49 protein-coding genes (2 of these 49 running past the window's edge) are annotated in these 56,522 nt (G+C 70.6%); 26 read left to right on the top strand and 23 right to left on the bottom strand.

What is annotated here, in order from left to right; translation table 11 throughout:
* The 7 genes in view from ACW5EG_RS11865 to ACW5EG_RS11835 are tightly spaced (at most 32 nt apart) and all read right to left on the bottom strand, a layout consistent with a single transcriptional unit that may run on beyond the window.
* Window positions 1–1,024, bottom strand: the 5' portion of a protein-coding gene (locus ACW5EG_RS11865) for a zinc-dependent alcohol dehydrogenase family protein (protein ID WP_457018867.1). It extends 104 nt beyond the left edge of the window; 1,024 of the gene's 1,128 nt are visible here — the first part of the coding sequence; its start codon is at window positions 1,022–1,024; its stop codon lies beyond the left edge, outside the window.
* Between the two features lie 5 nt (window positions 1,025–1,029).
* Window positions 1,030–1,458 carry an acyl-CoA thioesterase gene (locus ACW5EG_RS11860; RefSeq protein WP_457018775.1) on the bottom strand — a complete coding sequence of 143 codons (429 nt, stop codon included), beginning with the start codon at window positions 1,456–1,458 and terminating at the stop codon, window positions 1,030–1,032.
* Window positions 1,455–2,855, bottom strand: a complete 1,401-nt coding sequence (locus ACW5EG_RS11855) for a hypothetical protein (RefSeq protein WP_457018776.1) — start codon at window positions 2,853–2,855, stop codon at window positions 1,455–1,457. Before ACW5EG_RS11855 ends, ACW5EG_RS11860 begins: the two co-directional genes overlap by 4 nt.
* A complete protein-coding gene (locus tag ACW5EG_RS11850; RefSeq protein ID WP_457018777.1) occupies window positions 2,852–4,495 on the bottom strand; it encodes a long-chain-fatty-acid--CoA ligase in 1,644 nt (547 codons plus the stop codon). Before ACW5EG_RS11850 ends, ACW5EG_RS11855 begins: the two co-directional genes overlap by 4 nt.
* A gap of 32 nt (window positions 4,496–4,527) precedes the next feature.
* The gene (locus ACW5EG_RS11845; RefSeq protein WP_457018778.1) at window positions 4,528–5,523 is read right to left on the bottom strand and encodes an NADPH:quinone oxidoreductase family protein; all 996 of its coding nucleotides are present in this window, start codon (window positions 5,521–5,523) and stop codon (window positions 4,528–4,530) included.
* A gap of 20 nt (window positions 5,524–5,543) precedes the next feature.
* Entirely contained in the window at window positions 5,544–6,377 is an 834-nt protein-coding gene (locus ACW5EG_RS11840; protein WP_457021579.1) for an IclR family transcriptional regulator, read from the bottom strand.
* A gap of 1 nt (window position 6,378) precedes the next feature.
* Window positions 6,379–7,614 (bottom strand): acyl-CoA dehydrogenase family protein, encoded by a 1,236-nt coding sequence (locus tag ACW5EG_RS11835; RefSeq protein ID WP_457021577.1) that lies wholly within the window; start codon window positions 7,612–7,614, stop codon window positions 6,379–6,381.
* 187 nt (window positions 7,615–7,801) lie between these two features.
* Between ACW5EG_RS11835 and ACW5EG_RS11830 the strand changes: the two genes are divergently transcribed.
* From ACW5EG_RS11830 to ACW5EG_RS11785, 10 genes are read left to right on the top strand one after another with little or no spacing between them, the layout of a single operon-like run.
* A complete protein-coding gene (locus ACW5EG_RS11830) occupies window positions 7,802–8,542 on the top strand; it encodes a 2-phosphosulfolactate phosphatase (RefSeq protein WP_457018781.1) in 741 nt (246 codons plus the stop codon).
* A complete protein-coding gene (locus ACW5EG_RS11825) occupies window positions 8,539–9,597 on the top strand; it encodes a phosphotransferase family protein (protein ID WP_457018782.1) in 1,059 nt (352 codons plus the stop codon). The genes ACW5EG_RS11830 and ACW5EG_RS11825 overlap by 4 nt, the downstream gene beginning before the upstream one ends.
* 58 nt (window positions 9,598–9,655) lie before the next feature.
* Window positions 9,656–11,767: a 3-hydroxyacyl-CoA dehydrogenase NAD-binding domain-containing protein gene (locus tag ACW5EG_RS11820; RefSeq protein WP_457021575.1), complete on the top strand. Its 2,112-nt coding sequence runs from the start codon at window positions 9,656–9,658 to the stop codon at window positions 11,765–11,767.
* Between the two features lie 8 nt (window positions 11,768–11,775).
* Window positions 11,776–12,954: an acetyl-CoA C-acyltransferase gene (locus tag ACW5EG_RS11815; RefSeq protein ID WP_457021573.1), complete on the top strand. Its 1,179-nt coding sequence runs from the start codon at window positions 11,776–11,778 to the stop codon at window positions 12,952–12,954.
* 4 nt (window positions 12,955–12,958) lie between these two features.
* Window positions 12,959–14,788, top strand: a complete 1,830-nt coding sequence (locus ACW5EG_RS11810; protein WP_457021571.1) for an acyl-CoA dehydrogenase — start codon at window positions 12,959–12,961, stop codon at window positions 14,786–14,788.
* 11 nt (window positions 14,789–14,799) lie between these two features.
* Entirely contained in the window at window positions 14,800–15,582 is a 783-nt protein-coding gene (locus tag ACW5EG_RS11805) for an SDR family oxidoreductase (protein ID WP_457021569.1), read from the top strand.
* Window positions 15,579–16,496 (top strand): SDR family oxidoreductase, encoded by a 918-nt coding sequence (locus ACW5EG_RS11800; RefSeq protein WP_457021567.1) that lies wholly within the window; start codon window positions 15,579–15,581, stop codon window positions 16,494–16,496. The genes ACW5EG_RS11805 and ACW5EG_RS11800 overlap by 4 nt, the downstream gene beginning before the upstream one ends.
* Before the next feature lie 16 nt (window positions 16,497–16,512).
* Window positions 16,513–17,676 carry an acyl-CoA dehydrogenase family protein gene (locus tag ACW5EG_RS11795; RefSeq protein ID WP_457018788.1) on the top strand — a complete coding sequence of 388 codons (1,164 nt, stop codon included), beginning with the start codon at window positions 16,513–16,515 and terminating at the stop codon, window positions 17,674–17,676.
* A gap of 12 nt (window positions 17,677–17,688) precedes the next feature.
* Entirely contained in the window at window positions 17,689–18,930 is a 1,242-nt protein-coding gene (locus tag ACW5EG_RS11790) for an acyl-CoA dehydrogenase family protein (protein WP_457021565.1), read from the top strand.
* On the top strand, window positions 18,927–21,473 hold the full coding sequence (locus tag ACW5EG_RS11785) for a TonB-dependent receptor (RefSeq protein ID WP_457021563.1): 2,547 nt from the start codon (window positions 18,927–18,929) through the stop codon (window positions 21,471–21,473). The genes ACW5EG_RS11790 and ACW5EG_RS11785 overlap by 4 nt, the downstream gene beginning before the upstream one ends.
* Before the next feature lie 75 nt (window positions 21,474–21,548).
* Here ACW5EG_RS11785 and ACW5EG_RS11780 read toward each other — a convergent pair whose 3' ends face one another.
* From ACW5EG_RS11780 to trxA, 4 genes are all read right to left on the bottom strand, one after another.
* The gene (locus ACW5EG_RS11780) at window positions 21,549–22,226 is read right to left on the bottom strand and encodes a DUF502 domain-containing protein (RefSeq protein WP_457018791.1); all 678 of its coding nucleotides are present in this window, start codon (window positions 22,224–22,226) and stop codon (window positions 21,549–21,551) included.
* A 131-nt stretch (window positions 22,227–22,357) separates the two neighbouring features.
* The gene (locus ACW5EG_RS11775) at window positions 22,358–24,385 is read right to left on the bottom strand and encodes a protein kinase domain-containing protein (RefSeq protein WP_457018792.1); all 2,028 of its coding nucleotides are present in this window, start codon (window positions 24,383–24,385) and stop codon (window positions 22,358–22,360) included.
* Between the two features lie 195 nt (window positions 24,386–24,580).
* A complete protein-coding gene (locus ACW5EG_RS11770; RefSeq protein ID WP_457018793.1) occupies window positions 24,581–25,060 on the bottom strand; it encodes a DUF4442 domain-containing protein in 480 nt (159 codons plus the stop codon).
* Between the two features lie 90 nt (window positions 25,061–25,150).
* Window positions 25,151–26,020: a thioredoxin gene (trxA, locus tag ACW5EG_RS11765; RefSeq protein WP_457018794.1), complete on the bottom strand. Its 870-nt coding sequence runs from the start codon at window positions 26,018–26,020 to the stop codon at window positions 25,151–25,153.
* 132 nt (window positions 26,021–26,152) lie between these two features.
* Here trxA and ACW5EG_RS11760 point away from each other — a divergent pair, with 132 nt between their 5' ends.
* Genes ACW5EG_RS11760 through ACW5EG_RS11750 form a run of 3 tightly spaced genes read left to right on the top strand, consistent with a single transcriptional unit; the run spans window position 26,153 to window position 27,560 of the window.
* Entirely contained in the window at window positions 26,153–26,776 is a 624-nt protein-coding gene (locus ACW5EG_RS11760) for a hypothetical protein (RefSeq protein WP_457018795.1), read from the top strand.
* Window positions 26,773–26,988, top strand: a complete 216-nt coding sequence (locus tag ACW5EG_RS11755; protein ID WP_457018796.1) for a helix-turn-helix transcriptional regulator — start codon at window positions 26,773–26,775, stop codon at window positions 26,986–26,988. The genes ACW5EG_RS11760 and ACW5EG_RS11755 overlap by 4 nt, the downstream gene beginning before the upstream one ends.
* On the top strand, window positions 26,985–27,560 hold the full coding sequence (locus tag ACW5EG_RS11750) for a DUF998 domain-containing protein (protein WP_457018797.1): 576 nt from the start codon (window positions 26,985–26,987) through the stop codon (window positions 27,558–27,560). Before ACW5EG_RS11755 ends, ACW5EG_RS11750 begins: the two co-directional genes overlap by 4 nt.
* 64 nt (window positions 27,561–27,624) lie before the next feature.
* On the opposite strand, the gene ACW5EG_RS11745 is transcribed toward ACW5EG_RS11750, so the two are convergent.
* Together ACW5EG_RS11745 and ACW5EG_RS11740 are read right to left on the bottom strand one after the other, a co-directional pair.
* Window positions 27,625–27,876, bottom strand: a complete 252-nt coding sequence (locus ACW5EG_RS11745) for a SemiSWEET transporter (RefSeq protein WP_457018798.1) — start codon at window positions 27,874–27,876, stop codon at window positions 27,625–27,627.
* A complete protein-coding gene (locus ACW5EG_RS11740) occupies window positions 27,873–29,168 on the bottom strand; it encodes an amidohydrolase family protein (protein WP_457018799.1) in 1,296 nt (431 codons plus the stop codon). The genes ACW5EG_RS11745 and ACW5EG_RS11740 overlap by 4 nt, the downstream gene beginning before the upstream one ends.
* A 222-nt stretch (window positions 29,169–29,390) precedes the next feature.
* On the opposite strand from ACW5EG_RS11740, the gene leuS reads away from it, so the two are divergent.
* The 6 genes from leuS to rlmH all read left to right on the top strand — a co-directional run bounded on the left by leuS (window position 29,391) and on the right by rlmH (window position 35,806).
* A complete protein-coding gene (gene leuS / locus ACW5EG_RS11735; RefSeq protein WP_457018800.1) occupies window positions 29,391–32,165 on the top strand; it encodes a leucine--tRNA ligase in 2,775 nt (924 codons plus the stop codon).
* Between the two features lie 54 nt (window positions 32,166–32,219).
* On the top strand, window positions 32,220–32,735 hold the full coding sequence (locus ACW5EG_RS11730; protein ID WP_457018801.1) for an LPS-assembly lipoprotein LptE: 516 nt from the start codon (window positions 32,220–32,222) through the stop codon (window positions 32,733–32,735).
* A 13-nt stretch (window positions 32,736–32,748) separates the two neighbouring features.
* Complete coding sequence (gene holA / locus ACW5EG_RS11725) at window positions 32,749–33,819, top strand: DNA polymerase III subunit delta (RefSeq protein ID WP_457018802.1); 1,071 nt, start codon at window positions 32,749–32,751, stop codon at window positions 33,817–33,819.
* Between the two features lie 194 nt (window positions 33,820–34,013).
* Window positions 34,014–34,745: a nicotinate-nucleotide adenylyltransferase gene (nadD, locus tag ACW5EG_RS11720; RefSeq protein WP_457018803.1), complete on the top strand. Its 732-nt coding sequence runs from the start codon at window positions 34,014–34,016 to the stop codon at window positions 34,743–34,745.
* A gap of 29 nt (window positions 34,746–34,774) precedes the next feature.
* Window positions 34,775–35,197 (top strand): ribosome silencing factor, encoded by a 423-nt coding sequence (gene rsfS, locus ACW5EG_RS11715; RefSeq protein WP_457018804.1) that lies wholly within the window; start codon window positions 34,775–34,777, stop codon window positions 35,195–35,197.
* A gap of 138 nt (window positions 35,198–35,335) precedes the next feature.
* A complete protein-coding gene (rlmH, locus tag ACW5EG_RS11710; protein WP_457018805.1) occupies window positions 35,336–35,806 on the top strand; it encodes a 23S rRNA (pseudouridine(1915)-N(3))-methyltransferase RlmH in 471 nt (156 codons plus the stop codon).
* Window positions 35,807–35,967: 161 nt separating this feature from the next.
* On the opposite strand, the gene ACW5EG_RS11705 is transcribed toward rlmH, so the two are convergent.
* The 3 genes from ACW5EG_RS11705 to ACW5EG_RS11695 all read right to left on the bottom strand — a co-directional run bounded on the left by ACW5EG_RS11705 (window position 35,968) and on the right by ACW5EG_RS11695 (window position 37,783).
* Window positions 35,968–36,657 (bottom strand): energy transducer TonB, encoded by a 690-nt coding sequence (locus tag ACW5EG_RS11705; protein WP_457018806.1) that lies wholly within the window; start codon window positions 36,655–36,657, stop codon window positions 35,968–35,970.
* A gap of 230 nt (window positions 36,658–36,887) precedes the next feature.
* Complete coding sequence (locus ACW5EG_RS11700) at window positions 36,888–37,052, bottom strand: hypothetical protein (protein WP_457018807.1); 165 nt, start codon at window positions 37,050–37,052, stop codon at window positions 36,888–36,890.
* 2 nt (window positions 37,053–37,054) lie between these two features.
* A complete protein-coding gene (locus ACW5EG_RS11695; RefSeq protein WP_457018808.1) occupies window positions 37,055–37,783 on the bottom strand; it encodes an SIMPL domain-containing protein in 729 nt (242 codons plus the stop codon).
* 119 nt (window positions 37,784–37,902) lie between these two features.
* Here ACW5EG_RS11695 and ACW5EG_RS11690 point away from each other — a divergent pair, with 119 nt between their 5' ends.
* Genes ACW5EG_RS11690 through tldD form a run of 4 tightly spaced genes read left to right on the top strand, consistent with a single transcriptional unit; the run spans window position 37,903 to window position 45,517 of the window.
* A complete protein-coding gene (locus tag ACW5EG_RS11690) occupies window positions 37,903–38,538 on the top strand; it encodes a Maf family protein (protein WP_457018809.1) in 636 nt (211 codons plus the stop codon).
* A gap of 5 nt (window positions 38,539–38,543) precedes the next feature.
* Entirely contained in the window at window positions 38,544–40,028 is a 1,485-nt protein-coding gene (rng, locus tag ACW5EG_RS11685; RefSeq protein ID WP_457018810.1) for a ribonuclease G, read from the top strand.
* A gap of 48 nt (window positions 40,029–40,076) precedes the next feature.
* Complete coding sequence (locus tag ACW5EG_RS11680; RefSeq protein ID WP_457021561.1) at window positions 40,077–44,003, top strand: YhdP family protein; 3,927 nt, start codon at window positions 40,077–40,079, stop codon at window positions 44,001–44,003.
* 56 nt (window positions 44,004–44,059) lie between these two features.
* Window positions 44,060–45,517, top strand: coding sequence for a metalloprotease TldD (tldD, locus tag ACW5EG_RS11675; RefSeq protein WP_457018812.1), 1,458 nt, complete (start codon window positions 44,060–44,062; stop codon window positions 45,515–45,517).
* A 239-nt stretch (window positions 45,518–45,756) separates the two neighbouring features.
* Here the strand turns inward: tldD and yjgA are convergent, their stop codons facing one another.
* Window positions 45,757–46,323: a ribosome biogenesis factor YjgA gene (gene yjgA, locus ACW5EG_RS11670; protein WP_457018813.1), complete on the bottom strand. Its 567-nt coding sequence runs from the start codon at window positions 46,321–46,323 to the stop codon at window positions 45,757–45,759.
* A gap of 17 nt (window positions 46,324–46,340) precedes the next feature.
* On the opposite strand from yjgA, the gene pmbA reads away from it, so the two are divergent.
* The 3 genes from pmbA to ACW5EG_RS11655 all read left to right on the top strand — a co-directional run bounded on the left by pmbA (window position 46,341) and on the right by ACW5EG_RS11655 (window position 48,822).
* Complete coding sequence (gene pmbA, locus ACW5EG_RS11665; RefSeq protein ID WP_457021559.1) at window positions 46,341–47,717, top strand: metalloprotease PmbA; 1,377 nt, start codon at window positions 46,341–46,343, stop codon at window positions 47,715–47,717.
* Window positions 47,718–47,842: 125 nt separating this feature from the next.
* Window positions 47,843–48,199 (top strand): DUF4870 domain-containing protein, encoded by a 357-nt coding sequence (locus tag ACW5EG_RS11660; RefSeq protein WP_457018815.1) that lies wholly within the window; start codon window positions 47,843–47,845, stop codon window positions 48,197–48,199.
* A gap of 194 nt (window positions 48,200–48,393) precedes the next feature.
* Window positions 48,394–48,822 (top strand): DUF4870 domain-containing protein, encoded by a 429-nt coding sequence (locus ACW5EG_RS11655; protein WP_457021557.1) that lies wholly within the window; start codon window positions 48,394–48,396, stop codon window positions 48,820–48,822.
* A gap of 61 nt (window positions 48,823–48,883) precedes the next feature.
* On the opposite strand, the gene ACW5EG_RS11650 is transcribed toward ACW5EG_RS11655, so the two are convergent.
* The 6 genes from ACW5EG_RS11650 to dnaE all read right to left on the bottom strand — a co-directional run.
* A complete protein-coding gene (locus tag ACW5EG_RS11650) occupies window positions 48,884–49,789 on the bottom strand; it encodes a polyprenyl synthetase family protein (RefSeq protein ID WP_457018817.1) in 906 nt (301 codons plus the stop codon).
* Window positions 49,776–50,045, bottom strand: coding sequence for an exodeoxyribonuclease VII small subunit (locus tag ACW5EG_RS11645; RefSeq protein ID WP_457018818.1), 270 nt, complete (start codon window positions 50,043–50,045; stop codon window positions 49,776–49,778). The genes ACW5EG_RS11650 and ACW5EG_RS11645 overlap by 14 nt, the downstream gene beginning before the upstream one ends.
* Before the next feature lie 44 nt (window positions 50,046–50,089).
* Window positions 50,090–51,409 (bottom strand): tRNA lysidine(34) synthetase TilS, encoded by a 1,320-nt coding sequence (tilS, locus tag ACW5EG_RS11640; RefSeq protein ID WP_457021555.1) that lies wholly within the window; start codon window positions 51,407–51,409, stop codon window positions 50,090–50,092.
* Window positions 51,410–51,444: 35 nt separating this feature from the next.
* A complete protein-coding gene (locus ACW5EG_RS11635) occupies window positions 51,445–52,266 on the bottom strand; it encodes a class I SAM-dependent methyltransferase (RefSeq protein WP_457021553.1) in 822 nt (273 codons plus the stop codon).
* A gap of 49 nt (window positions 52,267–52,315) precedes the next feature.
* Complete coding sequence (locus ACW5EG_RS11630) at window positions 52,316–53,275, bottom strand: acetyl-CoA carboxylase carboxyltransferase subunit alpha (protein ID WP_457018821.1); 960 nt, start codon at window positions 53,273–53,275, stop codon at window positions 52,316–52,318.
* 106 nt (window positions 53,276–53,381) lie between these two features.
* On the bottom strand, window positions 53,382–56,522 hold the 3' portion of the coding sequence (gene dnaE, locus ACW5EG_RS11625; protein ID WP_457021551.1) for a DNA polymerase III subunit alpha. It continues 405 nt past the right edge of the window; only the last 3,141 of its 3,546 coding nucleotides appear in the window; its start codon lies beyond the right edge, outside the window; the stop codon is at window positions 53,382–53,384.

Raw genomic sequence — 56,522 nt, 5'->3', positions numbered from 1 at the left:
CCACCGGCAGGCGGCCCGCGCGGTACAGCGCGATGTAGCGGGGAATGTCGCGCCGCGGCACGGCCGATCCCATGTAGGAACCCTTCACCGTGCGCTCCTCGGCCACCAGGCTCACCGCCGGCACGCTGAATGCGCGTCCGGGTGCGGGCAGACCAACGGTGACGGTGGTGCCGCCGCGCCGGGTGGCGGCATAGGCCGCGGCCAGCGCTGCCTCGCTGCCTGCGGTTTCGATGGCGTGCTCGACGCCGCCGTTGCTGATGTCGCGGATCGCGGCGGCGACGTCGCCATCGCGCGCATCAATGCAGTGGCTGGCCCCGAGTTCGCGCGCCAGTGCCAGCTTGTCCGGCACCACGTCGACCGCGACCAGCGGCCACGCCGAGCAGGCGACCGCGCCCAGCAGTGCCGACAGGCCGACGCCACCCAGCCCGAACACCGCCACCGATTCTCCCGGGCGCACCGCGGCGGTGTTGACCACCGCGCCGACGCCGGTCATCACCGCGCAGCCGAACAGTGCGGCGATGTCGGGCGGCAGCGCGGGATCCACGCGCACGGCCGAGTGCTCCGACACCACCGCGTACTCGGCAAAGCCTGACACGCCCAGATGGTGGTGCAACGGCGCGTCGCTCGCGTCGCGCAGCCGCATGCCGCCTGCCAGCAGGCGACCTGCTGCGTTGGCCGCCGCGCCGGGCTCGCACAGCACCGGGCGGCCGCAGGCGCAGGGGCCGCAGTGACCGCACATCGGCACGAACGAGAACACCACCTGGCCGCCGGTGCGCAGGGTGGTCACGCCGTCGCCTGCTTCAACCACCTCGCCGGCCGCCTCGTGGCCGAGCAGCATCGGCAACGGCCGCGGGCGCGAGCCGTCGATGACGGAAAGATCCGAATGGCACAGCCCCGCCGCGCGCACGCGCACCAGCACCTCGCCGCGACCGGGCGGCAGCAGGCGCACCGTCTCGATGGACAGCGGCTGTGATTGCGCGTACGGCGCGGGCGCAGCGCTCGAGCGCAGCACCGCCGCGCGCATGGTGATCACGCCGGCGGCGCCAGCAGCGGCTGCAGCGCGGCGCGGATGCGCGCGGGGATCGGCGTGCTGCGGCGGCCGTCGCGGTCGACGAATACATGGACGAACCAGCCTTCGGCCGCTGGTTCGTCCTCGCCGGCGCGGAACAGGGCGATGCCATAGCGCACGCTGCTGTTGCCCAGCTTCTCCACGCGCAGCCCGGCGTCGACGCTGCCGGGAAAGGCGATCTCGCGCAGGAATCGGCAGTGCGATTCGGCGCACAGGCCGATCGCGGCGCCACGGTGGATGTCGAGCCCACCTTCGGTGATCAGGTACGTGTTGATCACCGTGTCGAAGTAGCTGTAGTACTCGACGTTGTTGACGTGGCCGTAGACGTCGTTGTCCTTCCAGCGGGTGGGGATGGCGAGGAAGTGGCGGTAGCCGTCGCGTGCGTTCATGCCTGCTGCTCGTGGATGTCGGATGCCGGGATGGGCGCTGGCGACGGCGAACCCTTCTGCTCGCGCCCCACCAGCAGGAACCAGCAGGCCACTGCCACCGCCAGCGCGATCCACGGATCGAACAGCGCCAGTGCCACGCCGCCCAGCAGCGCGCTGCCGCGCTCGGCGTTGTTGCGCGGGATGGCCATGCCGATGTAGGCGCAGGCGAAGCCCGAGGTCACCAGGGTGATCGCGAGCGCCACGCCCAGCAGCGGTTGCACCCCGGTCAGCAGGGGCATCAGGAAGTAGATGACCGGCAGGCCCATCAGGTAGTAGGAGATCAGGCCGCTGTGCAGGTCGCGCATCGAGCGCGGGCCCTCGCGCCAGCGCGTGGCGACCACGACATGCACGCCCGTCCACAGCGAGCCCTGCGCCGGGAAGAACGGCGCCACCAGCGCCGAGCCGGCGTTGCGCAGTGCCAGCACCAGGTGCGAGCGGCGCGGATCGATGCGGATCGGATCGTCGGGGCGCGACGGCTGTGCTTCGCGCACCACCGCATCGCCTGTCACCCAGTCGCCGAACTGGATCACGTAGGTCAGCAGCACCAGCGGCACCACGTCGAAGTACATCGACGCCGACGGCCAGCCGATCGAGAACGGCGACATTTTCGCGACCGCCTCGCCGACCGGCGGCAGCAGCCAGCCCCACTCGATCTGGTAGTGCACCTCGCCCACCAGCGGGCCGATGAGGGCGGCTGCGAGGAAGCCGGGCAGCAGGCCCAGCGAGGTGAGCGTGCGCAGCCAGCCGAAGCGCGCCTGCCAGCGGTGCAGCGGCGCGGAGAACACGCACATCAGGCAGATCGCGCAGGCCAGCAGGATCGAGATCGGTTGCTTGTGCAGGAAGCGCGGCGCATCGGTGATGAAGACCTGGTGGAACGCGGCCAGCGCCGAGCCGATGAGGATGCTGGCGCGCAGCGTTGGCGGCAACCACGCGATCAGGCGCGGCCCGGTGCCGGTGATGCCGAGTGCGAACACCAGCACGGCGAACTGCAGCGACAACGCGGTCATCGCCTGGAAGCGCAGGTCGGGGGTGTCGTAGCGCGCGAGCACGAAGGCCAGCACCAGCGGCAGCGCCGGCGTGTTCCAGCCCGGCGCGTAGGGATCGCCAAAGCCCCACAGCGACATGACCAGGAAGACGCTGAACAGCAGGGTGGCGGCGATGGCCTGCTCGAAGTCCATGCCGAAGTAGCCGGTGAGAATCGGCACCAGCGCCAGTCCGGTCGCGGTCGCGACCAGCGTGCCCTGCAGCAGCTCCTGCCAGCACGGGCGCGTATGCAGGAACGGCAGGCGGAAGGTGAACGGACCCCAGCGCCAGCCGGTCTTTTCGGGCGTGGGCCGCACGTCGCGCGCGCCGCTCATGGCGCACGTCCGTCTTCGGCTTCCTGCAGCGCGCGCCACTGCACCTTGCCGGTGGCGCTGCGCGGAAGCGCGGGCCTGAATTCGACCGCGTGCGGCACCTTGTAGGCGGCCATGTTCGCGCGCGCCCATTCGATGATCCCGGCTTCGCTGGCGTCGTGGCCTTCGCGCAACACGATGATCGCCTTTGCGCTTTCGCCGCGGTGCGCGTCGCGAATGCCGATCACGCAGGCTTCCTGCACCGCCGGGTGTCCGTACAGCAGTGCCTCGACCTCGGCCGGCCAGATCTTGAAGCCGGAGGCGTTGATCATGCGCTTGAGCCGGTCGACCATGAAGAAGTAGCCCTCGTCGTCGACGTAGGCCAGGTCGCCGGTGCGCAGGAAGCGCTTGCCGTCGATCTCCACGAAGGTGTCGCGGTCGTCCTGCGGCCGGCCGTGGTAACCAAGCATCACCTGCGGCCCGTGACTGACGATCTCGCCGACCTCGCCCACCGGCAGTTCCTCGAAGGTCTGCGGATCGACCACGCGCGCGTCGACGTCGAAGATCGGCAGGCCCAGGCACTGCGCCTTCGGGCGATGCACCGGATTGAGGTGTGTCGGCGCCATGGTTTCGGACAGGCCGTAGCCCTCGACATAGTCGATGCCCCACAGCTGGCGGATGCGTTCGGCAACCGCCTTGGGCATCGCCGCGCCGCCGCCGGTGAGGATGTGCATCGAGGACAGGTCGTGGGCCGACAGGTCCTGGTTGAGGAAGTCCATCAGCATGGTCGGGATCGCGGTCCAGGAGCCGGCGCGATGGCGTTCGATCAGCAGCGCCGCGCAGCGCTTGTCCCAGCGCGTCATCACCACGATGGTGTTGCCGCGCCAGACCGGCGTGGTGACGCCGTTCTGCATGCCGGTGACATGGAACATCGGCAGGTTGGCAAGCACCACGGTGTCCTTCGGCGCGAAGCACCATTCGGGCCCGGCGACGGTGGTGTGCATCACGCTGCGGTGGCTGTGCAGGCAGCCCCTGGGGTTGCCGGTGGTGCCGGAGGTGTAGGGCATCACCGCCAGATGGTCCGGTCCGGAGAGGCATTCGGCCGGCACCAGCTGTTGCGCCAGCGCATCGGCCCAGGCGACGGTGCCTTCGACGTGCGCACGCGGCATCGCCACCACATCCGGCAATGGCAGGTCGGTGGCGGGGTCGATGTAGTCGGCGTAGGTGGCGACGATGGCGTGGTCGAGCAGTTCGCCCTTGAGCGGCAGCAGTTCCGGCAGCAGTTCCTGCGCCACCAGCGCCACCCGCGCCCCGCTGTCGCGGACGATGTGCCGCACTTCCTCCAGCCGGTTCATGCTGTTGACCGGCACCACCACCGCGTCCGCGCGCAGGATCGCGTGGAAGGCGACGACGAACTGCGGGCAGTTCTGCATGAACAGCGCCACGCGGTCGCCGCGCGCCACGCCGCAGCGCTGCTGCAGGAAGCCGGCCAGCGCGACCGCCTGTGCATCGAGTTCGGCATAGGACAGCTCGCCGCCGTAGAAGATCGTGGCCGGGCGCCGCGGGTAACGGCGCGCGCTGGTGGCGAGATTCTCGTACAGCGAGGTCTGCGGCAGCTCGAGGTGGTGCGGCAGTCCGGGGGGCCAGTGCGGGGAACGCGGCATCGGTGGCTCCTGTTGTCGTGGCCGGGCGAGGCTCAGTCGTGTAGCTGCGGCAAGACCACCAGCTTGCCCACGGCCTCGCGGCCGAGCAGGGCGTTGAGCGCGGCGGGTGCCTGCGACAGCGGGTAGCGCGTGGACACCAGCGGCCGCAGCGCGCCCTCGCGCAGCCATGCGAGCAACTGGCGGGTGTTGGCGGCGTTGGCCTCGGGTTCGCGGCGTACGAAGTCGCCCCAGAACACGCCGACCAGTGCGCTGCCCTTGAGCAGCAGCAGGTTGGCCGGCAGCTTCTGGATCTCGCCGGCGGCGAAGCCGACGACCAGGTGGCGGCCGCGCCAGCCGATGCTGCGCAATGCCGTCTCGCTGATGTCGCCGCCGACCGGGTCGTAGACGATGTCGACGCCGCGCCCGCCGGTGAGTGCCTTGATCCGGTCGCGGAAGCCGTCGGCGGTGTAGTCGACGACCTCGTCCGCGCCGCGCGAGCGCGCCGCCTCGCGCTTGGCTTCGCTGGACGCCGCCGCGATCACGCGCAGGTCCATGCGCTTGCCCAGCTCGACCGCCGCCAGGCCGACGCCGCCACCGGCGCCGAGCACCAGCAGGATTTCGCCAGGCTTCGCCCCGGCGCGGTCCTTGAGCGCGTGGTAGGAGGTGCCGTAGGTCAGCAGGAAGCTGCCGGCCAGTTCCAGTTCCTCGTCGCCGGTGTCGTCCGGCAGGACGATGAGGTGGCCGGCTTCGGCAACGACTTCTTCGGCGTATGCGCCGAACGACGCGCTCCCGACGACCTTGTCGCCGACCTCCGGCGACGCCACGCCTTCCCCGACCGCGCTGACCGTGCCGGAGAATTCGGAGCCGGGCGCGAACGGGAAATCGGGGCGGAGCTGGTACTTGCCCGCGACCATCAGTGCGTCGGGGAAATTCACCGCGGCCACGCGCACCCGCACGCGCACCTGTCCGGGGCCCGGTGCGGGCAGCGGCATGTCCTTGACCTGCAGCGAGTCGGGCGTGCCCCAGGCCTCGCAGACGACGGCTTTCATGTGGTGATCCTCCCCGGGATTCAGAAGCGGCCTTCGGTGGCCTCGTAGACGCGGTTGCGCAGCGCCACCAGGCGCGGCCCGTAGTCCTGCACCAGCTTGTCGCGCGTCATCACCGAGACGCGGCCGCTGATGTTGAAGGCGAAGTGGCGGGTGCGGTCGGCCGACACCATCGGCACGCCGACCGCGAACACGTCGGGGTTCCAGTCGCCCAGCGAGAACACGAAGCCGTAGGTTTCGTAATCCTGGCGCGCGCGCTCGATCCCGGCGCGGATCTGCGGCCAGGCTTCGGGGCTGCTGGTGTGCGCCAGTTCGGCCAGGCGCTGTTCAAAGACTTCGCGTGGGCGCGCGGCGAGGTCGGCGCGACCGAGCGCGGTGGTGCCGTGCGGCACGCGCGCGCCCTTTTCCAGGCGCAGGTTGAACATCTCGTCGCCCTGGCACACCTCCAGCAGCAGCATGCGCAGGCCTTCGGGCACGGCCAGCATCACCGCCGACTGGGTGTAGTCGGCCAGCTCCTGCATCAGCGGCTGGGCGATGCCGACGATGTCGTGGCCGGCCATGTAGGCGTGGCCGAGGCCGAGCACGGCCGGGCCGAGCGCGTACTTCTCCAGCGTCGGCGAGTATTCGAGGTAGCCCAGCGTGGCCAGCGTCTGCGTCAACCGCGACACGGTGGCCTTGGGCAGGCGGGTGCGCCTGGCGATGTCCTGGTTGCCGAGATAGCGTTCGTCCGGGTTGCCGCGCGTGCGCTCGAAGCAGCGCAGGATCGAGAACGCGCGCACCACCGAATTCACCAGCTGCGGGTTGTGGCCGTCGAGGCCGACGGTCAGGGTCTGGATGTCGCGTTTGGGGCTGCCCATGTCAGTGGCCTCCCCTGGGCGGTGCGTACTTCCTGAGCTCGAGGCGGGCGATCGTCTCGCGGTGCACTTCGTCCGGGCCGTCGGCCATGCGCAGGGTGCGCGTGTGCGCCCAGGCCTTGGCCAGGAAGGTGTCCTGGCTGACGCCGGCCGCGCCGTGCGCCTGCACCGCCCAGTCGATGACCTTCTCGGCCGCCTGCGGCGCGATCACCTTGATCATCGCGATCTCCTTGCGCGCGGCCTTGTTGCCCACCGTGTCCATCATCCGCGCCGCCTTGAGCACCATCAGCCGCGCCTGGTCGAGCAGGCAGCGCGACTGCGCGATGCGCTCGCGCCAGATCGAGTACTCCGAGACGGCGCGGCCAAAGGCCTGGCGCGAGGCGAGGCGCCGGCACATCGCCTCGAGCGCGCGCTCGCCCAGGCCAATCGCGCGCATGCAGTGGTGGATGCGGCCGGGGCCGAGCCGGCCCTGCGCGATCTCGAAGCCGCGGCCGTCGCCCAGCAGCATGTTGGAGGCGGGCACGCGCACGTTCTCCAGCGCGACCTGCATGTGGCCGTGCGGCGCATCGTCGTAGCCGTACACGTCCATCGCCCGCTCGACGCGGATGCCGGGCGTGTCGGCGGGGACGAGGATCATCGAGTGGCGCCCGTGCGGATCGGCATCCGGGTCGGTGATGCCCATGACGATGTAGACCTTGCAGCGTGGGTCGCCGGCGCCGGAGGCGTACCACTTGCGGCCCTCGACCACGTACTCGTCGCCGTCGCGGCGGATCGCGCATTCGAGGTTGGTGGCGTCGGACGAGGCCACCGCCGGCTCGGTCATCAGGAAGGCGGAGCGGATGCTGCCCTCGAGCAGGGGGTCCAGCCAGCGCGCCTGCTGTGCCTCGGTGCCGTAGCGCGCCAGGACCTCCATGTTGCCCGTATCCGGCGCGCTGCAGTTGAACACCTCGGGCGACCAGTGCACCCGCCCCATCAGCTCGCACAACGGTGCGTAGTCGAGGTTGGACAGGCCCTCGGGCGCGCGCGGGGAGTTGGGCAGGAACAGGTTCCACAGGCCCTGCGCGCGGGCCTCGGCCTTGAGCCGCTCGATCACGTCGCTGGCCCGCCAGGGATCGCCGGCGGCACGTGCCCCGGCCTCTTCCTCGAGGTGGGCGGCCTCGCTTGGCCAAACGCGCTCCTGCAGGAAGGACAGCAGGCGCTGCTGAAGGGCTAGTGCGTGGGGTGAGGGTGTCAGGTCCATAAAGTTCCGTATGTCGAAACATAGTTCCATCAATTAACGCGATGCTATGCCGAGCGATCGGCAAGCGCAACCCGCTGATAAGGCCCGGCAAGTTGTGCAACGCAGCACGCGTGCCGCTTGCGATGCGTGGAGATGGGGGCTAGATTATTCCAATGTACAGAATTAAGTTCCACTATACGGAATTCAAGTGACCGACCCGGATCCCGGTTCGCTGCCCAGCCTGCACGTGCTCGTCCGCCGCGAGGACGTGGATCCCGGGCGGCTGCGCGGACGCGTGGTGGTGGTGGTCGACGTGCTGTTCGCGACCTCGACCATCGTGCGCGCGCTCGACGCCGGCGTGGCCTCGGTCTACCCGGCGCGTGACGACGAAGATGCACGTGTCGCCGCCCGGCAGCGCCCGGGCGCGGTGGTTGCCGGCGAATACCTTGCGCGCACCTTGCCCGACCATGCCCCCGCCACGCCGCTGGCGCTGGCTGCGCGCCTGCGCGACGGCGGCGAACTGGTCTACTTCACCACCAACGGCACCCGTGCGATCTCGGCCTGCAGCGACGCGGGCGCGGTCTATGCCGGTGCATTGACCAACGCCGCAGCGCTGGCGCGCCACATCGCCCGCGTCCACCCGGGCTGGCCGGTGCTGCTGGTGTGCGCGGGCTCGCTGGGGCGTTTCAGCCTGGAGGATTTCATTGGCGCGGGCCACCTGGTGCGCGCGCTGCGGGGGTGCGCCGACTACGCGGCGAGTGACGCGGCGCTTGCGGCCGAATACGCCTGCGCCGGCACGGAGCCGGCCGCGGCGCTCGCCCGTTCGCGGGTCGGTCGGATGCTGGCGCGGGCGGGGTTGGACGAAGAGATCGCGCACGCGGCGTCCTGCGATTCGTGCGACGTGGTGCCGGTGCTGCGCGACGGCGTGCTGGTGAGGGCGGCGGCGTGAGCGGTGCGTCGCCGCTCCCGACGGTCGAGGCCGGCGCCGGTCGCCTGCGGGCGTGGCTGCGCGCGCACCTGGAGGGCTTCGACGGCGAACTGCAGTTCGACCGCCTCGGCGGCGGGCGCTCCAACCCGGGCTGGCGCCTGCGCAGCGCACGTCGCGACTGCGTGCTGCGCGCGCGCCCCGGTCCGCGCACGCAGTTGCTGCCGTCCGCGCACGCGATCGAACGCGAATTCCGGGTGCAGCGGGCGCTGGCCGGCAGCGGCGTGCCGGTTCCGGCGGTGCACGCGCTGTGCGAGGACGAGACGATCATCGGCGCCGGCTTCTACGTGATGGACTTCGTCGACGGCGACATCTTCCGCGAACAGTCCCTGCCGGGCCTGTCGCGCGATGCGCGCGGCGCGCGCTATGACGCGATGAACGCTTCGATCGCCACCCTGCACACGCTCGACGTGGATGCGCTGGGACTGGGCGACTACGGTCGCGGCGGCAGCTACTTCGAGCGCCAGATCGCCCGCTGGACGCGCCAGTACGCGGCCAGCCGCGACGGCGAAGTCGCGGCGATGGAGCGGCTGATCGCGTGGCTGCCGGCGCATGTGCCGCGCGAGCACGATGAGCCGGTGGTGCTGGTGCATGGCGACTTCCGCATCGACAACCTCGTGTTCGCCCGCGACGAGCCGCGGCTGCTGGCGGTGCTGGACTGGGAGCTGTCCACGCTCGGTCATCCGCTGGCCGATTTCGGCTACCACGTGATGAGCTGGCACATCGCGCCTGGCTTCCTCGCCGGCCTCGGCGGCCTCGACCTCGACGCACTCGGCATCCCCGGCGAGGACGACTACGTGCGCGCCTACGAGCGCCGCACCGGATCGAGCGTCGGCGGGCACTGGGACTTCTGCCTGGCCTACAACCTGTTCCGGCTCGCCGCGATCCTGCAGGGCGTGGCCGCACGCGCGCGCGCCGGCATGGCGACCGACCCGGACGCGCTGCGCTTCGGCGCGCAGGTGCCGATGCTGGCCGAACTCGGCTGGCGCTTCGCGCAGCGCGCCGGGACGGGCGCGTGATCCTGGCGCAGGCATCGATCTTCCCTTCCTTCCCACACCGCAAGGTGCAGGCACCGACATGGCCGTAACTCGTACATCGCGCGACGACATCGCCGTCATCACCTTCGACAGCCCGCCGGTCAACGGACTGGGCCTGGACATCCGCCGCGGCCTGGCCGAAGCGCTGGCTGTGGCCAATGCCGACGACACGGTCGCAGGCATCGTCATCACCGGCGGCGGCCGCGTGTTCTCGGGTGGCGCCGACATCAAGGAGTTCAACACCCCGCGCGCCATGCAGGCGCCCAACCTGCACGATCTGATCGCGGCGGTGGAAGCCAGCGCCAGGCCGGTGGCGGTCGCCATCAACGGCACCGCGCTGGGCGGCGGGCTGGAGCTCGCGCTCGGCACCCACTACCGCGTGGCGCACGCAAAGGCCGAGGTCGGCCTGCCGGAAGTGAAGATCGGCATCCTGCCCGGCGCCGGCGGGACACAGCGGCTGCCGCGCGTGGTCGGGCTGGAAACCGCGCTGAACATGATCGTGTCCGGCGCGATGGTGCCCGCCGCCCGGCTCGAAGGCACCGCACTGTTCGACCGCGTGGTCGAGGGCGACGTGGTCGAGGCCGCGATCGAACTGCTCAAGGACAGGATTGCCGCAGGCCGGCCGCACCCGCGCGTACGCGATCGCAAGGTCGAGCACGACGATGCGCAGGGCTTCCTCGCCTGGGCGCGCATGGGCGTGGCCGCGGCTTCGAAGAATTTTCCCGCGCCGCTGCGCTGCGTGGATGCCGTGGCCGCCTCGCTCAAGCCGTTCGACGAGGGCATCGCGGTCGAACGCGAGGGCTTCACCGTGCTGGTGGATTCCCCCGAATCGCGCGCGTTGCGCCACGCCTTCTTCGGCGAGCGCGCCGCCAGCAAGATCGAAGACGTCGGCCCGGACGTGCAGCCGCGCCCGATCGAGCGGGTCGGCGTGGTCGGTGCCGGCACCATGGGCAGCGGCATCAGCATGAACTTCCTCAACGCCGGCATCCCGGTGGCGCTGGTGGAGACCACGCAGGAGGCGCTGGATCGCGGCCTGGACACGATCCGCCGCAACTACGAGAACAGCGCGAAGAAGGGCAAGCTCACCGCCGAACAGGTCGAGCAGCGCATGGGACTGATCACGCCCTCGCTGTCCTGCGACGCGCTTGCCGACGCCGACCTCGTCATCGAGGCGGTGTACGAGGAGTACGAGGTCAAGCAGGCGGTGTTCGCCAAGATCGACGCCGTGGCCAGGCCCGGCGCGATCCTCGCCACCAACACCTCCACGCTCGACGTGGACAGGATCGCGGCCTTCACCAGCCGCCCGCAGGAGGTGCTGGGCCTGCACTTCTTCAGCCCGGCCAACGTGATGCCGCTGCTGGAGGTGGTGCGCGGCGGCAAGACCGCGAAGGACGTGATGGCCACCGCGATGGCGATGGCCAAGCGGATCCGCAAGACCGCGGTGGTGTCGGGGGTGTGCGACGGCTTCATCGGCAACCGCATGATCGAGCAGTACGCGCGCCAGGCCGGCTTCCTGCTCGACGAGGGCGCGCTGCCGCAGCAGGTCGACCGCGCGATCGAGGCGTTCGGCTTTGCGATGGGGCCGTTCCGGATGGGTGACCTCGCCGGCAACGACATCGGCTGGGCGATCCGCAAGCACCGCTACCTCGAGCGCCCCGGCATGGTCTACGCGAAGAACGCCGACCTGCTGTGCGAGATGGGCCGCTACGGCCAGAAGACCGGCAAGGGCTGGTACGACTACGTGCCGGGCGACCGCACGCCGCGGCCCTCGGCCGAGGTCGAGGCGATGATCGTCGGGCAGTCGAAGGCGCAGGGCATCGCGCGCCGCGCGATCGGCGACGAGGAGATCGTCGAGCGGCTGCTGTACGCGCTGGCCAACGAAGGCGCGCGCATCCTCGAGGAGGGCATCGCCGCGCGTGCCTCCGACATCGACATCGTCTACCTGTCCGGCTACGGCTTCCCGGTATGGCGCGGCGGGCCGATGTTCCATGCCGACCAGGTCGGCCTCTACAACGTGCTCGCGACGATGCGCCGCTACGCGCGCGGCCACCGCGGCGAAGCCTGGGAGCCGGCGCCGCTGCTGGTCGAACTGGCCGAATCCGGCCGCTCCTTCAACGATCCGGTTGCGCGCCCGCGCGCCGCCGCCGCGTGAGGTCTCCCGTGAAAGAAGCCGTCATCGTCTCCACCGCGCGCACCGGCCTGGCCAAGAGCTGGAAGGGCGCGCTCAACCTGACCCACGGCGCCACGGTCGGCGGCCACGTGGTGCGCCATGCGGTCGAGCGCGCGGGCATCGATCCGGCGGAGGTCGAGGACGTGGTCATGGGCTGCGCCTGGCCCGAGGGCGCGACCGGCAGCAACATCGCGCGCCAGGCCGCGATCCGCGCCGGGCTTCCGGCGAGCGTGGCGGGCGCCACGGTCAACCGCTTCTGCGCCTCCGGCCTGCAGGCGATCGCGCAGACCGCCCAGCGCATCGTCGCCGGTGAGGGCGATGTGTTCGTGGCCGGCGGCGTGGAGTGCATCTCCACGGTGCAGAACACGATCAACCAGCACATGCTGGAAGACACCTGGATGCAGCGGCACTACCCGGCGATCTACATGCCGATGCTGCACACCGCCGAGAACGTGGCCAAGCGCTACGGCATCGACCGCGAGCGCCAGGACCGCTACGGCGCCGAAAGCCAGCTGCGCGCCGCCGCGGCGCAGGCGGCCGGACGCTTCGACGAGGAGATCGTGCCGATCACCGTGCGCATGGCCGTGGCCGATCCGGCGACGAAGGCGATGGGCACGCGCGAGGTCACGCTGTCGGCCGACGAAGGCGTGCGCGCCGATACCACCTACGAAGGCGTGTCGGGGATCCGCACCGCAATCCCAGGCGGCGTGATTTCCGCCGGCAACGCCAGCCAGTTCTCCGACGGCGCGTCCGCGTCGGTGCTGATGTCGGCCGATGCCGCGCAGCGCAGGGGACTGCAGCCGCTGGGCGTGTTCCGCGGCTTCGCGGTGGCGGGCTGCGACGCCGACGAGATGGGCGTCGGGCCGGTGTTCGCGGTGCCGAAGCTGCTGAAGAGCGCGGGACTGACCGTCGACGACATCGGCCTGTGGGAGCTCAACGAGGCGTTCGCGGTGCAGGTCCTGTACTGCATGGACAGGCTCGGCATCCCGCACGAACGGCTCAACGTCAATGGCGGCGCGATCGCGGTCGGGCATCCCTACGGCGTCAGCGGTGCGCGCCTGGTCGGGCACGCGCTGATCGAGGGCCGGCGCCGTGGCGTGAGGCACGTGGTGGTGACCATGTGCGTCGGCGGCGGCCAGGGCGCGGCGGGACTGTTCGAGGTCATGTGACGCCATGGCCGGACTGCTCGTTTCGCGCGAAGACCTGCGCTTCCAGCTGCACGACTGGCTGGACGTGGACGCACTGACGCAGGCGCCGCGCTTCGCGGCGCATTCGCGCGAGACCTTCGATGCGGTGCTGGACGGCTGCGAGCGGCTGGCGGAAGACGTGTTCGCGCCGTGCTACCAGGCGGCCGACCGGGAGGAGCCGCAGTACGACGGCGACCAGGTCACGGTGCATCCGCAGGTTGCCGAGGCGGTGCGCGCCTTCGCGGCAAGCGGCCTGGTCGCAGCGACGCACGATGAATCGGTGGGCGGCATGCAGTTGCCGGTCGTGGTGCACGCCGCGGCGCTGGCCTACCTGTACGCGGCCAACATCGGCGCCTGCGCCTATCCGGCGCTGACCATGGGCAACGCCTCGCTGCTGCTGGCGCACGGCACGCCGGCGCAGGTCGACACCTTCGCCCTGCCGCAGCTGCGCGGGGAATGGACCGGCACCATGTGCCTGTCGGAGCCGCAGGCGGGCTCGTCGCTGTCGGACATCGCCACGCGCGCCGAATACGAGTGCGAATCGCCGCTGGGGCCGCAGTACCGCGTCAGCGGCCGCAAGATGTGGATCTCGGGCGGCGAGCACACCATCCTCGGCAACATCGTCCATCTGGTGCTGGCCAAGGTGCCGGACGCGGACGGCAGGCTGCCGCACGGGACGCAGGGGATTTCGCTGCTCGTCGTGCCGCGCGTGCTGCCCGGTGTCGATGGCGGCGCGGGCGAACGCAACGACGTCAGTCTCGCCGGCATCAACCACAAGCTCGGCTACCGCGCCACGGTGAACTGCGCGCTCAACTTCGGCGAAGGACGGTTCCGGCCCGGTGACCGCGCCGGCGCGGTCGGCTACCTCGTCGGCAGGCCCGGCGAGGGCCTGGCCTGCATGTTCCACATGATGAACGAGGCGCGCATCGGCGTTGGCCTCGGCGCGGCGGCGCTGGGCTATACCGCCTACCTGCACGCACTGGACTATGCGCGCAACCGCCCGCAGGGGCGTCTGCCGGGGCCTGCCGGAAAGGACGCATTGCAGCCGCAGGTGGCGCTGGTCGCGCATGCCGACGTGCGCCGCATGCTGCTGGCGCAGAAGGCGTATGCCGAAGGCGGGCTGGGCCTGGTATTGCTGTGCGCGAAGCTGGTCGACGAGGCCAGCATCGCGCGCGAGGCGGGCGACGCGAAAGCCGTCGCATCGTGCAGCCGGCTGCTCGGCATCCTCACGCCCATCGCCAAGAGCTGGCCTTCGCAGTGGTGCCTGGCCGGCAACGACCTGGCGATCCAGGTGCACGGCGGCTACGGCTACACGCGCGACTACAAGGTCGAGCAGTTCTGGCGCGACAACCGGCTCAACGCGATCCACGAGGGCGCGCACGGCATCCAGGGCATCGACCTGCTCGGGCGCAAGGTGGCAATGGACGATGGCGCGGCGTTCGCGGCGTACTGCGGGCTGGTCCAAGCCACCATCGATCGTGCCCGCACGGGCGCACACATCGCGGACGCGGAGCGGCTGGCCGCACGCCTCGATCGCCTGCGCGAAGTCACTGCGCGCTTGCTCGCCGTCGCCGAGCCGGTGGCGCGGCTGGCCAACGCCAGCGCCTATCTGGAGGCCTTCGGCCACGTCACCGTTGCCTGGATCTGGCTGGACCAGGTGCTGGCGCTGGGCGACCGCGACGACGACTTCGCGCGCGGCAAGCGCCAGGCCGCGCGCCATTTCATCGCCTGGGAACTGCCGCGCGTGGACGCATGGCTGGACCGCCTGGCCGACAACGACGACACCGCGCTCGCCATGCGCGACGAATGGTTCTGAAGGAGATACGCATGCCATCCCACCGGACATTGTTCGACCTCGATGGCCGCGTCGTCCTGATCACCGGCGGATCGCGCGGGCTTGGCCTGCAGATCGCGGAGGCGCTGGGCGACTACGGCGCCAGCGTGATGATCTCCGCGCGCAAGCAGGCCGAACTCGACGCCGCGCTGGCGCAACTGCGGCAGCGTGGCATCCGCGCCGAGGCCTTCGCGGCCGACATCGGCAAGCCCGAATCGGTTGCCGGCCTGGTCGATGCCACGCTCGCCGCCTTCGGCCACATCGACATCCTGGTCAACAACGCCGGCACGAGCTGGGGCGCGGACGCGGCCGACTATCCGCTCGAGGCCTGGGACAAGGTCTTCGACCTCAACGTGCGTGGCCTGTTCCTGCTGACGCAGCAGGTGGCGAAGCGCTCGATGCTGCCCCGCGGCCGTGGGCGCATCATCAACCTCGCCTCCGTCGCCGGCCTGCGCGGCAACGCCGGCGGCGCGCTGAAGACCGTCGCCTACAACGCGTCCAAGGGCGCAGTGGTCAACCTGACCCGTGCACTCGCGGCGGAGTGGGGCGGCCAGGGCATCACCGTCAACGCCATCGCGCCGGGATTCTTCCCATCGAAGATGAGCCGGGGCGTGATCGATGCGCTCGGTGAGGAGGCGTTGATGGGCAATGCGCCGCTGCGCCGGCTCGGTGGCGACGGGGACCTCAAGGGCGCCGCGCTGCTGTTCGCGTCCGACGCCGGCGCACACATCACCGGCCAGGTGTTGGCCGTCGATGGCGGGTACACGGCGGTATGAGTGCCTGCACGCTGGCCATGGGCGCGCTGCGCGGCAAGGTCGCCGTTATCACCGGGGCCGGCTCGGGCTTCGGCCGCGAGTTTGCGCGCAACGCCGCGCGCGCGGGCATGGCACTGGTGCTGGCGGACGTGCAGGCCGACGCGCTGTCAGGGACGGTCGCCGAACTCGAAGGCGAGGGCGCCGAGCTGATGCACCGGCGCCTGGACGTGGCCCGGGGCGAGGACATGCACACGCTTGCGCACGATGCCTGGGCGCGTTTCGGTGCGGTGCACCTGCTGTTCAACAACGCCGGCGTTGGCACCACCGGACTGCTGTGGGAATCCACGGAGCAGGACTGGGAATGGGTGCTCGGCGTGAACCTGTGGGGCAGCATCCACGGCGTTCGCGCCTTCGTGCCGCGCATGCTGGCCGCCGCGCGCGAGAATGCCGGATACCGGGCGCACGTGGTCAACACCGCATCGATGGCGGGGCTGGTCGATCCGCCGCTGACCGGCCCCTACAACGTCGCCAAGCACGCGGTGGTGTCGCTGTCGGAAACCCTGCACCAGGACCTGTCGCTGGTCACGCGCCAGGTCGGCTGCTCGGTGCTGTGTCCGTCGTGGGTGGCCACCGGCATCGCCCATTCCGACCGCAATCGGCCGGCGCAGACGCCTTCGACCACGCGCGCTGCCGCGCTGGGCCGCGCACTGGTCGAGCAGGCAGTGGCGTCGGCCAGGCTCACCGCAGCCGACGTCGCGCGCCTCACCTTCGATGCCGTCGCCGCGCGCCGCTTCTGGATTCTGCCGCACCCGCAGGCGCTCGACGGCGTGCGCGCCCGCATCGATGCGCTGCAGGCCGGCGACGCGCCTCCCGATCCCTATGCCGCGATGCCGCAGCTGCGGCAGCAGCTGGTCGACGCGCTGCGCGCGCCCTGAACTCCACGGAGACCGAATGGACCTCAACTTCAGCCCCGACGAACTCGCCTTCCGCGACGAGGTACGCGCCTTCATCGCTGTGCACCTGCCCGACGATATCCGCGACCGTGTGCGCCGCGGCGACGAGGGCGACACCGAACGCGATCTTCGCCGCTGGCAGCAGATCCTGCACGCGCAGGGCTGGGGCGCGGCGATGTGGCCGGCCGAGCACGGCGGCACCGGCTGGGACAAGACCCGCCAGTACCTGTTCGAGCTCGAATGCGCCGCCGCCGACGCGCCAATCCAGTTGCCGTTCGGCCTGAAGATGGTGGCGCCGGTAATCATGCGCTACGGCTCGCAGGCGCAGAAGGAGCGCTTCCTGCCGCGCATCCTCGACGGCAGCGACTGGTGGTGCCAGGGCTATTCCGAACCCGGTTCGGGCTCGGACCTCGCCTCGCTCAAGACCCGCGCCGAGCGCGATGGCGACCACTACATGGTCAACGGCCAGAAGGCCTGGAACACACTCGGCCAGTACGCCGACTGGATCTTCTGCCTGGTGCGCACCGACCCGGCGGCCAAGCCGCAGCGCGGCATCAGCTTCCTGCTGGTCGACATGAAGACGCCCGGCATCCGCCTGCAGCCCACGCGACTGCTCGACGGCCGCTTCGAAGTCAACGAAGTGTTCTTCGACAACGTGCGCGTACCGGTCGGGAACCTCGTCGGCGAGGAGAACGCCGGTTGGACCTACGCCAAGTTCCTGCTCGGCCACGAGCGCACCAACATCGCCGGCATCGGCGCCAGCCGCCGCGAGCTGGCGCGGCTTGGGCGCATGGCCGGCGAACTCCGCCGCGACGGCGCGCCGCTGGCCGACGATCCACTGTTCGCCACGCGCATTGCGCAGGTGGCGCTGGAGCTCAAGGCGCTTGAGGTCACCAACCTGCGCGTGATCTTCGCCGAGGCACGCCAGCAGGCGCCGGGGCCGGAGGCGTCAATGCTCAAGGTCCGCGGCACCGAGATCCTCCAGCGCATCAGCGAACTGCAGGTCGAGGCGCTCGGCGCGAAGGCACTGGCGTTCGACGGCGACGGCGAGGACGTGCCGCGCGCGGTCGGCAACTACATGAACCTGCGCAAGCTCAGCATCTACGGCGGATCCAACGAGATCCAGCGAAACATCATCGCGCAGATGGTCCTCAATCTCTGACGGGAACGACGCATGGATTTCTCCTTCACCGAAGAGCAGCAGATGCTGCAGGACTCGATCCGGCGCTACATGGAATCGGGATATTCGCTCGAGCACCGCGCGAAGATCCTCGCCAGCGGGGAAGGCTGGTCGCAGCGCAGCTGGCGCGACCTGGCCGAGCTGGGCCTGCTGGCGCTCGACATCGACGAAGCCGACGGCGGCATCGGCGCCGGGCCGGTCGGCACGATGCTGGTCTCGCAGGCGACCGGCGCAGGCCTGCTGGTCGAGCCGTTCCACTCCAGTGCGATCCTCGCCACGCGCGTGGTCGCGCTGCTCGCACGGGGCCAACGCCGCGCCCGACTGCTCGACGCGCTGGCCGCGGGCGAGGCCATCGCGGTGCTCGCGCACGACGAAGCCGGCGGCTGGGCACAACCGCTCGCGACGGAAGCCATCGTCGAGGGCGACGGCTGGCGCCTGCGCGGCGACAAGGCCGGGATCTATCACGCGCCGATGGCGCGCTGGCTGCTGGTCACCGCGCGCACGGACGATGGCTGCGGCGTGTTCCTGGTCGAGCGCGAGGCCGATGGCGTGCGCCTGCAGCCGGTGCGCACGGTCGACGGCCAGCGCGCCGCAGACATGGTCTTCGATGTGCGGCTCGGCCCTGATGCGCGGCTGGGCGATGGCGACGCCAGCGCCACGCTCGACGAAGCGCTCGACCGCGGCATCGCCGCGCTGTGCGCCGACGCGGTGGGCGTGCTCGACCGCATCCTCGCCGCGACCGTGCAGTACAGCCGCGATCGGGCCCAGTTCGGCACGCCGATCGGCCGCTTCCAGGCGCTGCAGCACCGCATGGCCGACATGTACATGCAGGTCGAGCAGGCGCGATCGATGACCTACTTCGCCACCTCCGCCTGCCTGCAGGACGACGCGCACGCCAGGCGCGAGGCGGTCTCCGGCGCCAAGGTGATCGTCGGCCAGGCCGCACGCAGCGTCGGGCAGGAGGCGGTGCAGCTGCACGGTGGCATGGGCATGACCGACGAGCTCGACGTCAGCCACTGCTTCAGGCGCCTGCTCGCCTTCGAGCTGCGCATGGGCACCACCGACGACCACATGCGGCTGTACCGGCGTCTCGCGCCGGCGCAGGCCGCCCAGGGGAGGGAACACACGCCAATCGCGGGACGCGGCACAGCAAGGGAATCCGGGCGCCACGCCATGGGCGCGGGCCGTGAGGGCGGGTTCTCCACATCCAGTCTGCTTGGGAGGGTAGATCCATGAATCGCAACAAGAAGAATCGCAACATGCTGGCCTGGTCGGTCGCGGCCGTGCTGGCGGGTTTCGCCACCGCTGCCGCGGCGCAGGACGATGCGCGTGCGCAGTCGCAGCCAACGCGGGCGCGCGACAGCGCGCCGACCACGCTCGACGCGCTGATCGTCACCGCGCAGAAGCGCGAGGAGGCGCTGCAGGACGTGCCCATCACCATGAGCGTGCTGCCCGAACAGCTGCTGCAGGACGCGGGCGTTCGCGACATCAAGGAGATGCAGCACCTGGTCTCGGGCATGAGCGTCACCAGCACGGCCTCGGAAAGCCAGACCACGGTGCGCCTGCGGGGCGTTGGCACGGTGGGCGACAACCCTGGCCTGGAATCGTCGGTGGGCGTGGTGATCGACGGCGTGTACCGTCCACGCAATGGCGTGGGCTTCGGCGACCTCGGCCCTGTCGAGCGGGTGGAGGTGCTCAAGGGCCCGCAGGGCACGGTGTTCGGCAAGAACACCTCGGCCGGCCTGGTGAACGTCGTGACCCGGGCGCCGTCCTACAGCCAGAGCGCGGAAGCCGAGATCACCGCCGGCAACTACGGCCTGTTCGGCGTCTCGGCCAGCTACAACGACGCGATCAGCGACAAGGCCGCTTTCAGCCTCTACGGGGTCAAGCGCTGGCGCGACGGCTTCCTCGATGTCGAGACCGGGCCGGGCCCGCGCACCAGCCGCGAGGACAGCGACCTTGATTTCCACGGCCTGCGTGGCCAGCTGCTGCTCGAGCCGACCGACAGCCTGCGCATCCGCATGATCGCCGACTTCGCCAGCCGCACCGAGGAATGCTGCGCCGCGGTCACCACCACGCGCGGCCCCACCGCCGACATCGTCGATGCGCTGGCCGGTGGCGCCGGGGTCATTGCCGTTCCCGACCCCTCGCGCCGCCTGGCCTACAGCAACGACATCACCCGCCAGTCGGTGGAGGACAAGGGCTGGTCGGTACAGGTCGACTGGGACACGCCGTGGATGGGCGATGCCACCCTGACCTCGATCACCGCGATGCGCGACTGGACCAACCTCAACTCCGGCGACCTCGACTTCACCACGGCACCGATCTGGGTCCGTCCCTACGGCGCCGGCGAGAACGATGTCGGCTTCGAGACCTTCAGCCAGGAATTCCGGCTGACGGGGTCGAGGGAGCGGGTGGACTGGATGCTCGGCGTATTCCATGCCGACGAGGACCTGGTGCGCAACGACAGCATCAGCATGGGGAGCGCCTACGAGCCGTATCTGTCGATCGCGTTGATCAACAACATCGCCAACTCGTTCCCGGCCGGGCTGGTGAACACCGGCAATCCGTTCCTGTTCCTGTCGCAGGCCGCGGGCCGTCCCTTCGGCACCACGTTCACCGGCGGCGGCAGCCACGACCACTTCGAGCAGAATGCGCGCAGCACCGCGCTGTTCACCAACAACGTCTGGCACGCCACCGACGCGCTCGACATCACCCTGGGCGCGCGCTACACCGACGAGCGCAAGACGCTGCGCTCGACGCTGTCCAATCCCAACGGCGGCATCGGCTGCTTCAACGGGCTGACCAATCCGGCGCAGGTGGGCGCGGCGCTGGCCGGGCGTGGGGTGCCGGGGGCGTACATCGCCGGCCTGGTGCCGACCGTGATCGGCTACATGTGCCTGCCGTGGAGCAACGTGCAGCACCATGGCCGCGACACCTGGCAGGAGCGCGAGGAGAAGGAGTGGTCGGGCACGCTGCGCGCGTCCTACCGCTGGAGCGAACGGCTGATGACCTATGCCTCGGCGGCGCGGGGCTACAAGGCAGGCGGCTTCAACCTCGATCGCGTGCAGTCGGCCGATGGCCTGTCCTCGGGCGCGGCCGGCATCACCCCGGTCGACGACACCTCGTTCCCGGGCGAGTTCGTGGACAGCTACGAGATCGGCGCGAAGTCGACCCTGGCCGGCGGCAACCTGCTGTTCAACGCGGCGCTGTTCCACCAGACCTTCACCGACTTCCAGCTCAACAGCTTCCTCGGCACCAGCTATGTCGTGCGCTCGATCCCGGAACTCGTGAGCCGTGGCCTGGACCTGGACCTGATGTGGCAGACGCCGGTCGACGGCCTGTCGCTGCAGGGCGGGGCGACGTACCTGGACGCGGAGTTCGGCAGCGACCTGCTGCCAGACGACGACCTGGTGCTGCTGCCCGGGGCGACGCCCGGGTTCATGCCGCGGTGGCAGGCGAATGCGTCATTGACCTACGAGTGGGACGTCGCCGACAGCCTGATGGCCCGCACCTACCTGGGCGCGCGCTACACCGGTGACCACAACACCGGATCGGACCTGGATCCGCAGAAGTTCCAGGAGGCCTACACCGTGGTCGACGCGCGCCTGGTGCTGGGTTCGCGCAACCGGCGCTGGGCGGTCGAGTTGTGGGGTCGCAACCTCACCGACGAGACCTACAGCCAGGTCGGCTTCGATGCGCCGATCCAGACCGGCTCGTGGAACGCCTTCCTCGGTGCGCCGCGCACCTATGGCGTGACCCTGCGCGTCATGTACTGAGCCTGCGGAAGTGCATGCGGCCGCGGCCTGGTGGCGCGGCCGCTGCATGTGCGGCGAAGCTCCAGGGGTGTGGGCCTACGGCTTGTCCCGCACCGGCGGCGCGAACGGAATCGTGTCCGGCGCCACCGCACCGCCGCTGATGATGAAGCTCATCGCCTGGTCGACGGTCCAGTCGGTGGGCGTGATGTACTCGACCGGCACGATTTCCAGATAGCCCGACGTGGGGTTGGGCGTTGTCGGCACGTACACCGCGGCCAGCTCGCGGCCGGTGCCCTGTTCGCGGATCACGCGGGTGACGAAGCCGATCGCTTTCATCTGGTCGTGCGGGAAGTCGATCAGGACCACGCGCTGGGTACCGTCGGGCTTGGTCTGCAGGATGTCGAGCAGCTTGCGTGCGCTGGAATAGATGATGTTGGCCAGCGGGATGCGCTCGACCAGCGCTTCGATCCAGCGCAGCAGGCGCTGCCCGACCACGCGCCGCGCCAGCCAGCCCACGGTGACGATCAGCAGCAGGGTGGCGACCATCGCGATCGTCGCCTGCACCGAATCGGCGTTGGCCCAGCCCAGCGTATCCGGGAACCAGGCCGCGATCTGGTAGGACAGCGGGGCCACCCACGGCCGGCTCATGTCCGACAGCAGCACGAACACGAACTTGACCACCACCCAGGTCAGCCAGATCGGCAGCAGGGTGAGCAGTCCGGTGAGGAACAGTCGCTGCAGCCGCTGGCTGAGCGAGGGAGGAGTCGATGGCATGCGCGGATTCTACCGGTCGCGGCCGCGACTGGCGGGCACACGTGCGCGACGCTGCGTGCGCATGGCCGCATCTGCTTCCCCGCATCGCTGCCGAACGCCGCATCACCGCCAAAGCGGCCCTGCGGCAACGCCTACAGATCCCGCACCAGCCTGAAACCAACGTCGTCGTAACCACGGTCCGGGACCAGCGCGCGCGTCGTGCTCTCCGTGCGCCAGCTGGGCCCGGTGGCGGCGCGCCGTGCGCAGCTGTCGCCGCAGTCGGCCCGCCATTCCGACACCTGCCGGTCGCCGGCCGCAAGCGGCAGGCGGGCGCCTTCGGCTGTGGTCGCGAGGCGGTAGCGCTGGCCGTCGCGGCGGCCGCGCCACTGCGTGTAGGCCTCGGCATCCTGCCAGGACACGCAGACCACGGGGTCGCGGTCGCCCTGCTCGAAGCCCGGCGTCTGCCAGTTGCGCGGGTCGAGCATGCGCAGCAGCGAGATGCGCTCCCGGCACAGCGCAGGCTCGCGTCCATTGACCTCGGCGAAGCGCGCGTATTCGGCGCGGCTGACCGGGCGCGCGAACGCAGCGACCGGGTCCGTGCCGCCTTCCAGCACCACCATCCCTTCGAGGTTGCCCGCCTGGCGTCCACCCAGGTCGGGAATGCGCTTGACCTGTGCCTGCAGGCGCTGCACGGCTGCCGACGGCAAATCGGCGATCTTCGCCAGCTCCACCACGCGCGTCGCGCGGTCGCGTTCGACCTTGCGCACCGCAGATGCGGAGCGTGCGGCCAGGGCTTCGCCCACGCGGTCCTGCCAGCGTGCCAGCGCATCGCCCGGCAGCGTGCCGATGTTCTCGCGCGCGCGCGCGGCTGCGCGCAGCAGCGCATCCGCATCATCGTCGCGGTCGCGGGTGATCGCGTCCGCGGCCGACTTGCCCAGCGCATCCATCAGCGCCGTCGTCGCCTCGTCCAGCTGCGGATGCCCCTGGTCTGCCCGGCGCGCGGCAAGCAGGCTCGCGGTCGCGTTGTCGTCAGCGGGCGCGGCCAGTCGGCCGGCACGGATCTGTTCGTGCATGCGCTCGACCAGCCGGTCGGCCGGCGACAGCGGCGCGGCGCGGTGCATGGCGGTGGCGTCGGTCGGCGCCGGCGCAAGCGCATCGGTCTCGAATGTCGGGGAGGCGACCGTCGGTGCATCGCTGGCCTGTGGCGCGCCTGGCGCATTCCAGTGCAGGCCCAGGCCCACGGCTGCGGCGCACAGCAGCGCCAGCCCCACCCAGGCCAGCATCGGCAGGCGTCGCAGCTGTCCGCCGGCGCGGCTGGCGGCCGCACCCAGCCAGGCGCCGCGCGCGTGCGCGGACAGCGGCACCTGTTCCAGCGCGGCCAGCATCTGCGCGGCGTCGTGGAAGCGCCTGCGCGGCGACTTGACCAGCGCCCGTTCCATGAAGCGCTGCCAGTGGCGCAGCCCGGGCGGCAGCTTCGGCACCGGCTTCTGCGCATGCTGGATGGCCATCGCCAGCGCGTCATCGGCCTTGTAGGGCAGCTCGCCGGTCAGCATTTCCCAGGCCAGCACGCCGACGCCGTAGAGGTCGGCGCGGTGGTCGACCTGTTCGCCACGCGCCTGCTCGGGTGCCATGTAGGCGGTGCTGCCCACCGCCAGGCCGGTCATCGTCACCCGCGTGCCGTGGCCGCGGCGCAGGGCGATGCCGAAATCCGCCAGCAGCGGGCGGTCGGCTTCGTCGAAGAGCACGTTCTCGGCCTTGACGTCGCGGTGCACCACGCCGCGCGCGTGGGCAAAGGTCAGCGCCGACAGCAGCGCGCGCAGGATTTCGCGCACGCGCTGTGGATCGCCGGTGAGGTCGCGCTGGCCGACGTGGCCGCGCGGCAGGTATGGCATCGAATACCAGGGCAGGCCGTCGGTGGTGCGCCCCACTTCGTGGATACCGACGATGTGCGGATGCTCCAGCCGCGCGATCGTGCGCGCCTCGTTTTCGAAGCGGCGCCTGCTCACCTCGTCGGCCAGCGCTTCCTTGCGCATCAGCTTGATCGCAACCTCGCGCCCCAGCGACAGCTGGGTGCCCAGGTATACGGTCGACATCCCGCCCTCGCCGAGCACACGCGTGAGCCGATAGCCGGCGATTTCCGGCAACGGTGCGTGCGTACTGGCGCTTGCCCCTGTGATCATGCAACCCCCTGATTACGATGGAGAGCATATACAAGGCCTGCGTCCAAGGCAGTGAATCCGTGCGCAACCTGGCGCGTTAGCCGTGGAAACCGGGACAGTAACCGGAATGCGCGATGTCGCATGCGCTCCAGGCGCCGCCATGACGGCGCGATGCCGAGCGGCGGCGGTGTGCGGCGACGATTCGCTGCCCGACAGCTATGCCGCGGACGTGGACGGGTCTTGCCCGGCGCGGTCGCGCTTGCGCCGTACGTAGACCTGCTTGCGCACGCGTGCGACGACATCGCCCTGGCCATCGACGATGTCGGTCTCGAACCAGTGCAGGTGGCGCCCGCCATCCGCGGTCGCGGCGCGCATCGTGTCGAGCACCGCCTCTTCGAGCCGGAAATCCGCGACCACCGTACCCTTGCCCGGCTTGAGGAAATCGATGGTGCCGGCCTTGTCCCAGACGATGTAGTCGCGGCCCAGCGACTGCAGGGTCATGATCATCCAGAACGGATCGGTCATCGAGAACAGGTTGCCGCCGTAGTGGGTGCGCACGTAGTTGCGGTTCCAGGGGCGCATGCGCAGCTCGACCCGCGCATGGCGCCAGTCGCCCGACAGCCGGGTCACGTGGATCCCGGCGGCGGCGAAGGGCGGCCACAGGTTGAAGATCCAGCGCAGCAGGTTAGGACTCATCGCGTGGGGGCAGGACCGGGGAGGGCGAGGCTACCATACGTATTGGTATGGAGCGTTTCCGCGCAGCCGCGCTGAGTGGCGGCCGGCAGGCTAGACCAGCAGCAGCGAGGCCATGCGGCGGCGGTAGCGGCCCACCAGTTCGGCGTCGTCCAGGATGCGGAATGCGTCGATCAGGGCGCGTCGCGGCAGTCCGTCCTCGAAGCCGCGGTCGCGCTGCAGCATCTCCAGGAACTGCTCGAGGCCGGCCGCCGGATCATCGCCCACGATCCTGTGCACGCCGAGCAGGTGGCGCGCGCGCAGGTCATCGGGGTTGGTGGCGATCGCAGCCTCCAGCGACGCGACCGGCGGTGCGTCAACCAGCAGCGTGGCGAAGCCCAGGCGCGCGCGCGCCTTCACCGCGCGATCGTCGGTGGACAGGTTGGCAGGCAGGGCATCGAGCAGTCGCTCGGCTTCCTGCGCGGCGCCGGTCTGCAGCAGCGCCAGGGCCAGGTCCAGCTTGAGTTCCTCGGTACCGGGCTCGGCGGCGATCGCCTCGCGCAGGCGGGCCACTTCGGCATGCGGATCCAGTGGCGCGGTCTCCTCCGCTGCCGCCTCGTCGACGACTTCGGCCGGCTCGACGCCGTGGTGCTGCAGGAACTGGCGCACCTGGCTTTCAGCCAGCGCACCCTGGAAGCCGTCGAGGATCTGTCCATCCTTGACCAGGAACACGGTCGGGATCGAACGGACCTGGAAGGCGCCGGCGATCTGCGGTTCCTTCTCGGTATCGACCTTGGCCAGCAGGAAGGCGCCGTGGTACTCGCCAGCCAGCTTCTCGAGGATCGGGCCGAGGGTCTTGCACGGCCCGCACCATTCGGCCCAGAAATCGACCAGCACCGGCACCACCAGCGACTTCTGCAGGACCTCGGTCTCGAAGCCGGCGGTGGTGGCGTCGAAGACGTGCTTGGTGGTGTCGACGGACATGGACGGCTCCGGTGCAGGGGAGGAGAAGGATGGCGGCGAGGGTTCAGGATTCCAAGTCGATGTAAAAAATAGTTGACATTGATCGATGGCGATGTAAATTAGTTTTTACATCAAGTCAGCTGGAGCGGACATATGCAGACACATCCGTGGCAGGTCGCTGCACTGGCGGCGATCGCGTTGCCCGCGCTCTGGCTGCTGCTGGCCGGCCCCGAGCGCCTGCTCGGCATCGAGGGCGACCACATCGGCATGGTCTTGCTGGTGACCGCGGCATGGACCAGCCTGCTGGCGCTGTCGAAGCTGCCGCGGGGCGAGGGCGAGGCGGCGATCGCGCCGGCCGAATGGAGGGCCTGGATCGGCACCGGTTTCATGGCCGTGGCGGTGGCGTATTTCGTCGGCCACGTGGAGGTCTTCGCGGCCGGGCCGGACGACCGGGCGGCGCGTGCGATGGCCGGTCACCTGGTGCTGCTGCTGGTCGCGTGGACCGTGTTGTCGCAGGTGCTGGCGTCGCGCTGGAAGGGCGCGGTGGACGAGGACGAGCGCGACCGCGGCATCGCGGTGCAGGCGGCCGGGTGGTGGCGCGGTACCGCTGCCGTGGCCGTACTCGCCCTTGCCGTAACCCTGGGCTTCTCGCCGCCGGAGCGGCTGCAGTGGGCCACGCACTTCATGGTCGCGAACCTGCTGGTACTGGCGCTCATGTGCGCCTGGCTGGCCGAGTGCGCGGCGACCGCAATGCTGTACCTGCGCGACCGCCAGTGAGCGGCACGCCCATCGCCAACGAGATCCGCCGCTTGCGCTTCGAACACGGCGAGATGACCCAGCAGGCGCTGGCCAATGCCTGCCGGGTGACGCGGCAGACGATCATCGCGCTGGAGGCGGGCCGTTACGCGCCGTCGCTGGAGCTGGCGTTCCGCATCGCACGCGCGTTCGGCGTCGGGGTCGAGGACGTGTTTCGCTGGGAGGGGTCATGAAGAATCCGGATCGCTGGTTCGCGCCGATCGCTGGCGTGGTCGCCGTGTCTGCGTACGCCGGCCTGGGCGCGCCGCTGGACGGCTACTCGCACCTGCTCCATCCGGTCGCGCTGCCCGGGGCGGACGGCGTGCCGCGCGCGTTCGCGTTCAACCTGCTGGTGTTCGTGCTGCCGGGACTGCTGCTGGCCGCGTCCGCATGGCGGTTGCGCGGGCGGCTGCCGGCGCGCACCGGCATGGCCGCGCGGCTCGGCACGACCATGCTGTTGCTGTCGGCGCTGGCCTACGCCGTGCAGGGCATGCTGCCGCTCGATCTGGAGCAGCCTGACGCAGGCGCCAGCCGCTGGCATGCCGCGGCCTGGACCGTGTGGTGGATCGCGTTCCTGGCCGGCACTGCACTGCTGGCGGCGTCGCTGCGCGCGCTGCGGGTCGCAGCCGTCGGTGCGTGGCTGCTGGTGCTGGGTGCGGGCGTGCTGCTGCCGCAGCTGCTGGGGACGGGCATCAGCCAGCGGCTGGCGTTCGCGGCGTGGTTTGCGTGGATGTGGTGGCTGGAGTTGTCGCTGCGGTCGGAATGACAGGCAGCGGTGAGCCGGTCGAGCCTGCGACAGCGCGAGCGCGGCCCCGCTGCTGCCTGCGGGGTCACCCGTGCCGCAACTTCAGCCCCAGGATCACCGTCGCCAGCACAAAGGTCACCGCATTGGCCAGGATCATCGGCCACGCGCCCAGCACCAGGCCGTAGCCGAACCAGCACACGATGCCGATGGTGAACACCACGTACATGCCCAGCGAGATGCCGCTGGTGTCGCGGCTGCGGATCGTCTTGGCCGCCTGCGGCACGAATGCCAGCGTGGTCAGGATCGCAGCCACGTAGCCAAGCCATTCCAGGTTCATTCAACCCCCGGCCTGCGATACACGCGGCCGTCCTTCATCACGAAGTCGACCGCCATCACCGCATTGATGTCCGCAACCGGATCACCGGGCAGGGCGATGATGTCGGCGCGTTTGCCGGGTTCGATCACGCCCTGGTCGTCGACGCCCAGCACCTGCGCGGCGTGCAGCGTCGCCGACTGCAGCGCGTAGGCCGCCGGAATGCCGGCTTCGACCATGTAGATGAACTCGCGCGCGTTGTCGCCGTGCGGGCCCACGCCCTGGTCGGTGCCGAAGCCGATCTTCACTCCGGCACGATAGGCGCGCGCGGCGGTGTCCTGGATCAGCGCGCCGATGCGGGCGGCCTTGGGGCGCACGATCTCGGGAAAGTAACCCGGCTCCTTCGCCTTTTCGGCGACGAAGCGTCCGGCGTAGATGGTCGGCACGTACCAGGTGCCGTGCTGCTTCATCAGCCGCATCACATCGTCGCTCATGTGGGTGCCGTGCTCGATGCTGGTCACGCCCGCCAGAACCGCGCGGCGCATGCCTTCCTCGCCGTGCGCGTGCGCGGCGACGGTGTAGCCGTAATCCTTCGCGGTGTCGACCACCGCGCGGATCTCGTCGACGGTGAACTGCGGCGCGTCGCCGGACTTGGCATAGCTCAGCACGCCGCCGGTGGCGGTGATCTTGATGACGTCGCTGCCGTCCTTGTAGCGCTGGCGCACGGCCTGGCGGGCGTCGTCGACGGAGTTGATTACGCCATCGGTCGGGCCGGGCGGGCCGAGCAGGTGCGAGAGCATCGAGTTCCAGCCGTTGCTCGGGTCGGCGTGGCCGCCGGTGGTGGCGATGGACTTGCCGGCGGCGAAGATGCGCGGCCCGTCGACCAGGCCCTGGTTGACCGCGTCGCGCAGGTGCGGACTGACCTCGCCGCCAAGGTCGCGCACGCTGGTGAAGCCGGCACGCAGGGTCTTGCCGGCATAGCCGACCGAGCGGAAGGCGTAGTCGACCGGATCCAGCCGGAAGCCTTCCGAGTAGCTCTGCGGACCGGACTGGCTGCCCAGGTGCACGTGCAGGTCGGTCCAGCCGGGAAGGCAGGTGCGGCCTGCCAGGTCGATGGTTTCGGCGCCAAGCGTGGCGGTGCGTCCGGGCTGCAGCGAGCGGATGCGGCCATCCTCGACCACGATCGTGTGTTCGCCGAGCACCCGGCCGCTGCGGGCATCGAAGATCCGCTCGCAGTGCAGCGCCACGGGATCGGCTGCGACTGCCTGTGGCGACAGGCAGGCGGCCAGGACGAGGAAGGGGAGCAGGCGTGGCATCAAGGGCATCGGTCTGGTCGGCGGCAAGGGTCGGCCGATTGAACCACAGCTGCCGCCGCCGAATGCGGCCCCGCCGGCCTTGCTTCCGGCGGTGGCCCGGCCGCGCCGCAGACGCCAGGGGGCGCACGTCGACACGATGTGCACGCGCGGTGGACGCCGGCGAATGACGGGGCTGCCGCGCTGGGGTAGGCTTCCAGTCCCTGTTTTTCCAGCGCAGATACCGTGTCCGTAGAGTCCGCCAGCCCCGAATCCGCCGCCTACCAGCCCGCCCCGATCGAGGCCGCTGCGCAGCGCTTCTGGGACGACACCCGCGCCTTCGAGGTGACCGAGCAGCCGGGCAAGCCGAAATTCTTCTGCCTGTCGATGCTGCCGTATCCCTCCGGTGCGCTGCACATGGGCCACGTGCGCAACTACACCATTGGCGATGTGATCAGCCGCTACCAGCGCATGACCGGCAAGAACGTGCTGCAGCCGATGGGCTGGGACGCGTTCGGCCTGCCGGCCGAGAACGCGGCGATCAAAAACGCCACCGCGCCGGCGAAATGGACCTACGCCAACATCGACCACATGCGCGCCCAGCTCAAGTCGCTGGGTTACGCGATCGACTGGTCGCGTGAGTTCGCGACCTGCTCGCCCGACTACTACGTGCACGAGCAGCGCATGTTCGTGCGGCTGATGCACAAGGGCCTGGCCTACCGCCGCAACTCGGTGGTGAACTGGGACCCGGTCGACCAGACCGTGCTGGCCAACGAGCAGGTCATCGACGGCCGCGGCTGGCGCTCGGGCGCGCTGGTGGAAAAGCGCGAGATCCCGCAGTGGTTCCTGCGCATCACCGATTACGCGCAGGAGTTGCTGGACGGGCTGGACACGCTGGACGGCTGGCCCGAGTCGGTCAAGACCATGCAGCGCAACTGGATCGGCCGCAGCGAAGGTCTGGAGCTGCAGTTCAAGGTCGATGGCGAGGACGCGCCGCTGTCGGTCTACACCACGCGCCCCGACACGCTGATGGGAGTGACCTTCATCTCCATCGCCGGCGAGCATCCGCTGGCGATCAAGGCCGCCGCTTCGAATCCCGAGCTGGCCGCGTTCCTCGATGAGCTGAAGCGCGGCGGCGTGTCCGAAGCCGACATCGAGGCGCAGGACAAGCGCGGCATGGCCACCGGCCAGTGGGCGATCCATCCGCTCACCGGCGAGGACGTGCCGGTCTACGTCGCCAACTTCGTGCTGATGGGCTATGGCACCGGCGCGGTGATGGCGGTACCGGCGCACGACCAGCGCGACTGGGAATTCGCCAAGGCCTATGGCCTGCCGGTGCGGGCGGTGATCGTGCCGCAGGGCGTGCGCGACGCGCTGCTCGAGGTGATCGGCGACGTCGCCCACGACGCCGATCCGTTCCAGGCCGCACTGGCCGGCGGGTCGGTCGATGCCTATGACACGTCCGCCGCGGTGGCCGTGGTGCGCGAATACCTGGACGGCATCGAACAGCGCGGCGCGTACACCGAGCGCGGCTTCCTGATCAATTCCGGCGAATACAACGGCCTGGGCTACGACGCCGCCTTCGCTGCGCTGGCGCGGCACTTCGAGGCCCAGGGCAGCGGCCGGCGCAAGGTCAACTTCCGCCTGCGCGACTGGGGCGTGAGCCGCCAGCGCTACTGGGGCTGCCCGATCCCGGTGGTCTATTGCGATGGCTGCGGCGCGGTGCCGGTGCCGGAGGACCAACTGCCGGTGCTGTTGCCCGAGGACGTGGCCGACGCCTTCTCCAATCCGGGCGTGGTGCATTCGCCGATCAAGTCCGATCCGCAGTGGCGCACGACCACCTGCCCGAGCTGCGGCAAGCCGGCCGAGCGCGAAACCGACACCTTCGACACCTTCATGGAGTCGAGCTGGTACTACGCGCGCTACACCTCGCCCGGCGCGGCCGACATGGTCGACGGACGCGCGAAATACTGGACGCCGGTCGACCAGTACATCGGCGGCATCGAGCACGCGATCCTGCACCTGCTGTACTTCCGCTTCTTCCACAAGTTGCTGCGTGACCAGGGCCTGGTCGACAGCGACGAGCCGGCCAACCGCCTGCTCACCCAGGGCATGGTCATCGCCGAGACCTACTACCGCGAGCACGTCAACGGCGCCAAGGAGTGGTTCAACCCGGCGGACGTGGACGTGGAGCGCGACGACAAGGCCCGCATCACCGGCGCCACGCTCAAGGCCGACGGCAATCCGGTGATGATCGGCGGCATCGAGAAGATGTCGAAGTCGAAGAACAACGGCGTCGATCCGCAGGCGATGATCGCGCGCTATGGCGCCGACACCGTGCGCCTGTTTTCGATGTTCGCCTCGCCGCCGGAACTTTCCCTGGAGTGGAACGAGGCCGGGGTCGAGGGCATGGCGCGCTTCCTGCGCCGGCTGTGGACCCAGGTCCAGCGCCACGCCGATGGCGGGCCCGCGCCGGCACTGGATCCCTCGACGCTCACCGCCGCGCAGAAGGCGCTGCGCCGGCAGCTGCACGAAACCGTGCAGAAGGTCGGCGACGACTACGGCCGCCGGCACGCCTTCAACACCGCCATCGCCGCGGTGATGGAGCTGCTCAACGCGGTGGCGAAGTTCGACCCTTCGACAGGCTCAGGGCAGGCTGCCGACGGCAACGGCCGCGCCCTGCGCCAGGAATGCCTGGAGGCGATGGTGCTGCTGCTCAACCCGATCACCCCGCACGCCAGCCACGCGCTGTGGCAGGCGCTGGGCCATGCGGAGATGCTGCTGGAGGACGTGGCGTTCCCGCAGCCCGACCCGGCCGCGCTGGTGCGCGACGCGGTCACGCTGGCGGTGCAGGTCAACGGCAAGCTGCGCGGGACGATCGAGGCGCCGGTGGACGCACCGCGCGAGGCGATCGAGGCCGCCGCCCTGGCCGAGCCCAACGTGCAGGCCTTCCTTGCCGACCTGCAGGTGCGCAAGGTCATCGTGGTGCCGGGCAAGATCGTCAACGTGGTGGCGGGCTGAATGCGCGGCGCCAGCCTGCTTGCCCGTGCCGCCGCCCTCGGCCAGACTTCGCCGATGATCCGGACCTGCCTGCTTGCCGTCCTCCTCGCCCTCGGCCTGGCCGGTTGCGGCTTCCACCTGCGCGAGGCGCTGCAGCTGCCGCCGGACCTGGGCCAGGTGCGCGTGACCGCCCGCGATCCCTACAGCGCGCTGGCGCTGTCGCTTGAGCGCTCGCTCGGCCATGCCGGTGTGCAGGTGGTCGAGGCTGGCACCCCCGGCCGCCTGGCGGTGCTGGCGATCCGCTCCGAGCGCTGGGCCTCGCTGCCGCTGAGCCTCGACCAGTACGGGCGCGCCCAGGAATACACGCTGCGCTACGCGGTGGTGTTCGCGCTGATCGATGCCAATGGCGACGAGATCGTGCCGCAGCAGGTCGTCGAGCTCGCGCGCGACTACATTTCGGTGCCCACCGACATGACCGGTACCGACACCGAGGCCGAACTGCTCGGCCGCGAACTGCAGCGCGAGATGACCGCAGCGATCCTGCGCCGCATCGACGCCGCGACGCGCGAGCGCCGCCAGGCCGCGCAGTGAGCCGCGCAGCGGCATGGAGCTGAAGCCCGAGCGCCTGGGCGCGCAGCTGGGCGCAGAGCCACCGCGCCCGGCCTACCTGGTGGCCGGCGCCGAAACCCTGCTGGTGCTGGAAGCGGCCGACCTGATCCGCGCCCGCGCGCGTGACTGCGGCTATGGCGAGCGCGAGGTGTTCGACGCCGACGGTCGCGATTTCGATTGGGATGCACTGTCGGCCAGCTTCCGCGCGCCGAGCCTGTTCTCCGCGCAGCGGCTGATCGAACTGCGCCTGCCGACGGGGCGCCCCGGCAAGCAGGGCGGCGAAGTGATTGCCGAATTCTGCGCCCATGCGCGGGAGGCCGCGCAGGCCGGCGCCGGTGCGCCCGAGATCGTGCTGCTGGTCACCGCAGGCGAGTGGAGCCGCCAGCACGGTGGACGCTGGAGCGAGGCGATCGCCGGCCTGGGCCACATCGTGCTGGTGCCGCTGGTGCGCCCGCACGAACTGGAAGGCTGGCTGGAATCACGCATGCGCCAGCGCGGGGTGCGCGCCGACCGCGCCGCGGTCCAGCGCCTGGCCGAACGCGTGCAGGGCAACCTGCTGGCGGCCGCGCAGGAGGTCGACAAGCTGGCGCTGCTGGCTGGCGAAGGCACGCTCGACGCCGCGCGCATGGAGTCGCTGGTCGCCGATGCGGCCCGCTTCGACGTGTTCCGCCTGGTCGATGCCGCGCTGGGCGGACAGGCCGCGCAGGCCACCCGCATGCTGGCCGGGCTGCGCGCCGAGGGCGAGGCGGTGCCGGCGCTGATGGGCATGGTGGTGATGGAGCTCAATCGCGTCGCCGCGCTGGCGCGGGTGCAGGCGCGCGGCGGCAACCTTGCCTCCGAATTCAAGGCGCAGCGGGTCTGGGATTCCAAGCAGGCCGTGTACAAGCGCGCGCTGTCGCGACACCCGGCCTCGCGCTGGGAGCGCTTCGTGGTGATGGCCGGCGGCGTGGACCGCATCGCCAAGGGCCGCGTGCGCGTCGGCGAGGAGCCGGCGGATGCGTGGCTGGCGCTGGAGCGGCTGCTGGTCGCGGTGGCCGAGCCGAAGGCGGCGGCGCTGGCCGGCTGAGTTCAGCGCAGCGGCAATCCCGCCGCTGCCGCCGTCCGCCCGCCGCAGGACGTTCGTCATCCCGACGAACGCCGGAAGCGCCTTTCAACAGCCCGCAGGGCTGGTCATCCATCTTGACCCCGCAGTGCAGGCATCCATGCCAGCCTGCAGGTCGCCCCGGATCGAACCTCACCGCGCAACCTCACCAGACAGCCATGGCGCCCGTCAGCAAAAACGAAACATCGCAGGTCTCCGCACCCGCCGCAGACGACGGCCCAGCGGCCCGAACGCCGCTGCTGGTCCTGTACGGCGGCACCTTCGATCCCGTGCACCACGGTCATCTGGCGATCGCCCGCGAGGCGCGCGACGCGCTCGGCGTGCCGATCCACTTCATGCCCGCCGCCGATCCGCCGCATCGCCCACCGCCGGGCGCGGACGCCTCGCAGCGCGCTGCGATGCTGGCGCTGGCGATTGCCGACGAGCCCGATTTCCACATCGACCTGCGCGAACTGCGCCGTGACGGCCCCAGCTACAGCGTCGAAAGCCTGCGCGAACTGCGCCGCGACATCGGGGCCGCCGCCCCGGTCGCGCTGCTGATCGGCGCCGACAGCCTGCTTGGGCTGCCGGGGTGGCGCGAATGGCGGGCGCTGCTTGGACTGACCCATCTCGTCGTGGCCGAACGGACCGGAAGTGCCCTGGATCGCCCCCTGCCGCCGGAACTGGCCGAAGCCCTCGAGGGCCGCTGGTGCGATGACGCGGGCGCGCTGCGTGCGCAGCCGGGCGGGCGCCTGCTGCGGCTGCGGCAGGCGCTGCACCCCGGTTCGGCGACCCGGGTGCGGGCCGACATCTCCGCCGACAGCGACTGGCGCCAGCTGGTGCCGTCGGGCGTCGCCGACTACATCGTCCGCCACCGCCTCTACGGGGTCGATGCGCCAACCCCGGTATAATCGTGCCGCAACCTTCAGAGCCAGCGCCCTTGTCCAGTTCCGCGCACGTCATCAAGACCCGTCTTCCCGACCCGCCGCCGCCGGCAGAGGTGCTGCTACGCAGCATCCACACCGCGGTCGAGGACCTCAAGGCCAAGGACGTCACCGAAATCGACGTGCGCGGCCGGACCAGCGTCTGCGACTACATGGTGATCGCCTCGGGCACCTCGACCCGTCACGTCAAGTCGATCGCCGACGAGGTGGTGCGCCAGGCCAAGCAGCTCGGCTGCCAGCCACTCGGCGTCGAGGGCGAACGCGAAGCGGAGTGGGTGCTGGTCGATCTGGGCGATGTCGTCGTGCACGTGATGCTGCCGCGCGTGCGCGAGTTCTATGCGCTCGAGCGCCTGTGGACGGTCGGCGACCAGCCGCCCGGGGACGCGCCGCCCGAAGCCGCGGACGAAGATCCCCGCTAGCCGGAAGCGCTTGCCCGTGGCTGTTCCATCGCGGCAAGTCGCGGACTTTCCCCGGATACACGCTTCCGGGCGATCGGGCCACGGATGAGATACTGGGGTGATGCAGACCCGCCTCCACACTTGCACTGGCCGCGCGTCTTGAAGGCGCGCCTCATCGCCGTCGGCGAGCGTGCGCCGGCCTGGGTCGCGGATGGATTTGGCGAATACCGCAAGCGCCTGTCGCACTGGCTGCCGCTGGAGCTGGTCGAGGTCGAACCCGGCCTGCGCGGCAAGGGCCGCGACCCGGCGCGGGCGATGCAGGAGGAGGGCGCGCGCGTGCTCGCGGCGGTGCCGCGCAACACGCAGGTCGTCGTGCTCGATGGCGGCGGCAAGGCATGGTCCTCCGAAGAACTGGCGCAACGACTGGAGCACTGGCGAGGACAGGGCCGCGATCTCGCCTTCCTGGTCGGCGGCCCCGAAGGCCACGCCTCCGGGGTGCTCAAGCGCGCCGACGAATCCTGGTCGCTGGGCCCGCTGACCCTGCCGCACATGCTGGTGCGGCTGCTGCTGGCCGAACAGCTCTATCGCGCCGCCGCGCTGCTGGCGAACCATCCCTACCATCGCGGCTGAAGCCGCTCCTACAGGACCTGTGTTCCCTCTGTAGGAGCGGCTTCAGCCGCGATCGCCAGTGACGACCCATCGTCGCGGTCGGCCGAAGGCCCCGGTTCCGCCCCCAAGCGGGAGCGGAACCATGAAACCCCGCCTCGCGGCAGGCTCAATGCCCTGGCGCCCTAACCGCGAGCCAGCCGGAACTCGATCGGCACGATGCCCACCGCCTGCACCGGCTGGCCGTCGCGCAGCGCGGGACGGAAGGTCCAGTTGCGCTGCACGTGGCGCAGGGCCTCGCGGTCGAGCACGGCATGGCCGCTGCTCTGCTCGATCCCGACCTGCAGCGGCCGGCCGTCGGTGCCGACCAGGATCCGCAGCAGCACCACGCCCTCCAGCCCGCGCTGGAGGGCCAGGCGCGGATAGGCCGGCGACGGTGCGCGGTCGTACTGCAGCTGCATGCCCATGACCGGCCCGGGCGGCGCGATCGACACCGCTTCGCCCGGCTCGGTGGCCGCGTTCGCGGCTGTGTCGACGAAGATGCCGTGGTCGACCAGCACCGGGACGTCTGCCGCCGGCGGCGCGATCGCGGTGTCGCGGATGGTGGACTGTGGCTGGACGCGCGGCGGCGTCACCGGCACCACCTCCGGCGGCGGTACCGGGGTGCGGCGCTCGATCGGCACGATCGGCACCACGCTCAGGTCCGGCGTGCGGTCCACTCGCGTGGGCGGTGGGGGCAGCGTCATCGGCGCGAGCAGCATGGCCAGCGCCAGCACGTTCAGCGCGAGCGTGCTGCTGATGCCGAGGATGCGGTTGCTGTCCAGGCGCCCCACCTGCGCGCCATGTCGGGATGAGTGCGTCTGCTGCAGGACCATGCTCCACCTCCGCGTGTGCCGGTGGCCGGGACGGCCGCCGTCTGGCCAGTGAACGCGCCGGTGGCGGGGACGGGGTTGAGAAGGAGCCTTGCGTCCCGCCTGCGTGCGCGACCCTGACTGCAGCCCGACGCTACGCCCGCGGCTGCGGACGCGGCAATGCGGCGAAGGTCGAAGGGCGCCTGCCGGCAGACGGGCGGTGGAACGCTGCGGCCATTGGCCGCAGCAGGCGCTCAGGCGCCCTCGTTCTTGCCGTCACGTTCGGGCTCGCGGTCGAGGCCGCCGGCGTCGGGGTTGGGCTGTTTCTTCGCGCCGGACTTGCGCGCGTCCTCCTTGTCGCGCGGCTCTTCTTCGCGGTAGCCGGAGCGGTCGTCGGACTTGCCTGGATTCTTGGGCATGGTCAGTTCCCCAGTTCGAACACGACATCGAGGCTGGCGCCGAGCGTGGTCTCGCCCGGCGACACCGGGGCCGATTCCATGCGCGCGTCCATCGCCATCGCCTTCATCATCGGCATCGGCGGCTGGAAACCGCCGCCCTCGCTGATGCTCACGATGCGGCGTACGCGCAGGCCCAGCGACTGCGCGTACATCGCCGCGCGCGCCTGCGCCAGCTTCAGCGCGGCCTGGCGCGCCTCGTCGTACACCGCCTCGGGCTGATCGATCTCGAAGTTCGGCCCGTTGACCTGGTTGGCGCCGCTGGCGACCAGCGCGTCGAGCACCTCGCCCAGCTTGCCGATGTCGCGAACCTTGATGTTGACCGTGTTGCTGGCCTGGTAGCCAGTGATGACCGGCGGCTGGTTCTCGGCGTAGCGGTACTGCGGCTGGATGCTGATGCCGCTGGTCTGCACGTCGCGATCGGCGACGCCCGCGGCGCGAATGGTGGCCACAACCTTGGCCATCTGCGCGGAATTGGCCTTGAGTGCGGCGTTTGCGTCGGCGGCCTGGGTGACCACGCCGGTGGACAGGCTGGCGATATCCGGGGTGCGGCTGGCCTCGGCGTGCGCGCTGACCGAGAGCAGGGTGCCATCGGTGGCGACCGGGGCGGGGCGGGCTTGGGCATGGGTCATCGTGTAGGGCGCCAGGGCGAGGAGTCCGGCGAGCAGCAGGCACGCGGGTGTGGATCGGGACATGGTGATCTCCGGGAAAGGCTGGTGGAAGGGTCGGCAGGGTCCAGTGAACGGCCCGTGAGCCTGAACGGGGTTGAGGACGCCTCAGCTGGGGGACTGCCTGCGGCAGGTATCCTCTCCCGATGCTGCATCTCGCCTCCCAATCGCCCCGCCGACGTGAACTCCTGGCACGCCTCGGCGTGGAGTTTGGCGTCCTGGACGTCGATGTGCCCGAGCAGCGCGAGCCGGGGGAGCCGCCCGAGGACTATGTGCGCCGCGTCGCCCGTGAAAAAGCCGGCGCCGGCCTGCTCGAAGTGATGACCGTGCCCGGCGCGCTGGTGCTCGGCGCCGACACCGAGGTGGTGCTGGATGACGAGGTCTTCGGCAAGCCGCGCGATGCGGCCGACGCGGCTGCGATGCTGCGCCGCCTGTCGGGACGCTGCCACGAGGTGATTTCGGCGGTGAGCCTGGTGTCTGCCGGGCGCGAGGCGCAGGTGGTGTGTATCTCCCGGGTGGGCTTCGCGCCGCTGGACGAGCAGGATATCGCCGCCTACGTCGCCAGCGGCGAGCCGATGGGCCGCGCTGGCGCGTATGCCATCCAGGGCGGGGCGGAACGTTTCGTCAGCCGGCTGGAGGGCAGCTATTCGGGCGTGATGGGCCTGCCCTTGCACGAAACCGCCGCGCTGCTGCGCGGGTTCGGCATCGCGACCGGCTTCGCGGTGCCTGCGGCCGCCACCGGTCCGCGGGCCGCCACCACCACCGCGTCGAGCCGGGAGTAGGACGGATGTCGGAAGAGATCCTCGTCAACGTCACCCCGCGCGAAACCCGCGTGGCGGTGGTCGAGAACGGCATGCTGCAGGAGCTGCACATCGAGCGCGGCTGGCGGCGCGGCGTGGTGGGCAACATCTACAAGGGGCGCGTGCAGCGGGTGATGCCCGGCATGCAGGCGGCCTTCGTCGACATCGGGCTGGAGCGCACCGCGTTCCTGCACGCCAACGACGTGGTGCGCCCGATCCAGGTCGAGGCCATCGACGACGCGCTGCCGGCGTTGCCGCAGCCGGTGCGCCCGGTTACCGAACTGCTGCGTGACGGGCAGGAAGTGATCGTGCAGGTGGTCAAGGACCCGATCGGCAGCAAGGGCGCGCGCCTGACCACGCAGTTGAGCATTCCGTCACGCTACCTGGTGCTGCTGCCGCAGTCGCGGGTGATCGGCGTGTCGGCGCGGATCGAGGACGAGGCCGAACGGGCCCGCCTCAAGGCCATGGTCGCCGAGGCATCGACGCCGGAGGAGCCGCTCGGCTACATCGTGCGCACCAATGCCGAAGGCCAGCCGGCCGACGCGCTGGGCGAAGACCTGGCCTATCTGTCGCGGGTCTGGAACATCGTTGCCAAGCGCTCGCGCGAGGCGCTGGTGCAGACCTGCATCTACGAAGACCTGAGCCTGCCGCTGCGCGCGGTGCGCGATCTGATCCGCAAGGACGTGGAGAAGGTGAAGGTCGACTCGCGCGAGACCTTCGACCGGCTGCAGGCGTTCGTCGCCAAGTACATGCCGGTGCTGGCCGAGCGCATCGAGCTGTATACCGGCAACCGTCCGATCTTCGACCTGTACGGCGTCGAGGACGAGATCCAGCGCGCGCTGGAGAAGCAGGTGCCGCTGAAGTCCGGCGGTTATCTGGTCATCGACCAGACCGAGGCGATGACCACGGTCGACGTCAACACCGGCTCGTTCGTCGGCCAGCGCAACCTCGAGGAAACGGTGTACCGCACCAACCTCGAGGCCTCGCAGGCGGTGGCGCGGCAGCTGCGGCTGCGCAACCTGGGCGGGATCATCATCATCGACTTCATCGACATGGTCGACGACGAGCATCGCCGCCAGGTGCTGCGCACGCTGGAGAAGTCGCTGGTCAAGGACCACGCCAAGACCACGGTCTACGACTTCTCGCCGCTGGGCCTGGTGGAGATGACGCGCAAGCGCACGGTCGAGAGCCTGCAGCGCCAGCTCAGCGAGACCTGCAACGCCTGCAGCGGGCGCGGCATGGTCAAGACACCGGAGACGGTGACCTACGAGATCTTCCGCGAGATCGTGCGCGCCGTGCGCCAGTTCGAGGCCGAGCGCCTGCTGGTCATCGCCTCGCCGAACATCGTCGGGCGGATCACCGAGGAAGAGTCGGCCGCGGTGGCGGAGCTGGAGGAGTTCCTCGGCAAGAGCATCCGCTTCCAGTCCGACGAGCAGTACCTGCAGGAGCAGTTCGATGTGGTGCTGCTCTAGTCCAGGCGGCCACGATCCGCGATCGCGGAGCAGGGCGATCGGGCAGCCATGACCACGCCACTGCGACGTCGCCTGCGGCTGGCGCGCCGTGGCGTGCTGTACGCGCTGGCCGCCGTTCTGGTGCTGATGGCGCTGGTGACCGGCGCGATCAGCCGCCTGCTGCCGCTGGCCGAGCGGCATCCCGATCGCGTCGCCGCATGGCTCAGCGAGCGGGCGGGTCGCCCGGTCGCCTTCGACCGGCTGGACACGGCCTGGACGCGACGCGGCCCGCTGCTGCGCTTCGACGGCCTGCGCATCGGCGCGGGCGAGGATGCGGTGCGCATCGGCGCGGCCGAGATGCTGGTCTCGCAGTACGCGGGGCTGCTGCCGGGGCGCGCGTTCACCGAGCTGCGCCTGCGCGGCCTGCAGCTGGCCCTGGAGCGATCCGACGACGGGCGCTGGCAGGTGCGCGGCCTGCCCGGCAGCGAGCAGGCCGACGCCGATCCGCTCGCCGTGCTCGAGCGCCTAGGCGAACTGCAGGTCATTGGCGGGCAGCTGAGCGTGCATGCGCCCGCGCTTGGACTGGACACGACCCTGCCGCGCATCGACCTGCGTCTGCAGGTGGACGGCGCGCGCGTACGGGCGGCGGCGCGCGCCTGGATCAGCGAGCAGGCGCAGCCGCTGGACCTTTCGCTCGACCTGGACCGCCACCAGGGCAACGGCCAGGCCTACGCCGCGGCGCTGCGGGCCGATGTCGCGGCCTGGGCGCCGCTGCTGCGCTTCGCCGGCGCCAGCGTCGAGTCCGGAGAAGGACGCGCACAGCTGTGGCTGCAACTGCAGGACAAACGGGTCGCGCAGGTCACGCTCGACGCGGCGCTGACCGGCGTCGGCCTGCGCGGCGCGCCCATGCCCGGACAGGGCACGCCGCCGCGGCTGGCCTTCGAGCGGGTCGAGGCGCAGGCACGCTGGCGCAATTCGGCCGATGGCTGGCGCCTGGACGCGCCGCACCTGCGCCTGGGCAGCGGCGATGCACCACAGGTGCTCGACGGGCTGGTGGCAACGGGCGGTGCAGGCTTCAGCCTGCGCGCCGGACAGATCGACGGCGGTCCGCTGCTGGCACTGCTCGCACTGGGGGACCGCTTTGATCCCGGGCTGCGCCGCTGGCTGCTTGGCGCCGCGCCCGAGGCCGCCGTGCGCGACCTGTCGATCGTCCGCGACGAGCGTGGGCGCGTGCGCGCGCAGGCACGCCTGGAAGGGCTGCGCTTCGCCAGTCTGGGCGACACGCCCGGGCTCGCGGGCCTGGCGGGAACGCTGTCGGGCGACGCGCATGGCTTCGGCTTTGTCCCCGATCCCGATGCAGTGGTCCGCTTCGACTGGCCCGCCGGGTTCGGTGCGCCGCATCAGGTGAACCTGCGCGGCGAGATCGTTGGCTGGCGCGAGGGCGATGGCCTGCACGTGGGCACGCCTGCGCTGCGCGTGGAGGGCGAGGGCTATGCCGCCGACATGCGCGGCGGGGTCTGGTTCCAGAACGACGGCACGCGGCCGGTGCTGGACCTGGCGACGGTGCTCGACGAAGCGCAGGTCACGGTCGCCCGCCGCTTCTGGGTGCGCCATGTGATGCCCGATGCCGCCGAGCGCTGGCTCGATGGCGCCCTGGTGGGCGGCAGCGTGCACGACGGCCGTGCGGTGCTGCGCGGCGACTTGGACGACTGGCCGTTCAGCGCGGCCGCGGGCGGTGAATACCGCGGCCTGTTCCACGGCCAGGCGCGGCTGCACCGCGCGACCGTGCGCTTCCACAAGGACTGGCCGGCGCTGGAGGAGCTTGATGCCGTGGCCACCTTCGTCAACGACGGCTTCCGCGTGCAGGGCAACGGCACCATCGCCGGCGTGGAGGCGCGCGACATCGAGGCCAGCCTCGATCATTACTCGCAGGCGGTGCTGGATGTGCGTGCGCGCCCGGCTGGCGATGCCGGCAAGGTGCTCGCGCTGCTGCAGCGTAGCCCGCTGCGCCGGGGCATCGAAGATACGCTCGACAGTCTCTCCGCCGCAGGACCCTTGGCGGCCACCTTCGCGCTGACGCTGCCGCTCCACGGCAGCCCGCGTGCGCGCCCCAGCGTGAGCGGCGAAGTCGACCTGCGTGGCGTGACGCTGGGCGATGCGCGATGGAAGCTGGAGCTGCAGCAGGTGCGCGGCCTGGCGCGCTACGACCGGCACGGCTTCCGCGGCGACGGGCTGTCGGCCGTGCGCGACGGCAGGGCGTCGGCCCTGTCGTTGCGGGCGGGGCTGGGCCACGTGCGCGATGCCGCTTCGTCATTCGAGGCCGAGCTCGCGGCACCGCTCTCGGCCGAGGAGCTGCTGCAGCAGGTGCCCCGCCTGGCGTGGCTGTCCCCGTACGTTGACGGCCGCTCGCGCTGGCAGGTCGGCGTGGCGGTCGCGCGGGCCACGCGCCCGGGCGAGGCCGCCACCACCCGGCTGCAGCTGCGCTCCAACCTGGTCGGTACCGCCCTGGACCTGCCCGCGCCGCTGCGCAAGCCGGCCGCCGACGCGTTGCCGACGACGGTCACCGCGACCCTGCCGCTGGAAAACGCGGACGTCGCGGTCACGATGGGCAACCGGCTTGCGCTGCGCGCGCGCACAACGCCGGCGGGCACGGGCGTCCGCGTGCTGCTGGGCGCCTCGTCGGTGGCGGATCCGCCGCCGGCGTCGGGCCTGGTGGTGGGTGGCAGTACGCCGGAACTCGATGCAATGGGCTGGACCGCGCTCGCCACGGGAGCCAGCGGCGAAGGCGAGGGCGACAGCGCCTTGCCGCTGCGCGGCGTCGACGTGGAGGTTGCAAACCTGCGCCTGCTCGGCACGGGCTTTCCGCGGACCCGTATGCGCGTGTCCCAGGACGCGGCTGCGACGCAGGTGCGGTTCGACGGGGCCGCACTGGCCGGCGCGCTGCAGATTCCGCGCGGGCCGCGCGGCGCGGTCAGCGGGCGCTTCGAGCGCCTGCACTGGCAGCCGGCCTCGCCGCTGTCGGCCGCGCAGCCGGCTGGCGCGGCAAGCGTCGCCTCGGCGGAGGCATTGACGTCGTCGGCGGCAGCGACGGCCCAGGCGCCGGCGACACCCGCACGCGACGATGTCGATCCGTCCAGGGTGCCCGCCCTGCAGCTGGACGTGGAGGACTTCCGTTTCGGCACGCTTGCGCTTGGGCGGCTCGAACTGCGCACCCGCGCCAGCGCCGCCGGGCTGGAGATCGAGCGCCTGCAGACGCGTTCGCCCAGCCAGCGGCTGGACGCGGTTGGCGCATGGACCGGCCGCGGCGCAGCCGCGCGCACGCAGCTGCGCGTGGATGCCGAGAGCCGCGATTTCGGCGAACTGATGGCCGGACTGGGTTTTGGCAGCAGCATCGCCGGTGGCGACGGTCGCCTGCGCTTCGAGGCCGAATGGCCGCGCAGCCCGGCTGATTTCGGGCTTGGTGCGATCCGGGGCGAGCTGTCGCTGGCGATCAAGGATGGACACCTGGTCGAGGTCGAGCCCGGCGCGGGCCGCGTGCTGGGGCTGCTCGGCGTGGCCCAGCTGCCGCGGCGGCTGATGCTCGATTTCCGCGACTTCTTCTCGAAGGGTTTCGCCTTCGACCGGATCGGCGGCAGCGTGCGCTTTGCCGCTGGCACCGCGCGCAGCGACGACATGGCCATCGACGGGCCCGCCGCCGAGATCCGCATGCGCGGGCGCAGCGACCTGCGCGCGCAGACCCACGACCAGACCATCGAGGTGCATCCCCGCACCGGCAACCTGTTGCCCGCGGTCGGCGCGATCGCCGGTGGTCCGGTGGGCGCTGCGGTCGGCGCGGTGGCCAATGCGATGCTCAAGCGCCCGCTGGGCGAGATGAACGCGCGCACCTACCGCGTGACCGGTCCGTGGAAGGATCCGAAGGTGGAGGTGGTCGAAGGCGAATCCGCGCCGCAGGCCGCCGCGGCGCCGCCTGCACTCCCATCCTCGCGCGGCCACTGACACGCGGCGACCGGCCCCGGACTTGCGATCGGCGCCCCAACCCCCAGACTGCGCGCATGGACAACACCGATTCCGCACTCACTCTCGCCCAGTCGCGCCTGCTGCTGCCGGCCGGCCTCGACGCACCGCAGCTCGACCGCATGTTCGGCACCCTGCTCGGGCCCGGCATCGACTTCGGCGACCTGTACTTCCAGCATTCGCGGCGCGAGAGCTGGAGCGTGGAGGACGGCATCGTCAAGGACGGCGCGCACTCGATCGAACAGGGCGTGGGCGTGCGCGCGATCAGCGGCGAGAAGACCGGCTTCGCCTATTCCGACGACATCAACGGCGAGGCATTGCTGGAAGCAGCGAATTCTGCGCGCGCAATCGCGCGCGACGGCACCACGCGCATGCCGCAGGGCCTGGCCGTGGCGCGGCGCGGTGGCGGCGGCCTGTATCCGGCGCGCGATCCGGTCGATGCGATGGACAACGCCGACAAGGTCGAAGCGCTGCGCCATATCGACCGTATCCTGCGTGCCGCCGACCCGCGCGTGAAGCAGGTGATGGTCGGCCTGACCGGCGGCGTCGACACCGTGCTGGTCGCGCGCAGCGACGGCGTGCTCGCCGGCGACGTGCGTCCGCTGGTGCGGCTCAACGTGCAGGTGATCGTCGAGCAGGGCGGGCGCCGCGAGAGCGGCTATGCCGGTTACGGCGGGCGCTACGGTTACGACGTGTTGCTGGCCGACGGCCGCCCCGAGGAGTTCGCGCGCGAGGCGCTGCGCCAGGCGCTGGTCAACCTCGAGGCCATCGATGCGCCGGCCGGCAACATGCCGGTGGTGCTGGGCAACGGCTGGCCGGGCGTGCTGCTGCACGAGGCGGTGGGCCATGGCCTGGAAGGCGACTTCAACCGCAAGGGCACCAGCACCTACGCCGGACGCATGGGCCAGCGCGTGGCCGCGCCGGGCGTAACCATCGTCGACGACGGCACGCTGGACGGCCGCCGCGGCTCGCTCAACGTCGACGACGAGGGCACGCCCACGCGCTGCACCACCCTGATCGAGGACGGCGTGCTCACCGGCTACATGCAGGACACGCTCAACGCGCGGCTGATGGGCGTGGCGCCGACCGGCAACGGCCGCCGCGAATCCTTCGCCCACCTGGTGATGCCGCGCATGACCAATACCTACATGCTGGCCGGCACCCACGAGCGCGAGGAGATGATCCGCTCGGTCAAGCGCGGCCTGTATGCGGTCAACTTCGGCGGCGGCCAGGTCGACATCACCAGCGGCAAGTATGTGTTCTCCGCCACCGAGGCCTATCTCATCGAGGACGGGAAAATCACCGCGCCGGTCAAGGGCGCGACCCTGATCGGCAACGGACCGGAAACCATGCAGCGCGTGACCATGGTCGGCAACGACCTGGCGCTCGACGAGGGCGTGGGCACCTGCGGCAAGGACGGCCAGAGCGTACCCGTCGGCGTCGGCCAGCCCTCGCTGCTGGTCTCGCAGGTCACGGTGGGCGGGACGAAGGCGTGAGCGAAGGCGTGTGCGGCGCGACGCGCGACCGTTGTCATCCCGAGCGCAGCGAGGGATCTCGCGCCATCATCAATGCAGATGCTGCAGCTGACGGCAACCAGGGTGCCCGTCATTCCAGCGAAAGCTGGAGGTGCTTCTCGACAGCCAGATGGTTGCGCATCCATTCGGGCTCGTCCTGGCCTGCCGCGCGTAGGCGGAAAGCAACATGGATTCCAGCGTTCGCTGGAATGACGGCCGTATCAGGCGTCGTCGAGCTCTTCGTTGCCGCCCTCGGCAGGCGCGTCGTCGCCTGCCAGCAACAGTTGGCGGAGCTCGCGGAACAGTTCCCGAAGCGCGCGCGGCGGCTTGTTGCGCGCCCGGTCGTCCAGCGCACCGCGCACCAGCTGGCGCAGCTTCTGCCGGTCGGCCTGCGGATGTGCGTCCAGCAGTTCGGCCAGCGCAGCATCGCCTTCGTCCAGCAGCCGGTCGCGCCAGCGCTCGATACGGTGCAGCAGCGCGGTTTCCTGCCTGGCGGCCTCGCCGCCGGCGTCGAGCGCGTCGCGGATCGCATCCAGCACCTCGTCGTCCTCGCGCCGCATCTGCTTGGCCAGGAACGCCAGCTGGCGCTTGTGGGCGATGTGCGAGCGGATGCGCCGCGTTTCGGCGATGTGCGGCAGCAGGTGCTCGGGCACCGGCAGCTTTGCCAGCCGCCCCGGTTCAAGTTCGGTGAGCCTGTCCGCAAGCGCCAGCACGTCCAGGGCCTCGCGACGCTGCTGGCTGCGGCTGGGCGACAGGAACTCGCCGGTGTCGTCGTCCTTTCCTCTCATCGCATCAGGATAATCCATTGAACAGCGTTGCCGTGCCCGTGACCGAAGACGACAGCCCCGAGCGCCTGCAGCGGCTTGAGGTGCTGGCCGCGCGCCTGCTCGATGCCTGCCGCGCGCAAGGCGCCAGCCAGGCCGAGGTGTCGTGTTCGGAGGAGCGCGGCCTGAGCGTCGGCGTGCGCATGGGCGAGGCCGAGACCGTGGAATCCACGCGCGACCGCGGCATCGGCGTGACCGTGTACTTCGGCCAGCGCAAGGGCAGCGCCAGCACCGCCGACCTGCGCGAGTCCAGCCTCCAGGCCACCGTGGACCAGGCCTGCGCGATCGCGAAGTTCACCGAGGACGACGCCGCCGCCGGCCTCGCGGATGCAGAGCTGATGGCAAGGCCCGGCCCGGACGGCTGGCCCGATTTCGACGACTGGCATCCCTGGGCGCTCGATGCCGACCGCGCGGTGGATCTCGCGCTTGCCTGCGAGGCGGCGGGGCGCGAGGTCGACGCGCGCATCGGCAACTCCGACGGCGCCTCGGTCAGCACCAGCGCAGCGCTGAGCGTGTATGCCAATTCGCACGGTTTCGTCGGCAGCGAGCGCAGCTCGCACCACAGCATCGGCTGCGCGCTGATTGCCGGCAGCGGCGAGGACATGCAGCGCGACGGCTGGTACAGCTTCGCCCTCGCCGAGGACGATCTGGAAGCGCCGGCCGCGATCGGCCGCAGGGCGGCGCAGCGCGCGCTGGCGCGGCTGCAGCCCCGCAGCGTCCCGACCGGCGAATACGCGGTGCTGTTCCCCTCGGAAGTGGCGCGCTCGCTGGTCGGTCATCTGCTTGGCGCCATCTCGGGTGGCGCGCTGTACCGTCGCGCCAGCTTCCTGCTCGACAGCGCGGGCACGCAGCTGTTCCCGGACTGGTTCTCCATCCACGAAGACCCGACCCTGCGCCGCGGCCTGCGTTCGGGCGCCTGGGACAGCGAGGGCGTGGCGACGCGCGCCTCGCCGCTGGTCGAAGGCGGCGTGCTGCAGCGCTACGTGCTGGGCAGCTATTCGGCGCGCAAGCTGGGCTTGCAGACCACGGGCAACGCCGGCGGCGTGCACAACCTGCAGGTCGGCGCCAATGCGGGCGATTTCGACGCGCTGCTGCGCGGCATGGGCCGCGGCCTGGTGGTGACCGAGCTGATGGGACAGGGCGTGAACAACGTCACCGGCGATTATTCGCGCGGCGCGGCCGGCTTCCTGGTCGAGAACGGCGAGATCGTGCATCCGGTCGACGGGATCACCATTGCCGGCCACCTGCGCGAGATGTTCCAGGCGATCGAGGCGGTGGGCGACGACGCCGATCCGCGTTCGCACATCCGCACCGGGTCGATCCTGCTGGGCCGCATGACGGTGGCTGGCGGGGATTGACGCTATGCTACGGCCGCAAGGGGGCGGGGGCCTGGTTGACCTGACGTGATGTCGCGTAGGCCTTGCACATGGCCGAAAAACCACCCCCACCCGGTTTTTCCTTCCACCAGCCCAGGGGATACGAAATGAGCGATACCAATCCAGTCCACGGCGCCGCCAGCCAGGACGACCGCACCGTTGCGATGCTGACCCATCTGTCCGGCATCATCCTCGGCTTCATCGTGCCGCTGGTGGTCTGGCTGATCAACAAGGACAAGCCCGATCGCGGTTTCCTGCTCAGCCAGTCCAAGGAAGCGCTCAACTTCCAGATCACGCTGCTGTTCGGCTACATCATCGGCATGGTCCTGTCGATCATCCTGATCGGTGCGCTGCTGAACTTCCTGCTGTGGATCGTCTGCATCATCTTCAGCATCATCGCCGGCCTGGCCGCGAACAAGGGCGAGGACTACCGCTATCCGTTCGCCATCCGCCTGATCAACTGATCGGGCCCGGGGTCAGGGTCGTTTCCTGGGCCGGTGCTGGAGCATCGGCAGGAAATTCCTGACCCTGTTTTCCAGGTCTTGCGCCCGGGTTTTCCGGCGCCGGTAGCCCATCAGTTGGGTTGAGTTCGCGACCGTGGATCGCATCATCAGTTGTGCGCCGGACGGTTTCCGGCCGGAGGCGGACGATGAATGCCATGTTGAATCGTGAAGACGCGTCGCTGGCCGATCGTCAGTGGGCCGTGGCCGCGCACGTGGCCGCGCTGACGCTTGCGCTGCTCACCAGCTGGACCGCCGGGTTCGCCGGCATGCTGGCCGCCGGTGCGATCTGGCTGCTCAAGCGCGACCAATCGCCGTTCGCCGCCGCGCACGCGCGGGAGGCGTTCAACTTCAACCTGAGCATGTTCCTGTATGCCTGCGCGGTCTGCCTGGTCGGCGTGCTGCTGCTGGGCGCAACCGTGCTGACTCTCGGCCTGGGCCTGATCCTGACCCTGCCGGTGGGCCTGGTGCTGCTGGTGGCCGTCGGCGCGATCGCGGTGATGTGGCTGGTGTGCAGCGTGGTGGCTGCGGTCCGGGCCTGGAACGGCGAGGACTACCGCTATCCGCTGACGCTGCGGCTGCTCTGACCCCGGCCCATCGGCGAGCGTTGGGGAGGTCGGGCTTTACGGCGCTCGTGCAAACAGAGGCTCAGTAGTCGCGTTCGATCGTGCGGCGGGCGAGCGCGGCCAGCGCGGCGGTATCGCCCGGCACTGCGGTGAGCGCCTGCTGCATCTGCCGCGCAAGCTCGTCCAGGCGCGCGCGTGAGGCCTCCGCGCCGATCAGCGCGGGGAAGGTGGCCTTGTCCTGGGCGACGTCCTTGCCGGCGGTCTTGCCCAGGGTCGCACTGTCGCCTTCGATGTCGAGCAGGTCGTCGCGGATCTGGAAGGCCAGGCCCAGCGCCTGGGCGAACCTGTCCAGCGCCTGGCGCGCACTCGCATCTGCCTCCGCTGTGAGTGCGCCAAGACGCACCGCAGCGCGCAGCAGTGCGCCGGTCTTCATCGAGTGCAGGCGCTCCAGCGCATCGACCTGGATCGATGCGCCGGTCGCGGCCAGGTCGAAGGCCTGCCCGCCGCACATGCCCGCCGCGCCTGCCGCGCCGGCCAGCTCCGCAATCATGGCCACGCGCGCGTCGGCCGTGGCCGGCGCACCTGCCAGCAGCGAAAACGCCAGCGCCTGCAGCGCGTCGCCGGCGAGGATGGCGGTGGCTTCGTCGAAGGCCACGTGCACGGTGGGCTGGCCGCGGCGCAGTGCGTCGTCGTCCATCGCCGGGAGGTCGTCGTGCACCAGCGAATAGGCGTGCACCAGCTCGACTGCGGCGGCCGCCGCATCGAGCTGGTCCTCACGTGCACCGCAGGCGTGGCCGGCCGCGTACGCAAGCAGCGGCCGCATGCGCTTGCCGCCGAGCAGGACCGCGTGCCGCATGGCCGCGAGCAGGCGCGGCTCCGTGCCGCCCTCCAGGTCGTCGAGTGCCGCAGCAAGCGCGATATCGACGCGGTTGCGCCAGCGGGCGAGGGTAGCCTCGAGCCCCGGCCCGCCAGCCTCAGGCGTCGCCATCGAGGCCGGGGAAGGGTTCGGCCCGCTCCGGCGCTTCGGGGTCGGTGAGCAGGCGCACGCGCAGTTCGGCCTGCTCCAGCGCCTGCTGGCAGCTGCGGTACAGGCCCACGCCACGCTCGTAGGCGGTCAGCGACTCCTCCAGGCTCATCTCGCCGTGCTCCATCTTCTCGACCAGTTGCTCGAGCTGGTCGAGCGAGGTTTCGAAGGCGGCGACGGGGGAGGTGTCGGAAGCAGCGGAATTGGCGTTCTGGCCCATGGGTGAAGTGTAAGCCAGGCGCCGGTGGCCGGCATCTGCGGTCGTCAGATGGGGGCTGTCCAGCGCAGGTGGCGCCCGCTGGCGCGCAGCCAGCTGTCGAACGGCGCCGAAAACGCGATGTCGCCCGCCGCGAGCAGCGCGCCGTCCCGGTCCGACAGCAGCGGCAGGCGTTCCCGCGCCCACGGCGGCACGCCCAGGTCCTGCAGTACGTGCTTGAGGGCGTGCGAGTGGCTGCGGCCGGGCAGGGTGATGCGCTCGCCGCCGCTGCGCAGGTGCACCAGGAAAGGCGGGGCCGCGATCCCGACGGCGTCGAAAGTCTCGTTCGGCGCCAGCCCGGGCTCGAGCGCGAGTTCTCCGTTGTCCCAGGCCAGGGGCGCCGTGCCGTCCCAGGCAAGTGCGGCGGGAATGGCCGCGCTCGGGACTGGCCCGGCCCGGAGCAGGTCGCGCCAGCGGCGGATCACTGCGCCATGCCAGGCGAACTGCCCGCGAGGATCCTGTCCGTCATCGAGCAGCCGCGCGACCTGCGCGACACCACGGGCCGGCAGCGGCGGCAGCCCGAGTTCGTCCACCCAGCGCCGCAGCACCCGCGCCTGTCTTGCTGCCGGCAGCACGGCCAGCGGCATCGCATGCAGGCAGCGCGGATCCGCTGTGCGCAGGGTCGCCAGCGCCTGCGCGTCGGGCTCTTCCAGCAGGACCGAGGTCTCGCGCTGCAGCCGGGCGGCCTGCGCGAACGCGTCGCCGGCATGCGGCCAGCGCGTGCGCAGCAGCGGCATTACCTGTCTGCGCAGGAAATTGCGGTCGTGCGCTTCGCTGTCGTTGGACGGATCCTCGATCCAGTGCAGGTCGTGCGCGCGCGAATGTTCGAGCAGGCGCGCGCGCGGGATGTCGAGCAATGGTCGCCACATCCAGCCGCGTCCGAACCGGCGCCAGGGCCGCATCGCGGCAAGCCCGTCGACGCCGGAGGCGCGCAGCGCCCGCAGCAGGAACGTCTCGGCCTGGTCGTCCAGATGATGTCCGAGCACCAGCACCTCGTCGCTGCGCAGCGTGGATTCGAACGCTGCGTGGCGCGCGGCACGCGCCGCGGCCTCCAGTCCGCTGCCGCCGTCGCGGGCCACCTCGACTCGAACCACGTCGAGCGCCACCTCGAGATCGCCACAGGTGCCCGCGCAGTGCCGCGCCCACGCATCGGCGTCGCGATGGAGTCCGTGATGGATATGGATGGCACGCAGTCCGCGCTGCCGCACGCTGGGGTCGGCGGCCAGCAGGTGCAGCAATGCGCCCGAGTCCATCCCACCGCTGTAGCCCACCAGCAGCGGTCGTGCGCGCGGCGGCGGCGGCAGGGCGAGGGCGGCGTTGCCTGGCATGGCGCGTTCGGGGATGGTTTGGCGCGTGCCGTCGGTCAGGCGCCGTGCGCAGCCACGGCGACGGACGGCTTGCGGGCGATCAGCGCGATCGAATCGTGGCGGGTGTCGTCATGGATGCGTGCGCCGTCAAGGTCGTAGGCCTCGACATCCGCGGCGAAACCCGCGTCCACCAGCTGCCGGCGCTGCTGCTCCAGGGTCACGTAGTACAGCATCGTGCCGTAGTCGTGGCAGACGTCGTTGATCACGGCGTAGTCCTGGGCGTGCACCTCGAGCGGGCGGAAGCGGCGGCGGTTGCGCAGGCGCGTCATGGTGTCCCGCGCGAGCCGCGCCGAGCGCACCAGCAGGCGCAGCGGATGCGCCGACCACTGCAGCGTCGGGAAACGGAAGCCGCGGCGGTACTCGGGCGAGTTGCGGTTGTGGGTGGAGAACACGAACACGCCGCCCGGCTGCAGCACGCGGTGGACCTCGCGCAGGATCCGCAGCCGGTCCTCGTGCGAGACCATGCCGATGCCGTTGCAGCTGAACACCGCCAGGAACACCGATCCGTCGGCCACCTGCGCCAGTGCGCGCGCGTCGGCGTGCTCGAAGCGCACGCCCGGGAAGCGACGACGGCAGGCGGTGACCATGTCCGCGCTGTAGTCGATGCCGGTGTAGTCGTCGCTGATGTGGCGCAGCGCCTCGACCGTGCGTCCCCCGCCCACCCCGATGTCCAGGATCGGCCTGCCGCGCGCCTCGTCGGCGATGCGGGCGAGGCACGCCTGCTCGGCCGGGCTCAGCCCCCACGGGCGCGCGTAGTGCGCGACCACCGACGCGTCGGTCATCGTGCGCATGTTGATGCTGTCGACCGATTCGACCACGGCCCTCCCCCCTGTTGTCCGCCCCGCGTCCGCCGTCGGCGGACGGCCGTCAGGCGTTGTCGTAGGCACCATAGCCGCGCAGGCGGCGGTAGCGTTGCTCGACCAGTTCGTCGAGCGGCAACTGCTGCAGCGCGTCGAGTTCGTTGAGCAGCACGCTCTTGAGCCGGATCGCGGTCTGGCGCGGATTGCGGTGGGCGCCGCCGATCGGCTCACGCACCACCTTGTCGACCAGCTTCAGGCCGTGCAGGCGGCGGGCGGTCAGGCCGAGCTGTTCGGCCGCATCGCGCGCCTTGCCCGCGTCCTTCCACAGGATCGAGGCGCAGCCCTCCGGCGAGATCACCGAATAGGTGCTGTACTCGAGCATGAGGGTGCGGTCGCCCACGCCGATCGCCAGCGCGCCGCCGGAGCCGCCTTCGCCGATCACGGTGCAGATGATCGGTGTCCTGAGCTCGGCCATTTCCATCAGGTTGCGGGCGATGGCCTCGGATTGGCCGCGCTCCTCGGCGCCGATGCCCGGATACGCACCGGGCGTGTCGATGAAGGTCAGCAGCGGCAGCTTGAAGCGCTCGGCCATCTTCATCAGGCGCAGCGCCTTGCGGTAGCCCTCGGGGCGCGGCATGCCGAAGTTGCGGCGTACCTTGGCCTTGGTGTCGCGGCCCTTCTGGTGCCCAATGATCACCACCGGCCGGCCGTTGATTCGGCCCAGCCCGCCCACGATCGCGGGGTCGTCGGCATAGGCGCGGTCACCGGCCAGCTCCTCGAACCCGTCGCAGAACACCTTGATGTAGTCCAGCGTGTACGGACGCATCGGATGCCGCGCCAGCTGCGAGACCTGCCAGGGGCTGAGGTCGCGGAAGATGTGCGCGGTGCGCTTGCGCAGCTTGTCGCGCAGCGCGTGGATTTCGGTGTCGATGTTGACCGCCGGGCCGTTGCTGGCCTGGCGCAGTTCGTGGATCTTGGCCTCGAGGTCCGCGATCGGCTGTTCGAAGTCGAGGTAGTTGGGATTCATGCCCGGGACTGCTGCAGGGAAGCGGAAAGTCTAGCCGACTGGGCCGCCCGCCACCGTACCCGGGCGTCCGGACGGCGCCGCAGGCCGCCAGGCGGGGCTGCCCGGGCTAGCTGAGCCAGGGGCGCTGCAGCGACAGCCGCACCTGGCGCACGCCGGGCAGGCTGCGCAGGGTGGACGGCAGGTCGGCCGCCACGCGCACCCCGTGGCCGCCGTTGACATCCAGCTTGCCGGCCGAGCCCGATGGCAGGAGCAGCTCGTAGCGCAGCGGCGTGCGGCCGGGCCGGTGCTGCGAGAACAGCGATTCCACCCGGTCCATGGCGCCCGCCACGCGCAGGTCGAGCTGCAGCGCGAGGCCTTGGGCGTTCTGCGCGCAGACCTGCTCGAAATCCCAGCAGCGGCGCGCGCGCAGGGCGAAGCCGCCGCTGAACTCGTCCTCGCGCAGCCCGCCCTCGATGATCAGGATGCGGTCGCGGGTGAGCAGGGCGGCGTTGCTGAAGTATTCCTCGGCGAAGAACGCGCACTCCAAGCGCCCGCGCCCGTCCTCGATCTGGACGAAGGCCTGCGAGTCGCCGCGCTTGCGCATCGCCAGCACCTGGCCGGCGACGATCACCGTGGTTTCCGGGCGCCAGCCGCGCGATTCGGATTCCGAGCGCCCCGCCCACAGCTGGTCGAGCTGGCCGAGATCGTGGCCGACCAGGGACTGCAGCTCTTCGCGGTAGGGATCGAGCGGATGGCCGCTCAGGTAGTGGCCGAGCGTGTCGCGCTCGCCGTCGAGCTTCTGCTTGAGCGGCCATTCCTCGCACACCGGCAGCTCGATCTGGATATCGGCCGCGCCGCCGCCACCGAACATGTCGAACATGCCGGCGGCGCGGTTGCGCGCCATCTGGTCGGTGGCCTTGAGCACCTCGGGCAACTGCAGCATCAGCGAGGCACGGTTGGACGCCAGCGCGTCGAGCGCGCCGCCCTGGATCAGCGCTTCGAGCGTGCGCCGGTTGAGCTTGGTCGAGTCGATGCGCTTGCAGAAGTCGTACAGGTCGGCGTAGCCCGTACCGCGCGCTTCCACGATCGCCTCGCAGGCGCCGCGGCCGACGCCCTTCACCGCGCCCAGGCCGTAGCGGATGGTGCGGCGCCGGCCCTGCGCGTCTTCGCCGCCGTCGATGGCCTCGAACATGTGGGTCGAGGCGTTCACGTCGGGCGGCCGCACGGTCAGGCCCATGACCTTGGCCTCGTTGAGGAAGCCGACCACCTTGTCGGTGTTGTCCATGTCGCTGGACAGCACCGCGGCCATGAACTCGGCCGGGTAGTGCACCTTCAGCCACGCGGTCTGGTAGGCCACCAGCGCGTAGGCGGCCGAGTGCGACTTGTTGAAGCCGTACTCGGCGAACTTCTCCATCAGGTCGAAGATCTGGGTCGCGGTGCGCGCGTCGACGCCGTTGGCCGCGGCGCCGGCCTCGAACTTGGCGCGCTCCTTGGCCATCTCCTCGGGCTTCTTCTTGCCCATCGCGCGGCGCAGCAGGTCGGCGCCACCGAGCGAGTAGCCGGCCAGGACCTGGGCGATCTGCATCACCTGTTCCTGGTACACGATCACGCCATAGGTCGGCTTGAGCACATGCTCCAGCGCCGGGTGCGGATAGCTGACTTCCTCGATCCCGTGCTTGCGGTCGCACCATTGCCTGTCCATCCCCGAGCCCAGCGGGCCCGGGCGGAACAGGGCGGCCAGCGCGATGATGTCCTCGAACGTATCGGGTTTGGCGCGCTTGAGCAGCTCGCGCATGCCGCGCGATTCGAACTGGAACACCGCCACGGTGTCGCCGCGCGCGAACAGCTCGTAGCTGGCCGTATCGTCGAGCGGCAGCGCGTCGATCTCGAGCGGCGCCTCGCCCGCGGCTTCGCGGCGCGCGTTGATCGCCTTCACCGCCCAATCGATGATGGTCAGCGTGCGCAGGCCGAGGAAGTCGAACTTCACCAGGCCCACCGCTTCGACGTCGTCCTTGTCGAACTGGGTGACCGGGTTGCGGCCGCGGCCTTCGACGTCGTGTTCGGCGAACAGCGGGCAGAAGTCGCTCAGCGGACTCGGCGCGATCACCACGCCGCCGGCGTGCTTGCCGGCGTTGCGGGTCAGGTCCTCGAGCTGCAGCGCGAGGTCGACCAGGTCGCGGACGTCGTCCTCATCCTGGTAGCGCTGCCTGAATTCGGCGACCACGTAGCTGTCGTTCTTCTGCGCGCGCTTGCTGCGCCCGATCGCATCCTCCAGCGACAGCGGGTCGGCCGGCTGCAGCGGGATCAGCTTGGACAGGCCGTCGACGAAGCCGTATGGATGGCCGAGCACGCGGCCCACGTCGCGCAGCACCGCCTTCGCCGCCATCGTGCCGTAGGTGATGATCTGGCTGACGCGGTCGCGGCCGTATTTCGCGGCGACGTAGTCGATCACCTCGTCGCGGCGGTCCATGCAGAAGTCGATGTCGAAGTCGGGCATCGACACGCGTTCGGGATTGAGGAAGCGCTCGAACAGCAGGTCGTAGGGCAGCGGGTCCAGGTCGGTGATGCCCAGCGCCCAGGCGACCAGCGAGCCGGCCCCCGAACCACGGCCGGGACCGACCGGGATCCCGTGCTGCTTGGCCCAGTTGATGAAGTCGGCCACGATCAGGAAGTAGCCGGGGAAGCCCATCGAGATGATGACGTCCAGCTCGCTTTCCAGGCGCGCGTCGTAGCTCTCGCGGGTGTGTCCCGGCGCAAGCGGGTACTTCTGCAGCCGGGCCGCCAGTCCGTCGCGCGCTTCGCGGCGGGTCCAGCTGTCGAGCGTCTCGTCGTCGGGCACCGGGAAGGCGGGCAGGTAGTACGTGCCCAGCCGCAGCTCCAGGTTGCAGCGCTGCGCCAGCGCGACCGTGTTGTCGATCGCGTCGGGCAGGTCGGCGAACAGTTCCGCCATCTCCTCGCTGGACTTCAGGTACTGGCCCGGCGCGTAGTCCTTGGGCCGCTTGGGATCGTCGAGCACGCGGCCCGAGGAGATGCAGACGCGTGCCTCGTGTGCCTCGAAGCCGTCCGCGTCGAGGAAACGCACGTCGTTGCTGGCCAGCACCGGGATCCCGCGCGCGCTGGAGGCCTGCAGGGCGAAACCGTTGAACTCGGCTTCGCCGTCCAGGCCGCAGCGGGTGAGTTCCAGGAAACAGTCTTCGCCATAGACGCGCTGCAGGTCAGCCAGCGCCTGGCCGGCGAGGTCGTCGCGGCGCCCGGCAACCAGCTGTCC

This window comes from Luteimonas sp. A611, from assembly GCF_054072715.1.
The sequence above is the reverse complement of the archived record's forward strand: the minus strand, read 5'-3'. Positions and strand labels throughout refer to the sequence as shown.

Excerpts from the sequence above, each read along its gene's own strand:
- ACW5EG_RS11860 (WP_457018775.1), bottom strand. The coding sequence starts at position 1,458 with ATGAACGCACGCGACGGCTACCGCCACTTCCTCGCCATCCCCACCCGC.
- ACW5EG_RS11855 (WP_457018776.1), bottom strand. The coding sequence starts at position 2,855 with ATGAGCGGCGCGCGCGACGTGCGGCCCACGCCCGAAAAGACCGGCTGG.
- ACW5EG_RS11850 (WP_457018777.1), bottom strand. The coding sequence starts at position 4,495 with ATGCCGCGTTCCCCGCACTGGCCCCCCGGACTGCCGCACCACCTCGAG.
- ACW5EG_RS11845 (WP_457018778.1), bottom strand. The coding sequence starts at position 5,523 with ATGAAAGCCGTCGTCTGCGAGGCCTGGGGCACGCCCGACTCGCTGCAG.
- ACW5EG_RS11840 (WP_457021579.1), bottom strand. The coding sequence starts at position 6,377 with ATGGGCAGCCCCAAACGCGACATCCAGACCCTGACCGTCGGCCTCGAC.
- ACW5EG_RS11835 (WP_457021577.1), bottom strand. The coding sequence starts at position 7,614 with ATGGACCTGACACCCTCACCCCACGCACTAGCCCTTCAGCAGCGCCTG.
- ACW5EG_RS11820 (WP_457021575.1), top strand. The coding sequence starts at position 9,656 with ATGGCCGTAACTCGTACATCGCGCGACGACATCGCCGTCATCACCTTC.
- ACW5EG_RS11810 (WP_457021571.1), top strand. The coding sequence starts at position 12,959 with ATGGCCGGACTGCTCGTTTCGCGCGAAGACCTGCGCTTCCAGCTGCAC.
- ACW5EG_RS11805 (WP_457021569.1), top strand. The coding sequence starts at position 14,800 with ATGCCATCCCACCGGACATTGTTCGACCTCGATGGCCGCGTCGTCCTG.
- ACW5EG_RS11800 (WP_457021567.1), top strand. The coding sequence starts at position 15,579 with ATGAGTGCCTGCACGCTGGCCATGGGCGCGCTGCGCGGCAAGGTCGCC.
- ACW5EG_RS11795 (WP_457018788.1), top strand. The coding sequence starts at position 16,513 with ATGGACCTCAACTTCAGCCCCGACGAACTCGCCTTCCGCGACGAGGTA.
- ACW5EG_RS11790 (WP_457021565.1), top strand. The coding sequence starts at position 17,689 with ATGGATTTCTCCTTCACCGAAGAGCAGCAGATGCTGCAGGACTCGATC.
- ACW5EG_RS11785 (WP_457021563.1), top strand. The coding sequence starts at position 18,927 with ATGAATCGCAACAAGAAGAATCGCAACATGCTGGCCTGGTCGGTCGCG.
- ACW5EG_RS11780 (WP_457018791.1), bottom strand. The coding sequence starts at position 22,226 with ATGCCATCGACTCCTCCCTCGCTCAGCCAGCGGCTGCAGCGACTGTTC.
- ACW5EG_RS11775 (WP_457018792.1), bottom strand. The coding sequence starts at position 24,385 with ATGATCACAGGGGCAAGCGCCAGTACGCACGCACCGTTGCCGGAAATC.
- ACW5EG_RS11770 (WP_457018793.1), bottom strand. The coding sequence starts at position 25,060 with ATGAGTCCTAACCTGCTGCGCTGGATCTTCAACCTGTGGCCGCCCTTC.
- trxA (WP_457018794.1), bottom strand. The coding sequence starts at position 26,020 with ATGTCCGTCGACACCACCAAGCACGTCTTCGACGCCACCACCGCCGGC.
- ACW5EG_RS11760 (WP_457018795.1), top strand. The coding sequence starts at position 26,153 with ATGCAGACACATCCGTGGCAGGTCGCTGCACTGGCGGCGATCGCGTTG.
- ACW5EG_RS11750 (WP_457018797.1), top strand. The coding sequence starts at position 26,985 with ATGAAGAATCCGGATCGCTGGTTCGCGCCGATCGCTGGCGTGGTCGCC.
- ACW5EG_RS11745 (WP_457018798.1), bottom strand. The coding sequence starts at position 27,876 with ATGAACCTGGAATGGCTTGGCTACGTGGCTGCGATCCTGACCACGCTG.
- ACW5EG_RS11740 (WP_457018799.1), bottom strand. The coding sequence starts at position 29,168 with ATGCCACGCCTGCTCCCCTTCCTCGTCCTGGCCGCCTGCCTGTCGCCA.
- ACW5EG_RS11730 (WP_457018801.1), top strand. The coding sequence starts at position 32,220 with ATGATCCGGACCTGCCTGCTTGCCGTCCTCCTCGCCCTCGGCCTGGCC.
- holA (WP_457018802.1), top strand. The coding sequence starts at position 32,749 with ATGGAGCTGAAGCCCGAGCGCCTGGGCGCGCAGCTGGGCGCAGAGCCA.
- nadD (WP_457018803.1), top strand. The coding sequence starts at position 34,014 with ATGGCGCCCGTCAGCAAAAACGAAACATCGCAGGTCTCCGCACCCGCC.
- ACW5EG_RS11705 (WP_457018806.1), bottom strand. The coding sequence starts at position 36,657 with ATGGTCCTGCAGCAGACGCACTCATCCCGACATGGCGCGCAGGTGGGG.
- ACW5EG_RS11700 (WP_457018807.1), bottom strand. The coding sequence starts at position 37,052 with ATGCCCAAGAATCCAGGCAAGTCCGACGACCGCTCCGGCTACCGCGAA.
- ACW5EG_RS11695 (WP_457018808.1), bottom strand. The coding sequence starts at position 37,783 with ATGTCCCGATCCACACCCGCGTGCCTGCTGCTCGCCGGACTCCTCGCC.
- ACW5EG_RS11690 (WP_457018809.1), top strand. The coding sequence starts at position 37,903 with ATGCTGCATCTCGCCTCCCAATCGCCCCGCCGACGTGAACTCCTGGCA.
- rng (WP_457018810.1), top strand. The coding sequence starts at position 38,544 with ATGTCGGAAGAGATCCTCGTCAACGTCACCCCGCGCGAAACCCGCGTG.
- ACW5EG_RS11680 (WP_457021561.1), top strand. The coding sequence starts at position 40,077 with ATGACCACGCCACTGCGACGTCGCCTGCGGCTGGCGCGCCGTGGCGTG.
- tldD (WP_457018812.1), top strand. The coding sequence starts at position 44,060 with ATGGACAACACCGATTCCGCACTCACTCTCGCCCAGTCGCGCCTGCTG.
- yjgA (WP_457018813.1), bottom strand. The coding sequence starts at position 46,323 with ATGAGAGGAAAGGACGACGACACCGGCGAGTTCCTGTCGCCCAGCCGC.
- ACW5EG_RS11660 (WP_457018815.1), top strand. The coding sequence starts at position 47,843 with ATGAGCGATACCAATCCAGTCCACGGCGCCGCCAGCCAGGACGACCGC.
- ACW5EG_RS11655 (WP_457021557.1), top strand. The coding sequence starts at position 48,394 with ATGTTGAATCGTGAAGACGCGTCGCTGGCCGATCGTCAGTGGGCCGTG.
- ACW5EG_RS11650 (WP_457018817.1), bottom strand. The coding sequence starts at position 49,789 with ATGGCGACGCCTGAGGCTGGCGGGCCGGGGCTCGAGGCTACCCTCGCC.
- ACW5EG_RS11645 (WP_457018818.1), bottom strand. The coding sequence starts at position 50,045 with ATGGGCCAGAACGCCAATTCCGCTGCTTCCGACACCTCCCCCGTCGCC.
- tilS (WP_457021555.1), bottom strand. The coding sequence starts at position 51,409 with ATGCCAGGCAACGCCGCCCTCGCCCTGCCGCCGCCGCCGCGCGCACGA.
- ACW5EG_RS11630 (WP_457018821.1), bottom strand. The coding sequence starts at position 53,275 with ATGAATCCCAACTACCTCGACTTCGAACAGCCGATCGCGGACCTCGAG.